Here is a 54,962-nt window from a genome sequence, read left to right on the forward strand (position 1 = left end):
GATGCCGGGCCCGCCCCACTCGATGCCGTCCACAACCTTTCGCTCCAGCGCCGGGAACACTTCCGAACCCGCCATGACGACAGTGGAGGCGCCCAGTTCGGTCGCGATCTCGGCCCAGGCACCGGAGGTGCGGACCTTCATGCCCTTGTAGTCCTCAAGCGTGCGCACCGGCTTGTGCGAATGCATGAAGATTTCGGTTTCCAGAATGCCGCAGGGAACAACAACGCCGTTCGAGACTTCCTGGCGCCACTACTTCCACAGCTCGGCGCCGCCGGCATTGTACAGCCAGAGCATGTATTCTTCCGGCGTCAGGCCGCCCGACCAGCCGCCGAAGATGACGCCTGTACGGTCGATGCCCCAGTCATAGGCAGGCCAGTTGTGACCGACCTCGGCGACGCCACTCTGCACCGTCTCGGTGACTTTGAGCGCGCTGCCCAGGGTGCCGGCGGGGAATACGTTAATCTTCACCCGGCCATCGGTCATCTGGCCGACCAGTTCGGCGAAGCGCTTCGCACCCAGATCAATCCAGTGGCCGCCGGCCCAGGGGGTGGCCATGCTCCACTCGACATTTTGCGCCTTGGCGGCCGGCACCAGGGAAATGCCGACAGCCAGAGCAGCGCCCGCGGCCAGGGTACGCAAACCTGCCTTTTTCCAGAACGTCATCGAATAGCCTCCTGCTGTTTGGGAATTATTTTGATGCCGGTTTCAGGGAACCGTTATGAAAAGACTAACTGACAAGTTTGTCAGGTGTCCATTCGGATACATAAGGAAGGGATAAAATTTCTCGCACTTGCGAGAAGGCCGCCCGGTCAGCTGGTCCAGAGGCCGCCGGTGATGTTGATCGACTGGCCGGTCATGTAGTCGGATTCGTCCGACGCCAGGAAGCAGACCAGCCGCGCGACATCGTTCGGCAGGCCCAACCGGCCCATCGGGATGGTATTCACCCGGTCCTTCGCCATCGGCAGGCCCAGTGCCTGATGCTGCGCTTCCGATTCGTCGCGCATCTTTGTCTCGACGATCAGGCCTGGGCAGACCGCATTCACGGTGATGCCGTGCGGCGCCATCTCCATCGCCAGGCTCTGCGTCACGCCGATGACCGCGAACTTGCTGGCGCAATAGGCGCTGTAATTGGCAATCGCCTTCTTGCCGAGCCAGGAGGCCATGTTGATGACCCGGCCCTGCCTGCGGGCCACCATGCCGGGCAGCACCGCGCGGCAGGTCCAGAAGATGCCGTCCACATTCACGGCGAAGCTGTCGCGCCAGTCCTTCGGGTCCATCTCGGTGAGCGCACCGAGGCGCAGGATGCCGGCGCTGTTCACCAGCACATCGACATGGCCCAGCGCCTTCACGAGCTGACCGGCCGCCGCCGTGACCGAGGCCTCGTCGGTGACGTCGCCGACCGCGATATGGGCGTCGCGGCCCAGCGCGCGTACCGCTGCCGCCGTCTCCTCCGATGGCTCGCGGTCCAGCAGGCCAATGTCGCAGCCTTCCCTGGCGAGGCGCAGGGCCGTGGCGCGGCCGATGCCATTGGCTGCCCCTGTGATAAGCGCCTTCCTGCCGGTGAGTTCGTACATGGCGGTCAGTCTTCCTTTGTTGTGACGATGGATGAAAAAGCGGCATTGCGGCCGGCGATCCGGCCCGAGGCGAACGCCCAGCCCAGATGGTGGCCATGACCTTCGAGCAGCAGCCCGCCCTGCCCGGCGGAGCCGGCGGCAAACAGACCGGGGACCGGCTGTTCACCGGCACCGATAACGGCAAGGTCAGGAGTGACGCGCAGGCCGCCTTCGGTAAAGACGACCCAGGGCCTCGCGGGGCCGAGCGCATAATAGGGACCGGCACCGAAGGCGGGCCGGCCCTTGCGGTCACCCGCATTATACTCGGCGACTGTCGCGGCCAATGCCGCCGCGGACACACTGATCTTTACAGCCAGCGCCTCCAGCGTTTCCGCCTTGTGAGTGATGTCGCGGCGATTGCGGGCATAGTCCGGCAGATAGGCATAGGCGACGCCGGGCGCGGTGGAGACGTAATGCGGCCAGCCGACGAACTTCGCCGCCATCGCGCCATCCAGCAGGATGAAGGCGGTCTGGTCCGTCTGCTTCGCCATCGCATATTCAGGCTTCGCCAGCTCGTCACAGAAACGCTGGCCTTCCCGGTTCACCATAATCCCGCCCTCGCGGAACAGCCCGTGCGAGGGAGCGAGGTAGGTGGTGACGAAGGACATCAGGAAGGGCCGCAGCAGGGATGCAGGCAACGCATCCATCATCAGCTTCACCAGCCGGGCGAAGGCCGGAATCGGCGGAACCTTCATGATCCAGCTGGCGCGCGGCGGGGCAATAAAGCGGATTTCCGGCCCCCAGGCGAGATCGCCATTGGCGACGCTGGCGCCGATCTCCTCGCCCAGCTTCTGGCCGTCGCCGGTGCTGGTGGTGTTGATTGCCGGGATGCCGGCCATCTCCGGCGGCAGGTGCCGGCCCCGAAAGGCATCCTCGGCGGCGCTGATATCGCCGGTCGCCAGCACCACACCGCGCCGGGCACGGATGATCTCCGACCCGCCCGGCCCTTCCACCTGCATGCCGACCGCGCGGCCATCCTCGATAATCAGGCGGCGCGCGGCGCAGGAGGTGCGGATGACCACGCCCTCGCGCCGGCAATGGCGGGAGAGCTGATGGATGAACGCGCCGGAATGCGGCAGCACCTGATGCAGTCGCGGCACCCGGTGCGGCGGTTCCGGCACCGGCTTCATGAAGACAAGGCCGAGGTCCGTGAGGAAGCGCATGGTTTCCGGCATGGCATCGACCAGAATCCGGCGCAGCACCGGATTGTCGCGGTTGGCCCGGTCGCCATGGAATTTCGGCATATCCTCGAAATGCGCGTCGGGTTCGTCCTCGATGCCGGCCTGGCGCTGCTGCAGCGTGGCGCTAGCGCAGATCGACCCGACCGACATGCCGGACGTCCCGCCCAGCTTCGGGTTCTTCTCGATGAGTACGACCGAGCGGCCCAGCCTTGCCGCCGACAGGGCGGCCATCAGCCCGGTACCGCCGCCGCCCGCCACCAGAACATCCGTCTCGCTGACCCGCATCGCCTACACCCTTTCGTCGAGGGCCGCTGGATCGCCCAGCAGGGCGGCGGCAAAGGCGCTTTGTATCGCCGGCATCGCCTTGCCGGCCCGGCGGGCATCGCCGATCACTTCGACCGTCTGGCCGGGCCGGGCCGGGAACCGGCTACCCGTCGCATAGCGGGCGCGGTGATAGAACCAGTCGCGGAGGCCCGGCCGGGTCATCAGTCTGGCGAGGCCCGGCCATTTGCCGGCCCCGGCACGCAGCAGGGCAGGAACAGCGAGGCCAAGACCATGGCGGTAGGCGGCACCCGTCGCCACGACGACTCGGTCGAAGCCGTCCAGCAGCGCCGGATCACTCGTGACATCGGTGCCGGTGCGAATGACGACTCCCTTGTCGCGGCAGTCGCGCTCCAGCGCCGCGATATAGGCCCGGAAGCTGCCTTCGCGGGTCTCCACCTCCTGAAATTTCGGCGCGAGGCCTGCAAGGTTGAAACTGCCGCCCAGCTGGTCGCCGCGCTCGAACAAGGTCACCTGATTGTCTTCCGCGACCAGCGAGGCGTAGCTAAGGCCGGCTGGCCCGCCGCCGACCACCGCGATCTTCTCACCGCCCGGCGGCCGTCCGTTGGCAAACAGCAGCTCCCGCCCGACCGTCGGGTTCACAAGGCAATGCAGCCTGCCGCCGCCGCGCATGCCATCAACGCAACTGTTGCAGGCGAGGCAGCGCCGCACGGCCTTGCCGGCTTTCGCCTTGTTCACCCAGTCGGGATCAGCCAGCAGCGGGCGGCCGAGCGCGATGAAATCGACTTCGCCGGATTCGACCGCCTGCCGGGCGAGGGCCGGGTCGCCCAGATTGCCGACGGCAATGACCGGGACGGCAACCGCCCGCTTGATCTTGCGCGCGAAATCGAGGAACGGCGCCTCGCCCATCCACATTGGAGGGATCATCCGCGCGGCGGAGGGAAGCGAGCGGTAATGCCCAGCCGAGACATGGATGGCGTCGGCCCCGGCCTCGGCGGCCCAGACCGCGATCTGGAACCCGTCCTTGAAGGGCAGCCCCTCCGGGAAATAATCCTCCACCGTCAGCCGGTAGATCACGCCGATATCCGGCACGTCCGCCTTGATCCGCCGGGTGATCTCCAGCCCGAAGCGTGCCCGGTTTTCCAGGCTGCCGCCATATTCGTCGGTGCGGATATTCTCGGCCGGGGTGTGGAACTGCGAGATCAGATAGCCATGCGAGGCATGGATCTCCACGCAGTCGAAGCCGGCACGCCTTGCCCGGTCGGCGGCTTCGACATAGGCGCGGATAGTCTGTTCGATGCGCGCCTTCGTCATCGCCTCCGGCACGATGGTCTCCATCGTGATCTCAAGCACCGGATGCGGCACGGCAGACGGCGCGATAGGCGTTTCGCCGCAGATATCCTTGCGGGTGTGGCCGCCGCCATGGCCAAGCTGGATGCTGGCGGCGGAGCCTTCCTCATGGATCATCGCAACCAGCCGGCTCAGGCCCGGCAGGAACCGGTCGTCATAGAGGCCAAGCTCGTGGAAGCGGTGCCGCCCGACCTTTTCCGGCGCCGCCATCTCCACGGTGATGAGGCCGACGCCGCCGCGCGCGCGGGCCCGGTAATAGGCCATGCCGTCCTCGGTGACGAAGCCCTCCGCATCGGCGGCGCGGGTCGTCATCGAGGCCATCACGACGCGGTTGGGGAGCGTCGCCGGACCGATCCGGCCCGGCGCGAACAGGTCGGCCATGGTCGGGGCGCCTTACTCGGCGGCGAGCGGTATCGCCCCGTCGCGGCCGATGCCGGCCTCGGCCAGTGCCGCGCGCAGGCGCGACAGCTCACCCGCCGACAGCTTCATCAGCGGCGGGCGCATCACCGCCTTCTCCGCCCGGCCCAGCATCACCAGGCATTCCTTCATGCGGTTGTGCATGTCGAGGAAGGGCGGAGAATAGAAGGCCTGCGCCAGCGGATAGATGCGGTCGTTGATCGCCTGCGCCTTCGTCAGATCCTTGGCCTGCACCGCCTCGAACAGCGCCACCTGAAGATCGGGGATCACGCTGCCGGCACCGGACAGCAGCCCGCCGGCGCCCATGGTCAGCGAGGCCATCAGCCAGGAGGAATGGGTGGTCAGCACCGTCACCGGGCGCGGCAGCTTCTGGAAGGTGCGGATGTGCTTCTCATGCAGCATCGCATCGTTCGACCAGTCCTTGATCGCCTTGATCGAGGGCACTTCCTCGAACAGCTTCAGCAGCGTCTCGAACGGATAGCCGAGGCCGGTGCCCATCGGATACTGGAACAGGATGATCGGCAGGTCGGTGGCATCGGCGATCATCTTGAAATGCGCGAGGGCCATCTCCGGCCGCAGCTGGCCGCCCATCGACATGCTTTGCGGCGGGAACACCAGCAGGCAGGAGGCGCCGGCCTCGTCCGCCATCTTCGCCAAGCGCGCGGCTTCATGGCTGCCATCGGCATAGATGCCGTTGATCAGCGGAATATGGTCGCCCATTTCGTCCAGGCAGAATTCCAGGATGCGCTTCTGCTCGTCGAAGGTGCAGGCATGCACTTCCGAGGCGTGGCCGTTCACCGTGACGGCGGCAAGGCCGGGCGTCGCCGCGACATGCGCGTTATGGCGGCGGGATTCCTTCTCGTTGATCGAATAATCGTCGTTCAGCGCCAGCAGGGTCGCCGGAATCACGCCCTTCGGCTGGAAGTCCTTGAAGCGTCGCATCTTTTCCTCCCATTCGATGACGGGGCGCCGGTCGTGGCGGCGCCGTCTCCCATATCAGTATGCCATGATACTGACTTATGTGTAAGTCGGGAGCCGGCACATTCCGTCATGGGCCTTCGCGCTGACGTCATACCGGCCCATCCACCACCCGGCCGATGAAATCGCGGATCACCGACAGCACTGCCTCCGGTGCCTCCAGATGGGGAACATGGCCGCAACCGGGCAACAGCAGGGTTTCCACCGGGCCGGAGACGCCGGCACGGATCGCCTCCAGCTGGGCCGGGCTGCCATGCGCATCCTCCGCCCCCTGCAGGGCCAGCACCGGGCAGCGTATGTCCCGCAGATCGTCCAGCATCGACCAGGCCCGCATGGTGGGCCGGGTCCAGACATCCAGCCAGCCGCGCACCAACCGTTCCGTACGGTCGCCATGATGCCGGGCGAGCCGCGCGAGGAATTCCGGGTCGTCCTGCCAGCGCGCCTTTACGCTGGCTAGCCCAGCCTGGGTCGCAGGCTCCAGCATCACATGCGCGGCCAGCGTCACGCAGGCGACGGGACGGGCGGGAAAGATCGAGGCGAAATAGAGTGCGATGGTGCCGCCATCGCTGTGCCCGACCAGAAGCGGCTTTTTGATACCGCAGGCGGCCAGCAGTTCGGGCAGCGCCCATTCCGCCGCGATCTTCAGGAAATCGTCCGGGCGCGGCAGTTCCAGAGGCTCGGAGCCGCCATGGCCATAGCGGTCATAGACCAGCCCCGGCAGGCCGGTCGCGGCGCACAGATTGGCCGGGAAGCCACGCCATTGCGTGATGCTGCCCAGCCCCTCATGCAGGAACACCAGCACCGGCTGGTCCGGCTGGAAGCTGCCCAGCCGGCGCAGACGCAACCGGCGGCTGCCCGCGATCAGATATTCATAGGCACTGTCATTCATCAGGCCATACCGTCAGCCTTTGGCCAGCAGCGCCGCCCCCTCGGCGGCCATGGCGCGGATATCATCCGCCGAATAGCCCAGCTCCGCCAGGATTTCGGCGCTCTGCGCGCCCAGCTTCTGCGGCGGCAGGCGTACCTCCGCCGTCTCGCCGTCATAGCGCACCGGATGATTGACCAGCGTGACCGGGCTGCCGGTCGCGCCCTCGACGGTGACGAAGCTGCCATTGTGCTTCACCTGCGGGTCGGCGGCGACCTCCGCATAGCCGTTCACGCGCGAGAACCAGATCTTCTTCGGCTCCAGCAGCACCGCCCATTCCGTATAGGGGCGCGTGGGAAAGAGTCGGTCCAGCAGGGCGGCCACCTCCTCCCGCCGGGCGAAGGCTTCCGCGTCCGGGATGGCGGCGAGCTCGGCGCTGCCCATCGCCTCGCCCAGCCCCTTCAGGCTGGCCAGCGAGATGGCGATGTGTCCGTCCTTTACCGGGTAGATGCCGTAGGGCGCGGCATAGTACCAGCCGCCGATGCGGTGCGGCGGCGTGACGTCGTGGGGACGGTCGGCATTCAGGAAATTGATGAAGGATTCCATCTGCAGGTCGATGGCCGCCGACAACAGATTCACATCGACGCGGCAGCCCTTGCCGGTACGCGTGCGGCGCAGCAGCGCGCCAAGGATGCCCATCGCCAGCAGCGCAGCGCCATGATGATCGGCGACCGACACGCCGACTGCACGCGGGCCGGTTGCCGCCTCGCCGGTGATCGCGGCCAGCCCGCTCATCGCCTGGATCAGCAGATCCTGCCCCGGCTTCTCCGCATAGGGGCCGTCTGGCCCGTAGCCGGAAGCGGCGGCGTAGATCAGCCCCGGATTGGCTTTTTTCAGCGCCTCATAGCCCAGCCCCAGCTTCTCCATGACGCCGGGGCGGAAATTCTCGCACACGACATCGGCGCTCTCGGCCAGCTTGCGCGCGGCCTCCCGGCCCTTCTCCGACTTCAGGTCGAGGGCGATGGAGCGCTTGTTGCGGTTACCGGTCAGGAACAAAGAGGCCTGGCCATCGACGAACACCCCGACCCCGCCGCCGAACTGGCGCTGAAAGGCGCCTTCCAGCGGCTCGACAGAGATCACGTCGGCCCCCATGTCGGCCAGTGCCTGCATGGAGACCGGCCCCAGCAGGAAATGGTTGAAGCTGACGATCTTCACGCCGTCCAGCAGATCGAGCATCGCTCTGTCCTCTCCCTATTCCGCCGCCCTGGTGCCACCACCGGGCATATCCGCCGTTGGCGCGAACACCGCCCCTTCGGCCAGCAGCGCCGCCACCTCATCCGCTGCGAAGCCAGCCTCCTCCAACACGGACCGGCTGTGCGCGCCAGGCTGCAGGGCAAAGCCGGTGAAGCCCGGCAGCTTGCCGTCATAGCGCAGCGGGTGGTTGACCAGCGTGACGGTGACGCCGTTCACATCGACATCGCGGAAGGTCTCGTTGTGGAGGAGCTGCGGGTTGCGGCGCAGATCGTCGAAATCCTCGACGCGCGCGAACCACAGCCGGTGCGCCTCCAGCTTCGCCGCGATCTCCGCATAGGTCAGCGGCGCCAGCACCTCCGCCACTGCCGCGATATAGGCGTCACGCCCGTCATAGGCGTTGCGGCCGATAAAGGCGCGCAGGGCCGCGCTGTCCAACGCCTCGGCCAGCTTGTCGGGCGGGTTCAGCGACAGCACCATATGGCCGTCAGCAATCTGATAGACGCCATAGGGCGCCTCATGGAACCAGGTCGCCAGCCGTTCATCGCGATCCAGCGCGGCGCGGCCCCGGTTGCTGGCGTAATAGGTCACCAGCGATTCACTCTGCAGATCGACCCCGGCGGCCAGCAGATTGGCCTCGACATGGGTGCCCTCCCCGGTCTTCAGCAATTTCGCATAGGCGCCAACGATACCCAGCGCCAGCAGCGCCGCCCCATGCTGGTCAGCCGCGGCACAGCCCACCGCCGTCGGACCGCGCCGCCCGCCGGTGCCGGCGATCAGGCCGCTCATCGCCTGGATCAGCAGGTCCTGCCCCGGACGCCCGGCATAAGGGCCGGTGGTTCCGAACCCCGACGCCGAGGCATAGATGATGTCCGGCTTTTCCGCCTTTACCGCCGCATAGCCGAACCCCAGCCGGTCCAGCGTGCCGGGACGGAAATTCTCCACCACTGCGTGGCTCTGCCGGATCAGCCGATAGACCACCTCCTTCGCCTTTGGGTGTTTCAGGTCGATGGCCAGGCTGCGGGCATCGCGGTTGGCCGACAGAAAGAAGGCGCTGACACCGCCGGCCTTGGCGCGGTCAGCACCGGCCCAGTGGCGCTCATAGGCCCCCTGCGGCGGTTCGATCTTCACCACCTCCGCCCCCATGTCGGACAGGTACTGTGTGGCTGCCGGCCCCTGCAGGAAATGGCAGAAGCTGACGATTTTCATGCCGTTCAGAAGCACAGCTCAGACCTTTCTGATTCCGGGAAGAAAACGCTTACATGCAAGTCAGCCATTGCTAGACTGCCTGAAAATCCAATGGGCTGAGAATCCAACGGGGAGGACGCGATGACCGCCACAACATCCCATCTCGACGGCAAGGTCGCCCTGGTCACCGGCGCGGGCGCCGGCATCGGCCGGGCCACCGCCCTGGCACTGGCCGGTCGCGGCGTGAAAGTAATATGCGCCGGCCGCACCGAGGCCAGCCTGCGCAAGGTTGCCGACGCCTGCGGCAGTACGGCTCATGTGCTGACACTGGATGTCGGCGACCCGGCCAGCGTCGCCGGACTGCTGGACCGGCTGCCTGACGAATTTCGCGCCATCGACATCCTTGTGAACAATGCCGGGCATGACAGCGGCGGGCGCCAGCGCTTCGATACCGGCCGCATCGAGGATTGGGCCAGCATCATCGACACCAACGTCACCGGCATGATGCGGGTGTGCCACGCCATCCTGCCGGGCATGGTGCAGCGCGGCAGCGGTCATGTTGTAAATATCGGCTCCACCTCGGCCTTCCGCTCCTATCCCGGCGGCAGCGCCTACACCACCTCCAAGGCTGCCGTGCATATGTTCTGCGAAGGGCTGCGGCAGGATTACCGCGACAGCAACATCCGCATCACCGAGATCCTGCCCGGACTGACCCGCACCGATTTCGCTGCCACACGGGTGGGCGGCGATCCTGTCAAAGGCAAAGCCTATTACGATGCCGCCCCGATGACGCTGGACCCGGGCGATATCGCGCGCGGCATTCTCTACGCGCTGGACCAGCCGCCACACTGCACGGTCTCGCAGCTCGTCATCACCCCGACCCAGGAACCCTGAGGCCCCGTCATGAGCGATCTCGTCCTCTCCACCCTCGATTCGAACGGCGTGTTGCATCTGCGGCTGAACCGGCCCGAGGCACGCAACGCACTGAGCCGCCCGCTGATATCGGCGCTGGCCGGTGCACTCAGGGCCGCCGCCACCGACGAGACGGTGCGCGTCGTGCTGCTGTCCGGCGGCGAGAAGCAGTTCTGCGCCGGTGCCGACATCAAGGAATTCGTCGCCGAGGGCGGTGCGGTGCTGGAGGACCGGCAGCGCATCGAGAACTGGGCTGCCATCGAAGCCTTCCCGAAGCCGATGATCGCGGCGGTCGAGGGTTATGCCTTCGGCGGCGGCTTCGAGCTGGCGCTGCTGGCCGACTTCATCATCGCGGCGGACAATGCCCGCTTCGGCTTTCCGGAGATCAATCTCGGCCTGTTCCCCGGCGATGGTGGCACGCAGCGCGCCGCACGCACCGCCGGCAAGGCGCTGGCCATGAAGCTGATCCTGACCGGGGAGCCGATCGACGCCGCAACGGCGCTGGATGCCGGGCTGGTGGCCGAGCTGGTGCCCGCTGGCGATGCCGAGGCGCGGGCCGGGGCGCTGGCGGCGCTGATCGCGGCCAAGCCGCCGATTGCGCTGCGTCTCGCCAAGGCGTCGGTACTGGCCGCGTTCGAAGTACCGCTGGCCGCCGGCCTGTTGCAGGAACGCCAGCTGATCGCCCGTGCCTTCGCCACCGAGGACCGGCTGGAGGGCGTCACCGCCTTCAAGGAGAAGCGCCCGCCGGTTTTTCGCGGACGGTGAAGAGGGGGCCGTTGAAACTCTGGAAAAAAGAGGCCTCCCCCCGCCCGGCACCAAAGCACCAGACAGGGGGAGCAGGGAGGCAAAGCTGCCGCCAGGGTTGGTGGCCGCGGAATACGCAACAGGGGCGTACAAAGACATGGACCCGGCCATGATACGGCAGCTTCGCAGGGTCACTCCGCCGCCTTGGCGGCGTTAGCGACCCATTTCAGAATATGGTTTCCGACCGCCACCAGCTCCCCGTCCTGGTTGGTGATCGAAATGTCGGAGGTGGAGCGGCGGCGCGCCGCATCGACGGCGGCGATGCGATAGACCACGGTGATGGTATCGCCGATGAACACCGGCGCCAGGAAGCGGATGCGGTCATAGCCAAGCGATACCGCCGTCTCCTCCCCGCCGGTGCTGCCGGCAAGGTCGATCATCATGGTCGAGGCGGTGGACATGAAGCCCACCATCAGCGCGCCATGGGCGATGCGCCGCCCATAGCTCGACTTGCGCATGAATTCCTCGTTCACGTGGTTGCCGGACAGATCGCCGGTGATGCCGGCGAAAAGATAGACATCGCTTTCCCCCACGGTCTTGGAAAAGCGTACCTCGTCGCCCGGCTTCACATAGAAGTCGCCCATCGACTGCCTCCCTCAGGACACATGCCGCAGCGGTGCCGCCTGCCCGCCGGACCCGCCGCTGCCGGCCGACCAGAGCACCGGCCCGTTATCGCCCGCCGCAAACAGATGCACACGGTCGATGGCGATGGAGAACCGCCCGGCATCACCGCCCCTCAGATGCAGGTCGGGGTCGACGCCAGCCGCCATGACGGAATGATCGCCGATCCGCACCTCGACCAGTTGCTGCGCGCCCAGCTGTTCGGTCAGCACGATGCTGCCGTCCAGCCGGATCACCGAGTCACCGCTTTCCTCGCCCAGCACCAGATGTTCGGGGCGCATGCCCATCACCAGCTTCTGACCCTTCTGGCCGGCCAGTGCCGCCGACATGGCGTCGGGCAGGCGGATATCCGGGCCGAAGCCGGAAAGCGCCAGCCCGCCCTTCGCCTCCGTCACCGTGACCTCGACGAAATTCATCGCCGGAGAGCCGAGGAAGCCGGCAACGAAGCGGTTTGCCGGCGTGCGGTAGAGCTGCAGCGGCGTGCCGATCTGCTGCACCAGCCCGTCCTTCATCACGACGATGCGGTCGCCCAGCGTCATCGCCTCCACCTGGTCATGGGTGACATAGATCGAGGTGGTGGCAACGCGGGTGCGCAGCTCCTTCAGCTCGATGCGCATCTGCGCGCGCAGCTTAGCGTCGAGGTTGGACAGCGGTTCGTCGAACAGGAACACCGCCGGGTTGCGCACGATGCAGCGGCCCAGCGCCACGCGCTGCTGCTGGCCGCCCGACAGCTGCTTGGGCTTGCGGCCCATCAGCGGCTGGATGCCCAGAATGGCGGCCGCCCGGTCGATCTCCTTGCGGATATCGGCCTCCGGCACCTTCCGGTTGCGCAGGCCGAAGGCCAGATTGTCGTACACCGTCATGTGCTGGTAGAGCGCGTAGTTCTGGAACACCATGGCGATGTCCCGGTCGCGCGGCGGCAAATCGTTGACCACACGGCCGCCGATCTCGATGATGCCGCCGCTGATTTCCTCCAGCCCGGCGACCATGCGGAGCGTGGTGGACTTGCCGCAGCCCGACGGGCCGACCAGCACGACGAATTCCTCGTCGGCGACGGTGAGGTCCACATCGTGCACGGCATGCACCGGGCCGTAGCGCTTGTTGACCTGGGTAAGCTTTACTTCTGCCATTTCGCGTTATCCGCTTTTCTGGGTTGTTTTGAGAGCGCGTCAGACCTTCAGGCCGCGCACCACGTATTTCTGTCCGAAGACCGCGACGATCAGCGCCGGCACCATCGCCATCGCGGCGGTGGCGCTCATCAGGTTCCACTCGGTGCCCAGCTCGCTGACGAACTGCGCCATCACCACCGTGATCATCGGCGTGTTGTGGCTGGTCAGGATCAGCGCGAACAGGAACTCGTTCCAGGTCCACAGCCAGCATAGGATGCTCAAGGCCGCGATGCCCGGCATGGCCGCCGGCAGTGCCACCCGCACGAAGGCGCCCCAGCGGGTGCAGCCATCGATCAGCGCCGCCGATTCCATCGACGGGTCGATGCCGTCGAAGAAGCCCTTCATCAGCCAGGAGAAGAAGCAGATATGCACGGCGATGTGCGGTAGCAGCAGGCCGAGATAGCTGTCGAAGATGCCCCACCACTGGGTCACGAAATACAGCGGCAGCACCCAGGTGATGTAGGGCACGGTGCGGAAGATGTAGATCGTGCCGAACCAGGCATTGGCCAGCTTGCCGGTGAAGCGCGACAGCATATAGCCGCTGGTCACCGTCACCGCCAGCGACAGCACGGTGGCCAGGGTGGCGATGATGAAGCTGTTGATGAAGGCATGGACCACCACCTCCTGCTCCAGCACCTCGGCATAGTTGGCCAGCGTGAATTCCAGCCCGCGATGCACGTAATAGACGCCCCAGGCCGGCCGCAGCGAGGTGAGGATCAGCCAGAACACGGGAAAGGCGAACAGCAGCAGCACGGCGGCGACGCATAGCAGGAAGAACACCCGCTTGCCGCCGGGCGCCAGCGCGTCCAGGAAGCTGCTGCGCTTTGGCGTGGTGTAGCCGGTATCGGTGGCAACGCTCATCGCGACACCTCCATGAAACGGTTGAGCAGCTTGTAGAGGCCCCAGCCCAGCAGGCCGATGATGACCGCGCCGACCATCGCGGCGGCGGTGCCGCGCCCGAAATTCAGGAACACGAAGGCCTCGGTATAGGCGTAGATGCTGAACACCTCGGTCTGGCGGGCCGGGCCGCCGCCGGTGATGACCCACACCTGGTCGAAGGTTCTGAAACAGTCGATGGAGCGGATGACGATGCACACCGCCATCACCGGCCGCAGCATCGGCAATGTCACATGGGTGAACACCCGCCACTTGCCGGCCGCATCGATGGCGGCGGCCTCGTAGGGCTCCTTCGGCAGGCTGCGCAGCCCGGCCAGCAGGATGATGGTAAACCAGGGCGCCCACAGCCAGACATCGGCAAAGACGATGATGGCGAAGCTGGGCCAGCGGTCGGACAGCCAGGCGATCGGGCCAAAGCCCAGCCCTTCCCAGACCGCCGCGACCACGCCGAACTGGTCGTTGAAAATCCAGCGCATCATCATCGAGGCGATCACCGGCGCCACCATCAGCGGCAACAGGATCACCGTCTGCACCACGGCATGGCCGAAGAAATGACGGTTCAGCAGATGGGCCAGCGCCAGCCCGATCATCAGGCCGATGCTGACGGAGCAGAACATCAGCAGCAGCGTGTTGGGCAGCACCAGATACAGGAAATTCGGATCGGTCAGAATATAGGCGTAATGCTCGAAGCCGACCCAGGTCCGCTGCGGGTCATAGAGCGCCCAGTCGCGGAAGCTGGCATTGGCGCCGATCAGGATCGGCAGCACCTGGAACAGCAGGAGCATGATGCCCGAAGGGGCGAGCAGCAGCAGGCTAAAGCGGGTCTTTTCGTCGAACAGCGCCCGCTTGCGGCCACGCCCTCCGGTGCCGGGTGTCCCCGGGGCATTGCGCCCCGGGGTCCCGTCTAGGGTGTGATTGTCTATCGCCATTGTTTCCGGGCCGTGGTTACTGGCCGGCGTTGGCGGCCTGATGGACCTTGTCCATGCCAGCCTCCAGACCCTTGGCGATATCCTCACGCTTGCCCTTCAGAATGCCGATCATGACATCCGAATAGGCCTTGTGGACGGCTGGCCAGGCCGGGAAGTAATAGGCCGAGTGGGTGCCGACATTCTGGTCGAACACCGCGTTCTTCAACTGGGCGAAGACCGGGTCCTTCTTTTCCAGCGCCGCCCAGGCGTCCAGGCTCGGGGGCGGACCACCGGTCTCTTCCCACATCTGCATCTGCCCCTCGACGTCGGTCAGCATGGCGCCCAGGATTTCCTTGGCCGCCTTCTGCCGCTCCGCCGGCACGCCCTTGGGAATGCCCCAGCCCCAGATCTCGTTCCAGGCGAAGGGCTTGTCGGAACGCGGGCCCATCGGCTGCGGCGCCATGCCGACCTTGCCGGCGATGCGCGACTTCTTCGGATTGTTGAAATCGCCGAAATGCGTGGAATCGACCAGCGTGAAGGCAGCGTCGCCGGCCATGAAGATGGCGTTCGCCTCGTCACGCGTATAGGTGGTCATCGCCTCCGGGCTGATCTTGTGGGTGTGCAGCGCATCCCACCAGAACTCCACATATTCCTTGGTGCAGGGTTCGGTCAGCGCTGGCGTCCAGCCGGCCGCGGCCAGCTTCTTGTTGTCGCGCTCCCACAGCGGCTTGAAGATGTCGCACTTGTTGCCCCACATGGTCCACCACAGGGAGAACCAAGTGTTGTTCATGGCCATGCCGCCGACATAGCCCCACTTCACCTTGCCTTCCTTCTGCAGCCGCTGGCCGACCTTTACCAGCTCGTCCCAGGTGGTGGGGACTTCTTCCGGCTTCACCAGGTCGGTGCGGTAGAAGAAGGTGCCGACCGTATGGGCCGCCGGTACCGCGCTGACCTTGCCATCCTCGTCATAGAAGGCATCGAGCGGATGCTTGGCGACGCGGTCCATGCCCGGCACATCGTCCATGCGGGCAACCCATTTGATCCAGAGCTGGCCCCAGTCGTCATTGTGCCAGATGATGTCGAACTGGTCGTTTCCAGAGGTGAGCGTGGCGGTGACCTTCTCCTGGAAGATGGAGTAAGCCATCGGGATCTTGACCAGCTTGATCCCCTTCTTCGTCGCCCATTTGTCCATGATGGACACGCTGGCCTCTAGGATCGGGTTCTTCATGTAACCGATCTTCAGCTCCTTCACCTCAGCCCTCGCCGGGGCCGCGGAGAAGGCTGTCAGGGCAAGTGCGCCGACCGCCAAGGCGGATAGCGTGCCCTTCAGCATCTTTCCTACCGACATGTGGTTCCTCCCTTAGGATCCGTTGAATGCGGCTTGTTCCGCGCTTTTGCGGCTCCGCACCTGCAACGCCCGGCTGTTCTGAGTCTGTGGGCGCCGTCGTTCCGGGGGCGCTTGTCCGGTCCCGTCCCTTGCGGGTATCTGCCGGAGATTTTTTGTAAGCGCTTACAGAAACGCTAGAAGATGATTGCGCGTGCTGTCAAGCGCACGCATGACATTTTCCTAAATAAGAAATTTTCGACCTTCCGAGACAAGCCTCCAGGACTCCCTGTCTGCGCCATTCCTGGACAGAAAGCCTTGTCGCAGCGCACAAAAAAGTCGCCTCAAACCGTCCCTTGCGCTAGATTGGCAAGAGCAATTAGGACATGGAAAGCGCTTACGGATTGCATGGCCCAGCTTAGCGATGTCGCGAAACGCGCCGGCGTTTCAACCGCCTCCGTCTCCCGCGTGCTGAACCACCCGGACAAGGTGAGTGCCCGCATCCGCGAGAAGGTCACCCAGGCGATGGAGGAACTGGGTTATGTCCGCGACGGCGCTGCCCGGGCGCTGGCCTCGCGGCGTTCCTACTCCATCGGCTCGGTGGTGCCGACCATCGGTATCGGCATCTTCGCCAGCGGCGTGGAACGGCTGCAGCAGCGGCTGAAGGAATATGGCTACCAGCTGCTGATCGCCACTACCCAATATGACGCCACGAAGGAGCTGGAAGCCGTGCGCGCCCTGCTGGAACGCGGCGTGGACGGGGTTCAGCTGGTCGGCCAGCAGCACGATCCGCGTGTCTATGCCCTGCTGAAGGGGCGCGGCATCCCCTATGTGAACACCTACCAGTACGATGCCGAGAACGAGCATCCCTCGATCGGCTTCGACAATTACCGCAGCGCCTGGGACCTGATGCGCCATCTGATGGAGCTGGGGCACCGCAATGTCGGCATCATCACCAGCCCGACGCGGCTGAACGACCGCATCTCCGCGCGCCTCGACGGCATGCTGGCCTGCCTGCAATCCTATGGCATCGACCAGCCCTCCAGCCGGGTCATCGAAGTGGCGCACAAGCTGGCTGACGGGCGCAGTGCAACCCGCGCGCTGATGCGCAGTCACCCCGAGCTGACGGCGATCTGCGGCACCGCCGACGCGCTGGCCATCGGCGCGCTGTTCGAGCTGCGCACCATGGGCATATCGGTGCCGGGCGAGGTCTCGGTCGCCGGCTATGACGATCTGGAGATCGTGCGCCATCTCGACCCAACACTCACCACCGTGCATGTGCCGGTGGAGGAGATCGGCATGCGCGTTGCCGACTATCTGCTGGGCTGCATTGAAGGCCGCGCCATGCCGACGAAGACGGAGCTGGAAGCCACGCTGGTCCTGCGCGACTCGACCGCGCGGGTGCGCACTGCCATGACGGTGGCCAGAAGCGCCGCGGGACAGTCCTAGGGCGCCTAGCCGATCTTCGCCAAGTCGCCGTCGAACTCCATGGCGCAATATTCGCCGCCATGGAACAGGCGCTCGGTCAGCGGCTCGTCCTCCGGCTGCATCGCCGCCAGGATTTCCACCGCATACTCCTCCGCATTATCCTGCGGCCGGTAGCCGATGCGCGCGGCAAGGCTGTCGTGCCATTTGTTGCGGCTGTTGGCCGAGACGCCATAGATGATCTCGAAATGGATGCCCGCCGCGCGCAGGCAGACATCGACCAGATGCACGCAATCACGGTGGCTGAGCCAGGTGTTCAGCATGCGCACATTCTTCGGCTTCGGCTGGAAGGAGCCGATGCGCAGATTGATGATCTCCATGCCATGCTTGTCGGCATAGAGCCGGCCCATCGCCTCGCCGAACACCTTGGAGACGCCATAGCGGCCATCGGGCCGCGGCGGCACGGTCTCATCGATGTGCCGGCCGCGCGGATGAAAGCCGATCGTGTGGTTGGAGCTGGCGAAGACGATGCGCTTCACCCCCTGCCGTCGGGCCGCCTCATAGGTGTTGTGGAGGCCGATGATGTTGTTGGCGAGGATAGGCTCCCAGGGCTGCTCGACCGGGGTGCCGGCCAGATGCACCACCGCATCGACATCCTTCATCGCCGCTTCCAGCCCGGCGAGGTCGGCGAGGTCGAGGCCTTCCACCACCTCCTCGCCCTTCTGCGCCGCCCCCAGCGCCGCGCGATCCGTCACCCGCACGACCGGATAGCGGCCGCGCAGCCCCTCGCGCAGCACATTTCCGATGGCGCCGGCGGCGCCGGTGATCAGGATGCGGTGCATGTCGTCCTCCTTCGGTAACGTGTTCCTTACGCGGCCCGGGCGCTGTTATGGCCGACGCTGACCCAGCCGCTGCCGTACTTTGCCACCGCCTGCTCGTCGAAATCGAAGCCGATGCCAGGGGCGTCCGGCAGCTTCAGATTGCCCTTGTCGAATTCCAGTTGACGGCCGACCAGACGGCGGAAATTCAGCACCTGATCGTCGAGGAAAAATTCCACGAACTGCCCGTTCGAGGAAGAGGCCACCAGATGCACATGCAAATCATGGAACCAGTGCGGGCACATCTTCACGCCATAGCCGGCGGCCAGCGCGGCGATGCGGCGGAACTCGCTGATGCCGCCGCAGACCAGCGCATCAGTCTGCAGGATGCCGGCGCCGCCCTTCTCCAGCAGCTCCTTGTGCCGCCAGCGGCCATATTCGATCTCGCCGGTCGCCACGGTGACCGGGGTACGCGCCGCCAGCCTTGCGTGATTGTCGATGTCGTCCGGGCTGAACGGCTCCTCGATCCAGTAGGGATCGTAGGGCTCGTACCGGCGCATGTATTCCAGTGCCGTCGGCAGGTCTTCCCAGGCATTGTTGGCGTCCAGCATCAGCAGGATATCCTCGCCGATGGCCTCGCGCGCGGCGGCGATGCGCTTTTCCTCGCCCGCCGGATCGAGCCGACCAACCTTGATCTTCACCGCCTTGAAGCCCTTGGCGACATAGCCCGCCACCTCCTCGCCCAGCATGGCCGGAGTCTTGCCGTCCAGGTAATAGCCGCCGCTGGCATAGGCCGGCACGCTCTTGTCCGCCGACCCGCCGAGATACTGCCAGAGCGGCATGCCGGCGGCGCGCGCATTGCGGTCCCAGATCGCCACGTCGATGGCCGACAGCGCGCGCATGACCGTGCCCATGCGGCCCTGCAGCAGCGATTCTTGGTACATGTCCTTCCAGATCTTCTCGACCGTCAGCGGGTCCTTGCCGACCACGATGGGGCCCAGCAGCTCCTCCACCGCGATCTGCCCCAGCCGCCCGGCGGCGCTGCCGACATAGCAGAAGCCCAGCCCCTCCACCCCGTCGTCAGTGCGCACCTTCACCAGCAGGTAATGCCGGTCATGCACCATGCGGGTGGAAAAGGCCGTCGCCTTGTCCAGCGGGACGCGCGCAACGGTGCAGGAAACCTGCTCGATCTTGCTCATGGGACCTCCCTCATCTGCGATCCCGGCCTTCTGGGGGACCGAATTTGTAAACGCTTACATCGCTACGCCATAGGGCGTTGGCTTGTCAACCGGGGGGCTGGATGCCATCGCGTTTCACGCCAGCCTGCCACTTTTGTTTGCGAGCGATTCGCATATGCACTACGTTGCCGGGATCGTCACACGACCATGAACATCCCCTCGGCTCATGACAGATTCCGGGCTGCTGCAGGCCTATCGCGACCATGAATGGGAATTGCTGCGCTTCCTTGCCCGGCGGCTGGGCTCGCCGGCAACGGCGGCGGACATCGCGCATGACCTCTATGTGAAGCTGCTGGGCGAACCGGAGCTGCCGCAGATTCGCGACAGCAAGGCCTATCTGTTCGGCATGGCGGCCAATCTGGCGACCGATCATCTGCGGGTGGAGCGCCGGCGTGGCGAAATCCTGGCGGAGATCGACGGGCTGGTCTGGCGCCGCCGCGACGAGATGACGCCCGAACGGCATGCGTTGGCCCGCGCCGAACTGGCTTTCCTCGCCACGGAAATCGCCGAACTGCCGCCGCGCTGCCGCGAAATCTTCCGCCTGCACCGCTATGAGGGTCTGACGCAACCGCAGATCGCCGATCGGCTGGGGGTCGGCATCACCACGGTTTACAAGGACCTGAAGCTGGCGCTGGAAACCATGCTGCGCGCCCGGCAACGCTTCCGCGCAACCGCGCCACAAGATAAAGGCCACCGGAAATGACGGCCCCGCTCGTCTATTCTGTGAACACCAGCCCGACACGCCCTTCATCGCCCCTTCGATGCCAGCCAGAGTGACTGCCTTGTCCCAGCCGATATCGCCCGATCCCGTCGAGCAGGCCGCACAGGACTGGTTCCTGCGGCTGACCGCCGGCGATATGGACACGGCAGATCTGCAAAGCTTCCGTGACTGGCGGCAGGCCGATCCCCGGCATGAGGCGGCCTTCCGGGAGGTGCGCGCGCTGTGGAACGATCTCGACCCGCTGGAGCCGGCTTTTGCACCGGCAGCCAACGAGACGGCGACCCATCGCATCCGCCCGCGCCTGTTCCGACCCGGCGCCGTGGCCGCGGTTACTGCGCTCGCCGCCTGCCTGCTGCTGTTCGTGGCCACGACACCCGACCTGTTGCTGATGATCGAGGCGGATTACCGGACAGATCGCGGCGAACAGACGAGCGTGACATTGCCGGACGGCACGGTTGCGCATCTGAACACCGGCAGCGCGCTGGATGTCCGCTACAGCGATGGTCGGCGCGAGGTTGCCCTGCTGACCGGCGAGGCGTGGTTCGACGTCGCCCGGGACACGGAGCGTCCGTTCAGCGTGCTGGCGCTGGGCGGCAACAGCATGGCGGTCGGCACCGCCTATGCCGTGCGCGACAGGGACGGCATCGCCACCGTAACGGTGACGGAGGGCACGGTCCGGGTCACCCCCGGCAAGGGCGGAGACGGCCTGTTGCTCCACGCCGGCCAGCGCATCGCCTATCGCGAGGATGGCGGTATCGGCCCGATGGAGCGCGTGGACATGGACGCCGCCACCGCCTGGCGCCACGGCATGATCCTGCTGCGGGATCGCCCCTTCACCGAGGCGCTGGAAGAGATCGGCCGCTATCATCCGGGCCGTATCCTGCTGCTGAGGGATGAGTCAAAGCTGGGCAGGGTAACCGCCCGCCTGTCGCTCGGCGCGCTCGACAGCGGTATCGACGCGCTGGCCGCCACCCACGGCCTCTCTGTCATCCGGCTGACCGACTATCTGGTCATCCTGCGCTGAGCGCAAAAAAATCTAAAAATCCGCACCGGTTTTCCCGCGCCCGCTCGCTCTATGCATAGACGACACGCGAATGCGTTGCATTCCTATTATCTGAATTGTCGAAGGGGAACGATCGATGCGGGGCGAGATTTCTAATCCGAAGGCCGGCAAGGCTATGCCGGGACGACACCGGAAGCTGGCGCAGGCACTATTGGCTGGCACGATGCTGAGCACGCTGGCCATCGCCGGTGCTGCCAGCGCCACCCAGCCGGCCATTGCCCAGCAGACCGCCCAGGCGGAAGCCGTGCATGACTTCGCCATCGCGCCGCAGCCGCTGGCCGAGGCGCTGGACCGCTTCGCCGAACGCACCGGCCTGTCCTTCGCCTATCGCTCCGATGCCGTCGCCGGCCTCTCCTCCCCCGGCGTGAGCGGCAGCTTCACCGCGACCGAAGGGCTGCGCCGCCTGCTGGCCGGCACCGGCACTGCCTTCCAGTTCACCGGCGCCACCACGGTGACAATCACCCGGCCGCAGGCGCAAGGCGCGGTGACGCTGGATACCGTCGCTGTCGAAGGCCGCCGTGCACCGGAGACCGCCACAGGCCCGGTCGAGGGCTATGTCGCGACGCGTAGCGCCACCGGCACCAAGACCGACACGCCGCTGATCGAGACGCCGCAGGCGATCAATGTCGTCACCCGCGACCAGATGGAGGCGCAGGGCTCGACCACCCTGACCGAAAGCCTGCGCTACACGCCGGGCGTCGTCGCGCAGTACGGCAACAACGATGTCCGGCACGACTGGCTGACGGTGCGCGGCTTCACGCCGGGGCGCTATCTGGACGGGCTGCGCCTGTCGTTCGGCGCGCGCGGCTATTCCCAGCCCCGGATCGAGCCCTTCGGGCTGGAGCGTGTCGAGGTGCTGAAGGGCCCGGCCTCGCTGCTCTACGGGCAGGGCAATCCCGGCGGCATCGTGAACATGGTGAAGAAGCGCCCGACCGAGGAGGAGGTCCGCGAAATCGAGCTGCAGACCGGCAGCTTCGACCGCATGCAGGCTGGCATCGATCTCGGCGGCAAGGCCAATGAGGAGGGCACGCTGCTCTACCGCATGGTGGCACTGGGCCGGAAATCGGACACCCAGTTCAACTATGTCGAGGAGGAGAAGGCTTATGTCGCCCCCTCGCTGACCTGGCTGGCCGGCGAGAACACGAAGATCACCTTCTTCGGCGAATATCAGGAGATCGACGCCCCGGGCGGCGGCGGCGCGCCGGCCCTGCCGGCGGTCGGCACGCTGTATCCCGGCAGCCAGGGCACGCTGCCGCGCGAGACCTTCGTGGGCAAGCCGGGCTATGACCATTTCAACAACAAGCAGTGGTTCGTCGGCTACGAGTTGGATCACCGCATCGACGACACCTGGTCGCTGCGCCAGAATCTGCGCTATGGCGATGTCGATACCGACAGCCAGCGCGTGCAGGCCTATTGCGCAACCACGCCCTGCGATCCCTCCATGCTCGGCCGCTATGCCTGGGCCTTTCCGGAAAGTGCGCGGATGCTGACCGTGGACAATCAGGCGGTGGCCGATTTCCGCACCGGCAGCGTGGCCCACAAGGCGCTGGTCGGCTTCGATTATTCCTATGAGGACAGCACCTTCGAGGAATCGCAGCTGACCTTCCTGACCACCCCGTTCGATGCCTATAACCCGACCTACGGGGTACCGGTCAGCCGGCCTGGCACCGGCATGCGGATCGACCAGGAACGCCGGCAGATCGGCCTTTACCTACAGGACCAGATGAAGATCGACCGGCTGACCCTGGTGCTCGGCGGGCGCTATGACATGGCCGATACGGATACCCGCACCCAGACCGCGACATCCGATGCCAGCGTGGCACAGGATGACCGGGCCTTCACCGGCCGCGTCGGCGCGGTATACAATTTCGACAATGGGCTGGCCCCCTATGCCAGCTATTCGACCTCCTTCCAGCCGGCCAGCGGCACCGACAGCAGCGGCAGCGCCTTCGACCCGACCGAGGGCGAGCAGTTCGAGGTCGGCGTGAAGTACCAGCCCACGGGCGGGCGCAGCTTCGTCACCCTGTCGGTCTATCAGCTGACGCAGCAAAATGTGCTGACCCCCGATCCCGCCAACACGCGCTTCAACACCCAGACCGGCGAAGTGCGGATGCGCGGGCTGGAGCTGGAGGGCAAGGCGCAGCTGACCAGCGGCCTGTCGCTGATCGCCTCCTACGCCTATACCGACAGCGAGATCACCAAGGCCAACGCCAACGCGTCAGGCGTCAGCACCGAGGGCAATCGCCTTGCCTTCGTGCCGGAGCATCAGGCCGCCGCCTGGCTGGACTATGAAGTATCGTCCGGCCCGCTGGATGGTCTAGGCTTCGGGGCCGGCGCACGCTATATCGGCCAGACCTACGGGGACAATGCGAATAATTACGACGTTCCGGGCTACACGTTGGTCGATGCCGGCATCCGCTACGACCTCGGCAAGCTGGGTACGTCGCTTGAGGGGGTGACGGTGGCGCTGGATGCCAGCAACCTGTTCGACAAGGACTATGTCGCAACCTGCCTGTCCGCCACCGGCTGCTATATGGGCGTGGGCCGGACGGTCTATGCGACGCTGAAATACAGCTGGTAAGCAGCACCCGGACATCAACAGGGCCGGTGCGGATGGCAGGAAGCCACCGCATCGGCCCTTACTTTTGTACGCTGCTGTTCCGGCTTAATGCTCCGCGATTATCCTGCCGGCTCCAGATAGCTCTCGAAGACGCCGACATGCACGGTCGCGGGATCGGCGGCCTGCGGCCACAGCTCCTGTGAGTCGAACGCGACATCGTAGGTCGGCTCATCCTGGGACTGGAGATTGTGCGCGGCGGCATCCGGAAACGGATAGGCCGGCGTGATGGCGACGACGACACCGCATTTGCCGCGAATATAGCCCGGCATGCGGACATGGCCCGACACGAACTCGTTCTTCACCCGGACCCTGTCACCGACAGCGAAGGTCTGGCGCGGCTCTGCGTTCGGCCGCCCCTCGGCGCTGGGCAGGGCCAGCGGGAACACCCCGCCCGCCAGCTTCTCCAGCTCTTCCCGCGTGACAACACCCTTCTCGACGCAGAGCGTGGCAAAGCCGGTCAGCGACCGTTCGTAGTAACAGGCCGACAGGTAATGGCGCGGGTCCATCCGTTCGATGGCATGGCGGTATTCGTCCATGTTCATGATACCGAGGCGCACCCCCAGCCCGTAGAGGGCGTTCGCCCGCAGCTCCCACGGCGCCTTGAACACCGCCCGGCCTTCCGCATAGCGCACCGGGCCGAAGCCCTGCTTCCCGCCCAGATCATGCACGCCGTCCATCCGTCTCTCCTCCGGCTCAGCGGTAAGGGGCCTCAAGACGCGACACGCCGATCATGGAATCCTTGGTCACGATCTCGCGCAGCTTGTCTTCCGGCCAGCCGATGGTCTCCTCCGGCTGTACCGGCAGGACCATGTAGCGGGTATCCGTGGTCGTATCCCAGACCTTGATGTCGATCTCATCGGGGAGGTCCAGCCCCATCTCACGCAGAACGGTGCGCGACTGGCGCACCAGGCGGGAGCGGTACTCGAAATCCTTGTACCAGCCCGGCGGCAGCCCGATGATGGTGAAGGCGGTACAGGAACACAGCGTGCAGCAGATCACATTCTGCAGCGTCTGGGTGTTCTCCAGCACGACCAGATGCTTGTGGTGGGGCGGCATGGCGAGGCCAAGTTCCGTAACAGCGGCCTTGCCGTTCTCAAGCAGCCGGCGCTTGAAATCGGCATCGGTCCAGGCCCGGGCGACCACCTTTGCGCCGTTCTCCGGCACCCAGTTCTCCTCGGCATTGTGGACGACGGCGTCCACATCCTCGGTACGGACGAGATTGCGTTCGACGAAAGCCTGCTCCAGTGCCGCGACGCGCCGTTCGACCGGCGCTGCTCTCTGATCGGTGGAAGCCATGGGTCCTGACCTCTGACGGGAATGACGGAGGATTCAGCCGGGATTCCCAGCCAAATCCTGCACTCGGCCCCGATGGTAGCCGAAGGGACTTCAACTGGAAACCATGGTCCGCGCGTTCAGGCTGCCGGTGAACCGTCCCTGAACAGGTAGGGACCGTCGAAGTCACCGATATAGCTCTGATGGGTGACGAGGCCGGCGGGGGTCCAGCTGTGCAGGTGGATGGCCGGCGGCTCCATGACGAAGGCGGACGGGCCGCCGGGGCGGAGGTCCATCGCCACCTGATGCGCCGGGCTGGGCGCCACGCTGACCGGCGTGCCGTGCCACACCGCCTGGATCGGCCGGTGCAGATGGCCGCACAGCACGCGCTGAATCTGCCCATGCTGGCTGAGGATGCTCCCGAGTTCCGGCGCGCCCTGCAGCAGGCCGATCCTGTCCATATGCGCGATGCCGGTCGGGAAAGGCGGGTGATGCAGCATGACCAGCGTCGGGCGCTCGGGCTGCTCGGCCAGCCGGTCGGCAAGCCAGCCCAGCCGGCCCGCGCACAGCTCGCCATGGCTGCGGCCCGGCGTCACCGTGTCCAGCGCCAGCAGGCGCAGCGGATGTTCCTCGATGGCGTACTGAATCCAATCCCCGCCCTGCGCAAGATAGGCATGATCCGGGAAGCCGGCGCGCAGCGCGCCGCGCTCGTCATGATTGCCCGGCATCAGATAGACTGGCATCGACAAGGGCGCCAGGATGTCGCGCAGGATGGCATATTCCCCGGCACTGCCTTCATCCACCAGATCGCCGGTCATGACGACGATGTCCGGGCGCGGCTCCATCGCGTTCACATGCGCCACCGCGCGTTCCAGAAAGGCGGCGGTATCGACCCGGTTATAGGCCGGCTTGCGCTCACGGGTGATATGGGTGTCGGTGATCTGGGCGATCAGCATGTCTCGGTCCTGGTTGGAAATTAATCGGAAAGCGGGATCAGGGCGTCGGCATCGAAGGTCAGGCGTACAGCATCGCCGGACGCGATCTCGATGCGGTTGGGTACATCGGCAATCAGCGGTTCCGGCGCTGCGCCCCCGACAATAAGCCGCTGGCGGTCGCCAAGGAAGAAGGCGGAGATCACCGTACCGGTCAGGGCAGCCATGCCCTCTTCCGCAAGCCGCAACGATTCCGGACGCAGCGCCGCTTCGACCGGCCCGTCCGGGCCGGCCCAGGGCAGGTTGCCGCCGGGCAGTTCCAGCAGGCCGTTGCGCGCCCTGCCGGACAGCCGGTTCATGGAGCCGATGAAATCGGCGACGAAGCGGTCGGCGGGTTTCAGATAGATATCGCGCGGACGGCCGATCTGCGCCACCCGTCCCTTGCTCATGACGACGATGCGGTCGCCCAGCGCCATCGCCTCCGCCTGATCGTGCGTCACATAGATCGCGGTGATGCCGAGGCGCCGCAACAGCCGGTCGATCTCCAGCCGCAGATCCTCGCGCAGCTTGGCGTCCAGCGCCGTCAGCGGCTCGTCCAGCAGCAGCACGCGCGGCTCCACGGCCAGCGCCCGGGCCAGCGCGACGCGCTGCCGCTGGCCACCGGACAGCTGGTCGATGGGCCGGTCGGCCAGCTCCGTGATGCGCATCATCTCCAGCATCTCGGCAACACGGCGGCGGCGGTCGGAGTCCGGCACGCGCCTGATCTTCAGCCCATAGGCGATATTGCCTGCGACGCTCATATTCGGGAACAGCGCATAGGACTGGAACACCATGCCGACATTGCGCTTCTCGATGGGCAGCGCCGTCACATCCTCATCGCCGAACAGGATACGCCCGCCGGCATCCGGCATTTCCAGTCCGGCGATCAGCCGCAGGGTCGTGGTCTTGCCGCAGCCCGAGGGGCCGAGGAATACCAGCGTCTCGCCGGCATTGACCTCCAGGTCCAGCGGCTCCAGCGCGCGGGTGGCATCGGGAAAGGTCTTGGCGCAGCCGGCCAGGCGGATACGGGTTCCGGTCATTGTCATCTTTAGGTTTCCTTGCGCCGGCGCGGGCGCGACAGGGCCTGCATCGCCAGCAGCAGCGGCAGGATCATCACGAAGAAGATCAGCGTATAGGCGCTGCCGATCTCCAGCCGCATTGAGGCATAGCTGTCGGCCAGCCCGACCGGCAGGGTCTTGGTCAGCGGCGTGTGCAGCATCCAGGTCAGGTTGAATTCCCCGATGGATAACGTCACCACCATAAGCGAGCCGGCGAGGATGCCCGACCGGCAGTTCGGCAGGATCACGCCGAAGAAACGCTGCGGGAAACTGGCGCCCAGGCTGCGCGCACCCTCCTCCAGCGTCTTCAGATCGATGGAGGACAGCACCGCCAGCACGGCGCGGATCATGAACGGCAGGGTGAACAGCACATGCCCGACCAGAATGAAGGCAGCGCTGGTGCGGAATTCCCGGAAGCCGCCATAGGCTATCAGCAGCGCCAGCGCGGTGGCGAGGCCCGGCACGGCGACTGGCACCACCAGCAGCTCCTCGATCAGCCGGGTCAGCCGCGACGGGCGGCGGGCCAGCGCATAGGCCGCCGGCACGCCGAGGATAAGGGTGCAGGCAAGGCAGGCCAGCGCCAGCCCCAGCGACAGGGCCAGCGTGTCGGCATAGAGGTCGAGCACCTGCCACACCCAGCGCAGCGTCAGGCCGCTGCTGATGCCCTGAAAGAAATTCACCGTGACGCCGGCCAGCATCGACATCAGCACCGGCACCACCAGGAAGGCCGCGACCAGCAGGGTCAGCGCCAGTTGCACCGCGAACAGGAAGGGGCGGTTCATCGCGCTCACCCCGCCGCCGCAACGGAACTGCCGGCCGCCGTCCGGGCCAGCGCCAGCACCGCCCAGGTGATGAGGCCGAGAATCAGGCTCAGCGCCGCCGCCATGGCGATGTTCGCGTGTAGCGTGAACTCCGTATAGATCACCATCGGCAGCACATCAATGTTGGTCGCCAGGGTGAAGGCGGTGCCGAACGCGCCCATCGAGGTCGCGAAGCAGATCGCGCCCGACGACAGAAGCGCCGGCAGCAGGCCGGGCAGGATGACGTCGCGGGTAACGGCGAAGGTGGAGGCGCCCAGCGAGCGCGCCGCCTCCTCCAGCCTTCGGTCCAGCTTCCCGGCGGAGGCCATGACGGTCAGGATGACGCGCGGGATGGAGAAATAGAGATAACCCAGGAACAGCCCCGCCATCGAATAGGCGAAGACCAGCTTAGAGCCGCTCAGCGCCTGGGTCAGGTCGCCGATCAGCCCCTGCCGTCCGGCCAGCATGATGACCAGGAAACCGACCACCACGCCGGGAAAGGACAGCGGCAGCGTCATGATGCCGATCAGCACGGCACGGCCGGGGAAGCGGTTGCGTTCCAGGAACAGGCCGCACACCGCGCACAGAACCAGCGTCGCCAGCGTCACCCCGGCAGACAGCAGCACGGTGGCGATCAGGCTTTCGCGATAGCGCGGGTTGGTCAGGATCGCGGCATAGGCCGACAGGCCGTCCGGCCCGGTTCCCGCCGCCAGCGCCAGCCGGCCGATGGGCAGCAGGAAGAAGGCGCAGAACACCAGCAGCGCCGGGGCCAGCAGCATCGCCAGCAGGAAATTGTCGCGTTTGTCTGACATGGAGACCGGTTCCGGACGGAAAAGGCGATGGCGGCGGGGCTGGAGCGACCCCGCCGCCACGGACGCGCAGTCTTTAGCGGACTTCCGCCAGATAGCGCGCGCCGAAATCCTTCTGCACCTCGGCCATCTTGGCGTAGTCCACCGGCTTGGCGCGGGCATAGTCTGCCGCCGGCAAGAACTTCGACGCCGCTTCCGCCGACATGGCGCTGGCACGCACCGGGCGCAGGAAGGCGTTGGCCCACAGTGCCTGGCCCTTGTCGGACATCACGAAGTCCAGCACCTTCTTGCCGTTCGCCGCATGCGGCGCGCCCTTCACCAGGCTCATGACATAGGGCACGACCACCGAGCCTTCCGCCGGGATGACGAAGGCGACATTGGCCTTGTCCTTGTACTTGGCGCGGTAGGCGTTGAAGTCGTAATCGATCAGGATCGGAATCTCGCCAGACAGCACGCGGGCGTAGGAGGTCTGCTTCGGCACGATCGGATCGTTCTTCATCAGTTCCTTGAAGAAGGCGATGCCGGGGGTGAAATCCTCCAGGCTGCCGCCCATCGCGCCATTGATGGCGACGGCACCGGCATAGCCGACAAAGGCGCTCGACGGATCGAGATAGCCGACCATCCCCTTATATTCCGGCTTCAGCAGATCCTTCCAGGAGGTCGGGACCGGCTTGCCGCCCAGCGCATCGACATTCACCATCAGGCCCAGCGTTCCGGAATGGATGGTGAACCAGTTGCCCGCCGGGTCCTTCAGACCTTCGGGAATCTCGTCGAAGCCGGCCGGCTTATAGGGCTGCACGACGCCTTCCTTGGCCGCCTGGATGCCGAAGGACACGCCGTAATAGGCGACGTCGGCGACCGGGTTGGCCTTCTCGGCCAGCAACTGCGAGAGGGTCTGGCCGGAATTCTTGTTGTCGTGCGGCACGGCGATGCCAGTGTTCTCCTTGATCGCCTTCAGCTGCGAGGCCCAGTCCGCCCATTCCGGCGGGCAGTTGTAGCAGATCGCATTGCCTTCAGCGGCGGCGGGCTGCCAGGCGGCAGCCCCGGTAATGGCGGTGACGGCCAGCGCGGCGGCGGCCAGGATATGGCGGGCACTCATGAACTCTCTCCTTTTATGGCGGTTGGGCGGAGCGGGATGACATCCGCCCGGCGGGCAGACGACGGCGGTGCCGCCGACTCGCCGGGCCGGATCTGGTGCGGCAGGATCATCTGGCGCGGACTGGCGCCGGCGCCGAGACGGCCGAGCAGTTGTGCCACCGCCTGCTGGCCCATGGCATGGCTGGGCTGGACCAGCGAGGTGAGGCTGGGGCTGGTCAGCGCGCTGAGCGTGATGCCGTCGAAGCCGGTGACGGTGAGGTCGCGCGGCACCTGCAGCCCCAGTGCGCGGCAGGAGCGGATCGCCGCCAGCGCCAGCAGGTCGGTGGTGCAGACCAGCGCCGTCGGCGCCGGGCGCCCGCTGAACAGGCCGGCCAGCAGCGGCGCCATCTCGGTATCGTCGAACCGCACCTCCAGCAGCAGGCCGGGCGGCAGGCCGGCTTCGCGCAGCGCATCGGCAAAGCCCTCGAAGCGCAGGCGCGACCGGTCGGACGCGGTGAAGGAGCCGGCGATCATGGCGAAGCGCCGGTGGCCGAGGCCGATCAGGTAGCGCACCAGATCGGCCATGGCGCGGCGGTTGTCGATGGTCACCGCCGGGCGGCCACCGGCAGCCGGCTGGTTATAGACCAGCACATAGGGCACGCCCTCGGCATCCAGCATGTCCAGCGTCTCATTCTCCGCCGCATCGGCGACGGTGAGCACCAGCCCCTCGACGCGGTTGGCCAACAGCGCCTCGACGGCGCTGCGCTCGCGGCCCGGATCGTAATCGGTGGCAGCCAGCAGAGTGGCATAGCCGGCAGCACCCGCCGCCTCCTGGCAACCCTGCACGGAATCGGCGAAGACCGGATTGAACAGCGAGGGCACCAGAATGCCGATGGTGCGGCTGCTGCTGGTCTTCAGCTGCCGGCCGATGGCGTTCGGGCGGAAGCCGATCTCCACCATTGCCGCGCGCACCGCCTCGGCCCGGTCGGCGGCCACCGGCCCGGTGCCGTTGATGACCCGCGACACGGTGGCGATGGACACGCCGGCCACACGGGCAACATCGCGGATGGTGGGTGTCTTGCGCATGCGGCGGCGGTCCGGTCTCCGGTGAATGACCGACACACCATGACAGCGCCGTGTGACGCCACGGTTACAGCGGTGTAAACGTTTTCATACAAATGCCAGGGTGCTGTTCGTCATGCCACATTCCTGCTTTCCAGCGTGCCGCGCTTGTCACATGGAATCGGCACGCCAACATGCGACTATTCAGGGCCTGAAACACGGTAAGCAAACGATGATTGAAATTCAGCGACTGGCAGCAGGAGACGAAGCGCTTTTTCGAAAGCTGAACATCGTTTTTGCTACGGCCTTCGACGACCAGGAAAGCTATGCGGCCAAGCCGCCTTCCGACGCCTATCTGACGCGCCTTCTGTCCAAGGATCATGTGTTCGTGCTGGTCGCCGTAGATGCGGGCGAGGTAGTCGGCGGTCTCGTTGCCTACGAGCTGGAAAAGTTCGAACAGGCACGCAGCGAGATCTACATCTACGATCTGGCGGTCACCGAGGCGTATCGCCGACAGGGGATCGCCACCGCGCTGATCGGGAAATTACAGGAAATTGCGGCTGGGCGCGGGACATGGGTGATCTATGTCCAGGCCGATTATGGGGATGACCCCGCTGTCGCGCTCTACACGAAGCTGGGCACACGCGAGGATGTGATGCATTTCGACATCCCGGTACAGAAAGCTGCCACAGCCTAGGGTGCCGCCGGGCCACTGACTCAGCGGCGTTAATTCTGAGTGGGAGATCGCGACACCACCAAGACTTGCAATCGCTCGCGCCTCGATACTGGTTTTCTATTCACGGAATGCCGTGTCGTCATTGGCATCAGCACCGCCGCCCCTGGAAAACTGGCGAGCCGGGCCCACCGCCTCAAGCGTCAGCAAGATACCCCGCCGGGCTGCCATGCGCCCGCCCAGCGCCGTCAGGTCAGTAGGCGACAGCCGCTGCCGGGCGAGCGGCATGACGACGGCATTTTCCAGCGCCAGATGCCGGCGCTGGGATGCCGCGAAACGGCTCAGCCCGGCTCGCAGCGGCGCGTCCAGCGCGTCCTGCCGGCTGTCCAGCGCGGCCTGCAACCCGGCGACGATAAGGCCGGCATGCGCGCTATCCTCGGCATGTTCGGTGGAGAGCTGCCCCAGCACCGGCTCCAGCTGGTCGCCCGGCACGGCGCGGCGGCGCAGCAGCGGGAACAGATCCTGTTCCTCGTCGATCACATGGATCGCCATGTCGGTTTCGATATGCGCCAGCACCTCGCGGGCAAGGTCGGGCTCGAAGCGCGGGCGTGTGGCCAGCCGGTCAAGCAGGCTGCACAGCACCCGCTGGCGCAGATGATCGGCCAGGATGAAATCCAGCGGCGAGGCCAGAAGGTGCGCCGGCAGGGCCGCAAGATAGGCCTCCGGCACCGCCGCCAGCGTGCTCATAGCCGGCGTCCGCCGGTTGGCTGAGCATGATGCGTGGCCTCATGCTCCACGGCCTGGCGCAGGATCGCCTCCAGCGCGGCAAGGCCGGGATCGGGCGACTTCCCCATTACCCCGACGATCTGCAGCCAGCGATCATCATCGGCATGGTCCATGAATCCCCGCACCAGGGCGGCGACATAATCCGGCGTATCCAGCCCGGCGTCCTCCGCCGCCGCCTCGACGCGCCGGGCAAGGTCCGGATCCGGCAGCGACGCAAGAGCCGCCGCCGCGACATCGGGCCGGTGAAGATGCTGGATCAGATCGCCGAACATGAGGCGCCCCTATTGCACAAGCGGCGTCGCGCTGGCGCCGAGATCGACGCCGGTGATCTCCGCCTGCCCCGCCAGGATCGACACATACTGCGCCGCCGCCCGGCGCCAGACCGCTTCCGCCAGATAATCCGCGATCTTCTCGCGCACCGCCTCGAACGGGAACGTGCGGCCCTCGATACAGCGATCCAGCCGGATGACATGCGCGCCGTAGGGGGTCTCCACCGGCTCGGCCGACATCCCGCCCGGCTCCAGCCGGGTGAGCGCCGCCTCGAAGGCGGGCGTGGTGTCGCCGGGGCCGATCTGGCCCAGCGACCCGCCGACCTGGCCGGACGGGCAATCGGACAGCGCCTTCGCCATGTCGGCGAAGCGGGCCGGGTCAGAGCGCAATTCGGCAATGGCGCCGCGCGCCCTCTCCAGCGCCCCGGCAAACGCCGCCTTGTCGCGGCGGTCGGCGGTGAACAGGATATGCGCCGCCTCATACAAAGCCGGGCTGCGGAACCGCGCCTGATTCTGCCGGTAATAACGCAGGCAGCTTTCCTCGTCGGGCACCGGCAGGCTGAGCGCGCCTTCCAGCAACATGCGCTGCGCCGCCTCCTCCACCGTCTCGCGGCGGCCTTCATCGTCGGTCAGCGGTTCCGCCACGATGCCCTGACGCGCGGCTTCCTGGCTCAACAATTCGCGGATCGTCAGCGCCCGCACCGCCTGGTTCCAGGCCATGTCGGGATCGTCGGACGGGTGGTTCTGCGCCTCCCGCGCGATGGCGGCAGCGGTGATTTCCACCCCGTTCACCGATACCGTGACCGGGGCGAAGCGCCGGCGCGGCGCAGTACCGGGCTTCGGGGTGGTTTTCTGTTCAGACATGCTCATGCTCGCCTCCTCCTCAGACCGGCCGCGCGCCGCCGCGGGTGCGCACGATCTGATAGCCCTGCCGCCCCAGATACCAGACCGGGGCGCTCCAGACATGCACCAGCCGGGTGAAGGGGAAGATCAGGAAGACCGTCATCCCCAGCAGCAGATGCGCCTTGAAGATCAGGTGGACATCGGCAACGTAGGTGGCGGCGTCCGGCCGCAGCGTCAGGATGCCCTGCGCCCAGCTCATGAACTTCACCATCTCCTCGCCATCGAGATGGCCCAGCGAGATGAAGATCGTCGCCAGCCCCAGGATCAGCTGGGCATAGAGCAGCAGCAACACGGCGATGTCGCCGAAGCTGGAGGTGCGGCGGATGCGCGGGTCGAACAGCCGGCGGTGGATCAGCAGGCTGAGCCCGATGAAGCAGGCCACCCCGGCGATGCCGCCGACCACGATGGCCAGAATCTGCTTGGCGCCATGGCTGATGCCGATGGCATCAAAAATCCAGATCGGCGTCAACAACCCGCCGGCATGGCCCAGGAAGATCACCAGAATGCCGACATGGAACAGGTTGGAGCCCCACATCATCTGGCGCCGGCGCAAGAGCTGGCTGGAGCCGGTCTTCCAGGAATATTGCTCGCGGTCGAAGCGGATCAGGCTGCCCAGCAGGAACACGCCGAGGCAGAGATAGGGGTACCAGCCGAACAGGATGTGATTGAGCGTCGATTCCATCGAAATCTCTCCCTCTTTCTCAGGCCACCGGGCTCAGACCGCCGGGGCGGCCGGGCTGCGCCGGGCGGCGCGCACCTGGGTCTTTATGCGGGTAAGCGAGCAATCGTCGGTCATCTCGCCGGGACCGAAGGTGACGGCTGCCTCCTCCCACTCCTTATCGAGGGCAGCCAGATCGTCCGGCATCACGTCGCTGGCCGCTGCCTCGGCCGCTGCCCGTGGGTCTGCCCGCACTGAAGACAGCGATTCCAGCGCCGCGAAGACCGGGGCATAGAGGCTCTCGCGCTTTTCCAGCCGCTGCCGCAGCACCGCCAGGATGTGCACCGTCTCGCCCAGCAGCGCCACCGCCTCGCCCGGCGGCAGGGTGGACAGGAATTCCAGGAACAGCGGCAGGAAGTCCGGCAGTTCGTTGGCGACGATGAAGAAGCCGTGCCGGTCATAGAGCTGGGCCAGATCGACCAGCGCCTGCCCGCGGTCCCGGCTCTCGCCATGCACATGCTCGAACAGGTGCAGTGACAGGCTGCGCGAGCGGTCGAACAGCAGGACATAGCGCTCCTGCAGATCGTACAGCTCCGCCGTCTCGAAGCCGCTGAGCAGGGGCTCCAACGCGTTCAGCGCGCGCCGGGACACCTGTCCCTCCGCCGCCAGCACCGCGCGGATATCCGGGATGGCGGCGACCAGTTCCTCCGACGGGTAGGTCAGCAGGGCGGACAGTGCCTTGAAGCTTTTCATCACCGCACCTCCATCGGAGTCTTCGCCTTCGGCTTCTGCGGCGCGCCGAACAGGCTGGTGGCGGTCTGGCCGTCGGAACAGCCATTGCCGAAGGAGAAGCCGCAGCCGCCGCGCAACTGATAGGCATCCTCGCTGGTCTCGCGATGCGCGGTCGGGATGACGAACCGGTCCTCGTAATTGGCGATCGCCATGATCCGGTACATCTCCTCGATCTCGGCGCCGGTCAGCCCGACCTTCTCGGCCAGCCGCTCGTCGAGCATGCCGTCCACCGTCTTGGCCCGCATGTAGGCGCGCATCGCCAGCATGCGCTCCAGGCCGAGTGCCACCGGCGCCTCGTCCCCGGCGGTCAGCATGTTGGCGAGGTATTTCAGCGGAATGCGCAGCGAGCGGACATCCGGCATGCCGCCGTCCACTCCCATCTGGCCTGCAGCAGCGGCCGACTGGATCGGCGACAGCGGCGGCACGTACCAGACCATCGGCAAGGTGCGGTATTCGGGATGCAGCGGGAAGGCGATCTTCCAGTCCATCGCCATCTTCCAGATCGGCGAGCGGCGGGCGGCCTCCAGCCAGTTTTCCGGGATGCCGTCGGCGCGCGCCTGCTCGATCACCTTCGGATCATTCGGGTCGAGGAACAGGTCGAGCTGGGCCTGATAGAGGTCCTTCTCGTCGGCCTTGCTGGCCGCCGCCTCGATGCCATCAGCGTCATACAGCAGCACGCCGAGATAGCGGATGCGCCCGACGCAGGTTTCCGAACAGACGGTGGGCTGGCCGGCCTCGATACGCGGGAAGCAGAAGATGCACTTCTCCGATTTGCCCGAGGACCAGTTGTAATAGATCTTCTTGTAGGGGCAGCCGGAGACGCACATCCGCCAGCCGCGGCACTTGTCCTGGTCGATCAGGACGATGCCATCCTCCTCGCGCTTGTAGATCGCCCCCGACGGGCAGGCGGCGGCGCAGGTCGGGTTCAGGCAATGCTCGCACAGGCGCGGCAGGTACATCATGAAGGTATTTTCGAACTGGCCGTAAATCTCCTTCTGGATGCCCTCGAAATTCACATCCTTGGATCGCTTGGAGAATTCGCCGCCCAGGATTTCCTCCCAGTTCGGCCCCCATTCGATCTTCTCCATCCGCTCGCCGGAGATCAGCGAGCGCGGCCTTGCGGTCGGCATCGCCTTCGATTCGGCTGCCGTCTGCAGATGCCCGTAATCGAAGGTGAAGGGCTCGTAGTAATCGTCGATTTCCGGCAGGTCGGGATTGGCGAAGATCTTCGCCAGGATGCGCCATTTCGGCCCGATCTTCGGCTCGATCTTGCCGTTGGCCTTGCGCCGCCAGCCGCCGTTCCAGACCTTCTGGTTCTCCCACTGCTTGGGGTAGCCGATACCGGGCTTGGTTTCGACATTGTTGAACCAGGCGTATTCCATGCCCTCGCGGCTGGTCCAGACGTTCTTGCAGGTGACCGAGCAGGTGTGACACCCGATGCATTTGTCGAGGTTCAGCACCATGGCTATCTGAGCGCGGATTTTCATTCTGCCGCCTCCTTGGCGTTGGTGTGAGCAGGGAACGGAGCGGCAGTGTCGAGCGGCTGTTCCAGCCAATCGACGCTGCTCATCTTGCGGAGCACGACGAACTCGTCGCGGTTGCAGCCGACCGTCCCGTAATAGTTGAAGCCGTAGGATTGCTGGGCGTAGCCGCCGATCATGTGCGTCGGCTTCAGCACCGTGCGGGTGACCGAATTATGGATGCCGCCACGCTGGCCGGTGATCTCCGAGCCCGGCGTGTTCACGATCTTCTCCTGCGCGTGGTACATCAGCACCATGCCGGGATTGATCCGCTGCGACACCACAGCGCGGGCGGTCAGCGCGCCGTTCGCATTGAACAGCTCGACCCAGTCATTATCCTCGATACCGGCCTGCCGGGCGTCGGCCTCGCTGACCCAGATCACCGGGCCGCCGCGATTCAGCGTCAGCATCAGCAGATTGTCGGTATAGGTCGAGTGGATGCCCCATTTCTGGTGCGGCGTGATGAAGTTCAGCACGATCTCGGGGTTGCCGTTTTCGCGCTTGCCCTTCACCGGCGCGATGGTCTTCAGGTCCACCGGCGGCTTCCAGGTCACCAGCTCCTCGCCGAAGGCCCGCATCCAGGGGTGATCCTGGTAGAGCTGCTGGCGGCCGGTCAGCGTGCGCCAGGGGATCAGCTCATGCACGTTGGTGTACCCGGCGTTGTAGCAGACCTTCTCGCTCTCCAGCCCCGACCAGGTCGGCGAGGAGATGATCTTGCGCGGCTGCGCCTGCACGTCGCGGAAGCGGATCTTCTCGTCCTCCTTCGGCAGGGCCAGGTGCGTGTGGTCGCGCCCTGTCGCCTTGGACAAAGCGCCCCAGGCCTTCACCGCGACTTCGCCATTGGTCTCCGGCGCCAGCATAAGGATCACCTCGGCGGCGTCGATGTCGGTCGTGATCCGGGGCAGGCCCTTGGTCGGCCCCTCCTCGGTGACGGCGCCGTTCAGCGCCGCCAGATGCGCGACCTCATGCTCAGTGTTCCAGGAGATACCCTTGCCGCCATTGCCGATCTTGGTCATCAGCGGGCCGAGCGCGGTGAAGCGCTTGTAGAGGTTGGGATAGTCGCGCTCGACCACCGTCACCTGCGGCATGGTCCGACCGGGGATCGGCTCAATCTCGCCGCGCTTCCAGTCCTTCGCATCATAGGGCTGGGCCATCTCGCCCGGCGTGTCGTGCAGGATCGGCGTCAGCACCACATCCTGCTCGACGCCCAGCACCTCCGGCGCCACCTCGGAGAAGCTCCTGGCGATACCACGATAGATGTCCCAGTCCGAGCGCGATTCCCACACCGGATCGACCGCCGCCGACAGCGGGTGGATGAAGGGGTGCATGTCGGAGGTGTTGAGGTCGTTCTTCTCGTACCAGGTGGCGGTCGGCAGCACGATGTCGGAATAGACGCAGGTGGTGGACATGCGGAAATCCAGCGTCACCAGCAGGTCCAGCTTGCCCTCCGGCCCGTCCTCGTGCCAGACGACCTCCTGCGGCTTGGCGCGCCCTTCCTGGCCCAGATCCTTGCCCTGCACGCCATGCTGCGTGCCCAGCAGATGCTTCAGGAAATATTCGTGTCCCTTGCCGGAGGAGCCCAGCAGGTTGGAGCGCCAGACGAACAGGTTGCGCGGCCAGTTCTGCGGATCGTCGGGGTCGTGGCAGGACAGTTCCAGCGCGCCATCCTTCAGCCCCCTGGCGATATAGTCCTTCGGCTCCATCCCCGCCGCCGTGGCCTTGGCCGCGATGGTCAGCGGGTTGACCTTCAGCTGCGGCGCGGAAGGCAGCCAGCCCATCCGTTCGGCCCGGACATTGTAGTCGATCAGGCTGCCCGACCAGTCGCCCTCCGGCGCTGTCGGCGACAGGATTTCGCCCACCGACAGCGTTTCGTAGCGCCACTGGTCGCTGTGCGCGTACCAGAAGGAGGTGGAATTCTGCTGGCGCGGCGGGCGGCCCCAGTCCAGCGCGAAGGCCAGCGGCTGCCAGCCGGTTTGCGGGCGCAGCTTCTCCTGCCCGACATAGTGCGACCAGCCGCCGCCCGACTGGCCGACGCAGCCGCAGAACACCAGCATGTTGATGACACCCCGGTAGTTCATGTCCATGTGGTACCAGTGGTTCATCGCCGCACCGATGATGATCATGGAGCGGCCATCGGTCTTCTCGGCGTTGGTGGCGAATTCGCGCGCGACGGCGATGATGGCGTCGCGCTTCACGCCGGTGATGTTCTCCGCCCAGGCCGGCGTGCCGGGCACATCCTCGTCATAATCGCTGGCGACATGGCCGCCGCCGAAGCCGCGGTCGATGCCGTAATTGGCGCACAGCAGGTCGAACACGGTGGCGACCTTCGCCTCGCCGTCCTTCAGCGTCAGGCTGCGCACCGGCAGGTTGCGCTCCAGCACCTCGCCATGGTCGGTCTTCACGAAATATTCGGTCGCCCGGCCGCCGAAATAGGGGAAGGCAACCGAGGCGATCTCGCTGCCCTCGCCGGCCAGGCTGAGGCGCAGCTGCGTGTCCCGGCCTTGGCCGTCCTTCTCCTCCAGGTTCCACTTGCCCTGCTCGCCCCAGCGATAGCCGACGGAACCCAGCGGGGAGACGATCTCGCCCGTGGCCTCGTCGATGGCGACGGTCTTCCAGTCCGGATTGTTGGCCTCGCCCAGCGCACCCTCGAAATCGGCGGCGCGCAGCATGCGGTCAGGCACCAGCCGGCCGTCCTTCTCGACCAGTTTCACCAGCATCGGCATGTCGGTGTATTTCCGCACATAGTCGCGGAAGTAGGGCACCTGCCGGGCGAGGTGGTATTCGCGCAGGATGACATGGCCCATCGCCATGGCCAGCGCTGCGTCGGTGCCCTGCTTCACGTTCAGCCAGATATCGGCAAACTTGGTCGCCTCGGCATAGTCGGGGGAGACGACGGCGCTCTTCGTACCCTTGTAGAGGACCTCCGTATAGAAATGCGCGTCGGGGGTGCGGGTCTGCGGCACGTTGGAGCCCCAGACGATGATGAAGCCCGCATTGTACCAGTCGGCCGATTCCGGCACGTCGGTCTGCTCGCCCCAGGTCTGCGGGCTGGCCGGCGGCAGGTCGCAGTACCAGTCGTAGAATGACATGCACACCCCGCCCAGCAGCGACAGGTAGCGCGAGCCCGCCGCGTAGGAGATCATCGACATGGCCGGGATCGGCGAGAAGCCGATCACCCGGTCGGGGCCATAGGTCTTCGCGGTATAGGCATTCGCGGCGGCGACGATCTCGTTCACCTCCTCCCATTTCGCGCGCACGAAGCCGCCATGGCCGCGGATGGAGGTGTAGGATTTGCGCTTCTCCGGGTCCTCGACGATGGAGGCCCAGGCGGCGACCGGCGTGCGGATCATCCGTGCCTCGCGCCACAGCTTCAGCAGCCGGCCGCGCACCAGCGGGTACTTCACCCGGTTGCCAGAATACAGGTACCAGGAATAGCTGGCGCCGCGCGAACAGCCCCGCGGCTCATGGTTCGGCAGGTCGGGCCGGGTGCGCGGATAATCGGTCTGCTGGGTTTCCCAGGTGACGATCCCGCCCTTCACATAGATTTTCCAGGAGCACGACCCGGTGCAGTTCACGCCATGCGTGGAACGCACGATCTTGTCGTGCTGCCAGCGCTTGCGGTAGCCCTCCTCCCAGCTGCGGTCCTCCGCCGTGCGGATGCCGTGCCCGTTGGAGAAACTATCGACGTTCTTCTTGAAGAAGGTCAGGCGATCGAGGAAATGGCTCATAGCTATACGCTCCGATCTCGCGTTCGGCGGTTGGGCCTATTCGGCGGGTGTGGCGGCTGGCGCGCGGCGGCCGCGTTCGATGTCATGCAGCAGCCCGCCCTTGCGGGTGTAGACCGCCCAGGTCAGGGCCACGCAGGTGGCGTAGAAGATGGCGAAGGCCCACAGCGCGGCTTCCGGTCCGCCGGTCAACGCGATGGAGGAGCCATAGCTCTTCGGGATGAAGAAGGCGCCATAGGCGGCAACAGCGGAGGTGAAGCCGATGATCGCCGCCGATTCCTTGTCCGCCTGGCGCTGCCTGGCCAGCGCATCCGCGCCGGGCATCAGCCGGTCAATCTCGCGGCGCATGATCGCCGGGATCATCTGGAAGGTGGAGGCATTGCCCACGCCGGTGGCGAAGAACAGCACCATGAACATGGCGAAGAAGCCCCAGAACGCCATCGGATGCTGCTTGATCGACAGGAAGTACAGCACGCCCAGGACCGCCACGATCATCGCCACGAACACCCATAGCGTGACGCGCCCGCCGCCGAACCTGTCGGATACCCAGCCGGTCGCCGAGCGCGACAGCGCGCCGACCAGCGGGCCAAGGAAGGCGAACTGCAGCGCGTCGATGTGCGGGAACTGCAGCTTCATCAGCAGCGGGAAGCCCGCCGAATAGCCGATGAAGGAACCGAAGGTGCCGGTATAGAGCCAGCACATGTACCAGTTGTGCCGGCGCTGGAAGATCACGGCCTGCTCCGCGAAGGAGGCCTTCATGCTGGCGATGTCGTTCATGCCGAACCAGGCGGCGAAAGCCGAGGCGACGATGAACGGCACCCAGATGAAGCCGGCATTCTGCAGCCAGAGCTGGGTGTTCGCGTTCGCCACCTGCTGCGGCGCGCCGCCGATGAAGCCGAACACGCCGGCGGTGATAATCAGCGGCACCACGAACTGCACGACCGACACGCCGAGATTGCCGAGACCGGCATTCAGCGCCAGCGCGTTGCCCTTCTCCGCCTTCGGGAAGAAGAAGGAGATGTTGGCCATGGAAGAGGCGAAATTGCCGCCGCCAAAGCCGCACAGCAGCGCCAGCAGGACGAACAGCGGATAGGGTGTCCCCGGGTTCTGCACGGCAAAGCCGATGCCCAGCGCCGGCACGATCAGCGACCAGGTGGCCAGCGTCGTCCACAGCCGCCCGCCAAACATCGGCGGCATGAAGGAATAGAAGATGCGCAAGGTGGCGCCCGACAGGCCGGGCAGCGCTGCCAGCCAGAACAGCTGGTCCGTGGTGAAGGCGAAGCCGATCAGCGGCAGCTTGGCGACCACCACCGACCACACCATCCAGACCGCGAAGGACAGCAGCAGCGACGGGATCGACAGCCAGAGATTACGCTGCGCGATCTTTCGGCCCTTTTCTTCCCAGAATTGCTTGTCCTCGGGCCGCCAATCCTCGATCAGGCTCGGACCCAGGGCGCCGACTTCCTTCGCGGTGTGGATTTCGCGCATCTCTGGCAGTTCCGGCAGCTTGCGCAGCTCGGCATCGGCGACCTCGCGCTCCATCCGCCGGATCGACAGGTGCATCCAGGCCAGCGCAGTGGCGACCAGCGCGAACAGCAGCATGAAGCAGCTGGTCCAGATGCCGGTCAGGTCGTTCATTGCACCGAAGGCAATCGGCAGGATGAAGCCGCCAAGGCCGCCCATCATGCCGACCAGCCCGCCAACCGCGCCGATATGGTTCGGGTAATAGACCGGGATGTGCTTGTAAACGGCGGCCTTGCCGAGGCTCATGAAGAAGCCCAGCACGAAGATCAGCGCGACGAAGGGAACGATCCCCATCGCCAGGGTGAAGGAGATGTCGCCGGTGATGCCGTGCACCACATAGTCGGTCGCCGGATAGGACAGCAGGAACAGGCAGACGACCGAGACCCCGAAGGTCCAGTACATCACCCGCCGCGCGCCGTACTTATCCGACAGCACGCCGCCATAGATTCGGAACAGCGAGGCCGGCACGGAATAGAAGGCGGCCAGCATGCCGGCGGACTTGATGTCCATGCCATAGACGCCGACCAGATAGCGCGGCAGCCACAGCGCCAGCGCAACGAAGGCGCCGAACACGAAGAAATAGTAGAGCGAGAAGCGCCAGACCTGCAGGTTCTTCAGCGGTGCCAGCTCCAGCAGCGCACCGCGCGCCTTGACCCCGCGCCGCCGCCGCTCCACCAGGGCCGGATCGTCGCTGGTGGTGAACCAGAAGATCGCGGCGGAGGCCAGCAGGGCGATGGCCCAGACCTGCGCCACCATCTCCCAGCCATAGGCGACCATCACGAAGGGGGCGACAAACTTGGTAACCGCCGCGCCGACATTGCCAGCGCCGAAGATGCCAAGCGCGGTGCCCTGCTTCTCCTTGGGATACCAGCGCGAGACATAGGCGACGCCCACCGCGAAGGAACCGCCGGCCAGCCCCACGCCAAGTGCTGCCAGCAGCAGCATCTCGTAGGTGTCGGCGTAGGACAGCAGGAAGGTCGCCGCCGCCGCCAGCACCATCACCAGAACATAGACAATGCGGCCGCCATACTGGTCGGTCCAGATGCCGAGGAAGATGCGGGTCAGTGACCCGGTCAGAATCGGCGTGCCGACCAGCAGCCCGAACTGCGTATCGCTCAGCCCCAGCTGCTCCCGGATGCCCACACCGATGATGGAGAATATCGTCCACACCGCGAAGCAGACGGTGAAGGCCAGGGTACTTATACCTAGCGCGCGGGTCTGATCGCCGCGGCTGACAGTGGCGAGGTCGTTCATGGCTGCCCCCAAATCCAGGGTCGTTGGATAGCGGATATCTGCTCCGCGCCATGACTAATCGTTGATCAGGGTAAAACCATCTTTGACCTGGATCAACTATCGGCGCCATTTTTAATGGTGAAATGAAAATAAGAAGACAATACATACTCAGATATATTTAATCATACTGTGAATTGACAAATAAATAACTGTGACTTAACATTTATCAACTATTGAGACAGACCTCTCGGTCTGACGGGAATGGGTCATGCAACCAGACGATGTCGATGCCATACGTAATCTGCCGCTATTCCGGGACTGCATGCCGGAGACCTTCGAGGCGCTGATAAAGATCAGTTTCCTGCAGCGCTTTCCCCAGGGCGTGCTGCTGATCAGCGAGAATGACCCCGCCGATTTCCTGCATGTCGTGCTGGAAGGGCTGGTGGAGATGTTCGGAACCTCCGGCGGGCGGGAGACGACGATCAGCTTCGTGCGCCCGGTCAGCACCTTCATCCTGGCCGCCGTGCTGAAGGACCAGGTCTATCTGCAGTCGGCCCGCACGATCTCCCGCTCCCGCATTCTGATGATCCCGGCCCAGGCGGTCCGCCAGGCGATGCAGCAGGACAAGGCCTTCATGCTGTCGATTGTCGGCGAGCTGGCGACCGGCTATCGCCGGGTGGTGAAGGAGCTGAAGAACCAGAAGCTGCGCACCAGCAGCGAACGCCTCGCCAACTGGCTGCTGGCGCAGGGCCGGCTCTCGGACGATGGAACGGTCCGGCTGGCGATGGAAAAGCGCGTGTTGGCATCACGGCTTGGCATGACGCCGGAAAACCTGTCGCGTGCCTTCTCCACCCTGCGCGATCTGGGCGTGCGGGTGGAAGGCAACATTATCCGGCTGGAGGATATGGAGGCGCTTACCGATTTCTCGCAGCCCAACCCGCTGATCGACGACCCGCTTATATAGCAATCCGCAACAATGCGGCGAGCTGCGGCCGGTTCTCCAGCAGGTCCGCCAGCGTAGAACGGTCCAGCACCGCGAAATAGGCGTCCAGCGCCTCCGCGAACACATGCCGCAGCGTGCAGGCCGGGGTGATGGCGCACGCCCTGTGCAGCGGCGGAAAACATTCGACCAGCGCGAAATCCTCCTCGGTCGCCCGCACGACATCGCCGATCCGGATCTCGGCAGCCGGCCGGGCGAGCCTCAACCCGCCGCCCCGCCCCCGGATCGTCTCGACGAATCCTTCCCGGCCCAGCCGGTGCGCCACCTTCATCAGGTGATTGCGGGAGATGCCATAGGCTTCCGCCACCGCGTCGATGGTCCCGGTGCGGCCTTCCAGCAGCCCCAGATGGATCAGCATGCGCAGCGCGTAGTCGGTGTGAACGGTCAGCCGCATTGGCCCTCCAAAGATGCATCAAAGGCGCTTGTTTTGTGATTCGCCATAAGATACATATACTATACATCTTTTGTCGCAACCAGCGGAGAGCGCCATGTCAGCCGCCTTCCCTGCCCAGGCGGAACGGCCGATCCGGCGTTTCGCCTTGTTCGAATATGGCTTCCGTCCCTTCTTCCTGCTGGCCGGGCTGTTCGCCCTGTTCGGCGTACTGGCCTGGTTGCTGGCCTTCGCCCATGGGCTCTGGCCATCGGAGGGGCCGGGCGCCCTGTCCTGGCATGCGCATGAGATGCTGTTCGCCTTCGTCACGGCGGCCATTGCCGGCTTCCTGCTGACTGCCGTGCCGAACTGGACCGGGCGCGGCGGCTTCAGCCGGTCGCTGTTGATCGCCCTCACCCTGCTCTGGCTGGCCGGGCGCTGGGCGATGTCGCCGCTCTTTCCGTTCGACCCGCTGGCAGCAGCAGCCCTTGACCTCGCCTTCCTGCCGGCGCTCGCCGCGATCATCGGACGCCATCTGCTGCGCGGCAGGAACTACCGCAACCTGCCGATCCTCGCGGTGCTGATTGTGTTTGCCGCGGCCAATCTGCTCGTCCATCTGGAACGGGCAGGCATCACCATGGATACCGCCCATGCCGGTCAGATGCTGGCGATGAATCTGACGCTGCTGCTGGTCGTGCTGATCGGCGGGCGCATCGTGCCCTCCTTCACGCTCAGCACCTTGCGGCGCCTCGGCCGGCCGGTGGAGATCGCGCAGCCGCGCGCGCTGGAAATCGCCTGCCTGCTGTCAGTGCTGGGGGTGCTGGCCGCCGACCTCGCCCTGCCCGGCAGCACAGCCGCCGGCATCGCGGCAGCGCTGGCCGCCTTGTTCAATGGCGTGCGGCTCGGCCTGTGGAAGGGGTATCGCACCCTGCGCGATCCGCTGCTCTGGGTACTGCATGTCGGCTATCTATGGATACCGGTCGGTCTGACGCTGAAGGCGCTGTGGCTGCTGGGCGGGATGGAGATCGGCATGAACTGGCTGCATGCACTGACCTTCGGCGGGTTCAGCACGATGATCCTGGCGGTGATGACCCGCGCCACGCTGGGCCATACCGGCCGGGCCCTGCGGGCAGCACCGGCCACCGCCATCAGCTATGTGCTGCTGACGGCGGGAGCCACCATCCGGGTCTTCGGGCCGGCGCTGTTTCCGGCACAGACGCTGCCCTCCGTCGCCGCCGCCGGGCTGCTGTGGATGACGGCGTTCGCGCTGTTCCTCTTTGTCTATGGGCCGATCCTGACCGGACCCCGCGCTGATGGCCGACCGGGCTGACGATGTCTGGTAACCGTCCCGAAGGGCTGTAGGGGCGTGCCCGCCTATGCCCGCCCCCGGTCCGGCTCGACGAAGAATTCCAGCCCCACCAGCCGCTCCAGCAGCATCACCATCAGCAGGGTGAACAGCACCAGCGTGGTGGAGATGGCGGCCACCACCGGCGTACCGCTTTCCTGGATGAAGGAATAGATCTGCACCGGCAGGGTGGTGACGTGCGGGCCGACCAGGAACATGGTCACCGTCACCTCGTCGAAGGACAGGATGAAGCTGAACAGCAGCGCAGTGATGAGGCCGGGGCGGACCAGCGGAAAGGTCACCCGCCAGAAGGTCTCCCACGGCCGCGCGCCAAGGCTCATCGACGCCTCCTCCATCGCGCTGTCCAGCTTGCGCAGGCTGACCGAGATCGGCCGGTAGGCATAGGGCAGCGTCATGATGCAGTGCGCCAGCAACAGACCGGCGAAGCTTCCATAGACATGGAACATCGACACCAGCGCCAGCATCGCCACGCCCAGCGCGGCATGCGGAAACAGGATCGGCGTCAGCACCGCCGTCTCGAAAAAGCTGGAAAACCGGCTCCGCCGCCGCGTGACGACCAGCGCCGCCAGAAACGCCGCCAGGCTGCTGATTACGGCACCGGCTGCGGCCAGCAGCAGGCTGGTGGCGAAGCCCTGCATCCAGCGCGCATCAGTCAGGAACTCCACATACCAGCGCAGCGACAAGGCGCCGGGCGGAAAGCGGATATAGCCGGCCTCGCTGAAAGACGCGGCGACGACGATGACGATGGGGGCCGGCAGAAACAGCAGCAGGCTCCACAGCCCGACCTGATTCCAGCGGATGGCGGTCATGATTGCCTCCCCTCAGTTCCCATCGCCGCCGACAGGCGCCGCTCCAGCGCCTGCACCGGCAGGATCACGGCCAGCCCGGCCAGCAGCAGCAGGAAGGCCAGCATTGAGCCTTTCGGGAAATTGAAGGTCTGGATCACCTCCTGGTACATCTGCGTGCCCATCATCCGGTCCTGCACGCCGCCCAGCAGGATCGGCGTGACGATGGCGCCCGTGGACATCAGATAGACCAACATCGCACCGGAGATGATGCCCGGCAGCGACAGCGGCAGGGTGACCCGCCAGAAGGTGTAGAGCGGCCGGCCGCCTAGGCTCATGCTGGCTTCCTCCAGCTTGCGGTCGAGATGCAGCAGTACCGACAGGATCGAGATGATCATGAACGGCACCAGCACATGCACGAGGCCAATGACCACGCCGGTGGTGTTGAACATCAGCCGCATCGGCGAGTCGATCACCCCGACCCAGCCAAGAAATTCGTTGATCAGCCCGCGCGGCCCCAGGATCACGATCCAGCCATAGGTGCGCACCACGATGCTGACCAGCCAGGGCAGGATCACCAGGATCATCAGGTGGTTGCGGTTGCCCTTGTAGCGCCAGATACCGAAGGCGATGGGATAGCCGATCAGGATCGAGAAGAACGTCACCAGAAAGGACACGCCGATGGTGCGCAGGTAAATCTCGATATAGTCCGGCCGGGAAAAGAATTCCTGATACAGCGCCAGCGTGAAGCCATCCCTGCCAGTGAAGGAGGTGGCCACCATCTGCACCACGCTGATGGCGAACAGGGCTAGCAGCAGCAGGGCTGGGGCCAGCAGCAGCGCCTGCGCCAGCGGCAGGCGACGGCGCACAGTTCCGCCAGCTTTGGCGTTTACAGATATCGTGGTGGATCGGGACATCGCAGCCATCCTCACAGCCGCAGGAAACGCTTGGCATTGCCGTACAGCCACTTCCAGCGGACATCCTCCTCCAGCGGCAGCGCCTCGATCTCGCGCACGGTGCGCTCAAGCGGCATCAGCGGATAGGCGGAGCCGAAGATGATGCGGTCCTGCAGGATGGTGCGACCATATTGCAGCAGCGGTTCATAGCCTGACCCGGCGACCGACAGATATTTCGGCCGTACCGCCACCAGCCCGATATGCACATTGGCGTGCCGCCAGGCGACGCCGATCAGCTCATGCACCCAGGGGAAGCCCGGCGGTGCGGCGCACACACGCAGTTCCGGGAAATGCACCATCACCTCGTCCAGCAGCGCCGGGCGCCCGAACTCCATCAGCGTCGAGGTGGCGAAATTGATGCTGCAATGCAGGTTCACCGGGATATCCAGCTCGATGCATTTGGCGTAGAGCGGGTACATCTTCTTGTCGTTGATCGCCAGCTTGTGCTCGAAACATTGCAGATTGAGGCCGCGCAGCCCCAGCTCGCGCACCGCATGATCCAGTTCGCGAACGGCCACCATCCCCTTGTTCGGATCGACACCGGCGAAGCCGACGAATCGCGGCCCCTGTTCGCGGCAGAAGGCGGCGACATCCTCGTTGGCGATGCGCCAGCCGAAGGTGGTCTCCAGATCGCGCGCCTTCACCACGATGTGCTCGGCCCCCAGCGCATCATAGGCGGCGAGATACTCCTCGAAACTGTCCTGCCGGGCGGCCGCCTTCTCGCTGGACTGATAGACCGTGCGATAGCGTTGCAGATGCGTGGTCGCGGTCTGGGTGAAGGCCGGCACCGGCGGCCGGCTGCCATAGTCGATGATCATGCCGAAGCCTCCCCCCCGGCCAGTGCCGGCCAGCGGTGCTGCCAGGGCATCAGCGCCTGCAGGGCGGCGGCCACCGCGACCAGCCGCTGTTCGGCATGCCACGGGCCGACAATCTGGAGGCCGATGGGCAACCCATCCTTCGTGAAACCGCAGGGCACGGACATGGCCGGATTGCCGCTGGGATTGAACGGGATGGTGTAGCAGTACCAGGTGCGCCGCAGCGGCCCCAGCGGCTTGCCGTCGATCACCAGCGGTTCGTCGGCGCGCTGCGTCACCGGCGGCGGCGGGGCGGCGATGGTCGGCGTGACCAGGATATCGGCATGGTCGAAGATCGCCTGAACCCGGCGATACAGCGCGGTGCGCTCGGGAAGCGCTTTCTGGAGCGTCCCGACATCCTGCGCCAGCCCCTCCTCCAGCGCCGACACCATGGTCGGGTCCATCCGGTCGCGCCATTTCTCCAGCACATGGCCGGAACGCGCGGCCTGATAGGCCCGCATCAGGACCAGGGCGGTATCCAGGCTCCAGTCCAGGCTCACCGGCTTGTCCACCAGTGTTGCACCGGCATCGACCATCGCCTCGACGGTCTTCGTGGTGTGCGCCTCGAAATCGGGGTCGAGATAGTCGTTCACCGTGCGCGGCATCCAGCGGATTTTCAGCCCCTTCAGGACGGACAGCGGATCGTCCGCCAGAGTGAGCGGCGCGGCCGATCCGCCCAGGGACCAGGGGTCCCGCGGGTCCGGGCCGGCCATGACATTGTGCAGCAGCACCGTGTCATCCACCGTGCGGGCCATCGAGCCGAGGCAGGTTAGGTTGCCGAACAGGTCCGGTGTGGTTTCGTGCGGCACCCCGCCCACGGTTGGCTTCAGCCCGACGATGCCGCAGCAGGCGGCGGGAATACGGCCGGAGCCGGCACCGTCCGTGCTGACCGCCAGCGGCCCGAAGCCCATCGCCACGCCGACCGCCGCACCGCCGCTGGACCCGCCACAAGTGCGGTCCAGCGCCCAGGGGTTGCGGGTGATGCCGTGCATCGGGCTGTCGGTCAGCACCTTATGCCCCAGTTCCGGCGTGGTGGTCTTGCCAAGGATGATGCCGCCGGCCCGACGGATACGGGCGATTGCCTCGGCATCCTGCGCCGGCACATTGTCGGCGAAGATGTGGGAGGCTAGCGCCGTGCGCATGCCGGCGGTCGGTACCAGATCCTTCACTGTCACTGGCAGGCCATGCAGCGCGCCCAGCGAGTCACCGCGCATGACAGCTGCATCGGCCGCGGCGGCTGCCTTCAGTGCCCCTTCTGCATCAACCAGCGCGAAGGCGTTGGTGTCGCCGTTCAGCCGGTCGATCCGGTCCAGCGTCGCCGCCACCAGTTCCCGCGAGGACAGCGTCTTGCCGCGGATCGCCGCCGCCAGTTCGGTCGCGGACTTCTGCCAGAATTCCGTCATCACATCCTCCCCCTTTTCCGGTTCAGCGCCAGCAATCGGCGACGCGATCATAGGCGCCGAGACGCAGGTCGCTCTTGGCCTTTATCAGCTCACCCTTGGCGATCTTTTCCGATGGCGTGCGCGGCAGCGTATCGATGAACTCGATGTAGCGGGGAACCTTGAAGGCGGCGAGGTTGCGGTCGCAATGCTCGAATATCCGTGCCAGCGGCAGGGCGTCCTCCGGCAGGTCCGGCTGACGCACGATATAGGCCTTCACCTCCTGCCCGCGCGTGTCGTCTGGCACCGCCACGACGGCGGCGTCCATCACCTCCGGCAGATTCTTCAGCACGGCCTCGACCTCGCGCGCGGCGATGTTTTCGCCGGCCCTACGCACCATGTCCTTTAGCCGGCCGACGATGTAGTGGTAGCCCTGCTCGTCCTTTCGGAACAGGTCGCCGGTGCGGAACCACTCGCCGAAATAGGAGTCGCGGTTGGCCTCCGGTTTCTTGTAATAGCCCTGCATCAGCCCCTTGCCGCGCACCACCAGCTCACCGATTTCGCCCTGCGGCACGTCCTTGCCATCTTCATCGACGACACGGCATTCGCGGAAGGCGGTCGGCTTGCCGCAGGAGCCTGAGCCGACCATCTCCGTCGCCTCCAGCGGCACGAACAGCGTCGGCCCCACCTCGGTCATGCCGAAGGCTTCCATGGCCGGCGCATTGAAGCGCTGGCGCAGGTCGGCGTGAATTTCCTTGCGCACGCCATAGATGTTGGCGCGGCGCAGGCATATCTCCGCGTCGTGCGGGCTGGGCGGCTGCTTGTAGACCACTTCCGGAAACAGGCAGAAATGGATGCGGTGTTCGGCCAGCCACCCGGCGAACCGGCTGGCACTCTGCCGGTTTGCGACATACAGCGTACCGCGCTGGTGGAAGGCCAGCAGCAGCAGCCATTGCGGATCGAGATAGAAGAACGGCGTGGAGGCCAGGATGCGCTCGAACCGCTTCCCGTCGCGCAGCCCGTTCACCTTGCCGGCACTCAGCCAGTAGCGGTGCGAGAGCATGCAGCCCTTGGGGAAACCGGTCGTGCCGGAGGTGTACTGGATGTTCAGAAGGTCGTCATGGCCGGGCGCATAATCCAGCACCAGCGTGGCGGACTGGCCGGCGGCAATCTCCTCCCAGCGCCGGTAAGGGCCGGCATCCGGCGCGCCGGCCAGGGCAATATGGTCCGGCGGGATAGCCAGCGCCTGCTCCTCGCTGTCCCATTCCGGCGACAGCAGATCGCGGTAGTCGGCATGGGCAATCAGGAAATCGGCATCCGAATCATTGGCGATGTAACGGACCTCGCGGGCGGTATAGCGCACATTCACCGGTGCCATCACCGCACCCAGCTTCGCGATGGCCAGCCAGATGGTCGGCATGAGCGGAATGTTCGGTAGCATGACCGCGATATGGGTGCCCCTGGTCACCCCCCAGGCACGCAGCGCGTTGGCGGTGCGGTTCACCTCTGCGGCAAGCGCGCTGTAGGTGGTGACGACGCCGGCCTCGAAGAAATTCCAGGCGGGCTTGTCGCCAACTTCCGCCGCCGCCTCGTCCAGCAGGGCGCCGACATTGGCAGGCAACGGGTCAGTTTCGATGGCGAGGCGGCGCTCCTCCGGCGTCATGCGGGACAGGCGGTCAATGAAGTGCTCGATAGGCAGGCGGCTGGTGCTCATGGTGGCGGTTCTGTCCATGAAAAAGGCGGTCGATAGGAAGGGGAAGGCGCCCCGGCGCCGGGAGACGACAGCGCCGGGGCCAGGCTCACTGCGCGTCAGCGATGAGCTTTTCCAGAAGGTTGATACGGTCGGTCTGATTGTCGGCAATGAAGGCCCAATCCGGCTGGTAGAGCCTGGTCATCAGCTCGGCCAGGGTCATGCCCATCTGCTCCTCAGCCTCGGCCGGCAGCTTCGCCTTCGCGTTCAGCGGCAGGTAGCCGCCCAGCACCGAGCCGCGAAGCTGCGGCTCCGCCTTGGAGACGTAGTTCATGAACTTTTTGGTCGCCGCCATGTCCTTCGCATTCTTCGGCATGACCAGCAGGTAGGGGATCATCAGCGCGCCTTCTTCCGGCACGACCATGGTGACGTTCTGGGCACCCTGCTGGCGCAGATGCCAGACGCGGCCGGAGTAATACGGCCCGGCGGCGATTTCGCCCCGCGTCAGCAGCCCGTTCATATGGGCGATGGAGCTGTAGGTGGTCAGGGCGTTCGGCACGATCTTGCGCAGCAGATCCAACCCCGGCTCGATGTTCTTCTCATCACCGCCCATCGCCTTGGCGATGATCGGCAGATCGTAGGAAGACAGGTATATCGGCCGGGTGATCGCCAGCTTGCCCTTCCATTTGGCATCGCCGAGATTGGCCCAGGACTTGAAATCGCCTGGCTTGGCTTCATCCGTGTTGATGGCAATGCCGTAATACATGAAATACGGGCTGACCCCGGCCAGCTTGCCATCGGCATTGCGCATCAGATAGCGCGGATTGGTATCGGCGGTGTCCGGCAGTTCCGCCGGGTCCAGCAGCTCCACCATGCCGTCACGCATCAGGTTGGCGCCCTGCGGATAGGTCACCATCACGGCGTTATATTGCGGGTTGCCAGCCTGCGCGCGAAGCTGCGCCTCCGGCGTCGGTACCGGCACGATCTTCACATTGATGCCGGTCTCCTTGGCGAAAGGTTCGGCAAAGGCCGTCTCCCACACCTTCTCGACGCCGCCACCCCAGGTGGCGATCAGCAGGTCGGTTGCCTGTGCAGGCCGGGGAGCCATCGCCGCGACCGCCGCAAGGGCGGCGAGGACCGGCAGGGCGCGAAAAGAAAATTTCGACATGATGCTTCTCCCTTTGTTGTTCTGATCAATAGCCGCGCAGCGCAGCCATTCCCGGATCGGCCGGGCCCTCCGGCATCGTTCCAGCCGGCATCGCTTCCATTTGCTCCTGAACCGAAAGGCCCGCGGCATCGAGCGGCACCACGACCGCGCTTTCCGGCGCCCAGCCGAAGGACACGGGCTGGCCGGGCTGAAGGGCGGGAACGCCAGTGCCGGAATCCGCCGTGACCGCGACATAGCTCTCGCCGGCGGCTTCCAGCGCATAGCGTGTGCTGGCGCCGATATAGCTGCGCTCCACCACCCGTCCTTCGATGGTCAGGGCCAGCCTTTCCTGCGCCCCGGCCATCACCAGATGTTCCGGCCGGACCGATAGGCCGATACGGGTGCCTTCCGGCAGCTGGTGCCCGGCGGGGGAAGGCACGGCAATCACCCGCTCAAGCCTGTCGAGCCGCACCTGCATCTCATTGGGGCCAGTGCCGGCCACGCTGCCGGTCAGGAAGTTCGTATCGCCGACAAACTGCGCCACGAAGGGCGTGCGCGGCCGGGCATAAACCTCTTCCGGCGTGCCCAGCTGCTCGACCTGACCGCCCTGCATCACCGCGATGCGGTCGGACATGGTCAGCGCTTCCTCCTGATCGTGGGTGACGAACACGAACGTCGTGCCGACGCGCTGCTGGATGCGCTTCAGTTCCTGCTGCAACTGCCGGCGGAGCTTCAGGTCCAGCGCGCCCAGCGGTTCATCGAGCAGCAGCACCTTGGGACGGATCACCAGCGCGCGGGCCAGCGCCACGCGCTGGCGCTGGCCGCCGGAAAGCTCATGCACGCGGCGTTCTTCCAGCCCGGCCAGATCGACCAGTCCAAGCGCCTCGGCAACCTGGCGGCGGATGTCCTCACGCGCCATGCGCCGTACGCGCAGCCCATAGGCAAGGTTCTCGCCAACGGAAAGATGCGGAAACAGCGCCAGATTCTGGAACACGATGCCGATGGGGCGTTCATAGGGCGGCGCCTCGTTCATCCGGCGCCCGGCAATGCGGATCTCGCCCTCGCTGGGTGTCTCGAAACCGGCGATCATGCGCAATAGCGTGGTCTTGCCGCAGCCGCTGGGCCCCAGCAGCGTCAGGAATTCGCCAGCGCGGACACGGACCGAGACGTCGCGCACGGCATGATGGGCACCGAATCGTTTATGCACCCGCTCCACATCAAGGATCGACGATTTGGTTATATTGTTTTCTGACAAGGGGCGCTCCGGCGTTCCTGCTCGGGAATCTCTCGTTTCAGAGATTTTCTTGTGACTATTGAATGACACCCCCAAGGGAAGCAGTCCTGAAACGGCATTTCAAATTGCTAATGATCGTGTTTTCATAACTTATAGTTATGTATTTCAGGGAGTACCGCGTGCCGCTTTCCCACCGTCAGCTGGACGCCTTCCGCATGTTCATGGAAACCGGATCGGTCACCGCCGCCGCTGAAAGGCTGCGCGTGTCGCAGCCGGCGGTGAGCAAGAGCCTGGTCGGGCTGGAGTATGATCTCGGCCTCACCCTGTTCGTACGCAGCAAGAAGCGCCTTGTACCGACACATGACGCGCAGCTCCTGCACCGGGAGGTGCAGCGGCTGTTCTCCTCGCTGAACGACATAGAGAGTTTCGCGCGCGACCTGCGCTTCCTGAAATCCGGCGAACTGCACATCGCCTCCGCCGCGTCGCTGGGGCACACGCTGGTTGCGGATTCACTGGCCAGCTTCGCTGCCGAGCATCACAAGGCACGGATCGTCTTCAATGTCAGCACGACGGTCAGCCAGATCGTCATAAACCAGCAGGTCGATCTGGGATTCTCGCTGATCCAGGTTCAGCATCCGGCCCTGGTGAACGATCCGCTGTTCCATGCGCAGGGCGTCTGCGTTGTGCCGAAATCGCATCGTCTGGCCGGCCGGGAAACGATCACCGCGGAGGATCTGCAGGATGAGCAGTTCATCTCCTTCATGCGCGACAGCCGCATGCGCCATATCATCGATGCCGCCTTCGAACAGCGGCGCATCGCCCGCTATCAGCAGTACGATGTGTTCACCTCCGTCGAGGCCTGCGCCCTGGTCTCGCGGGGACTGGGCGTCAGTATTGTCGAGCCGCTGGGCGTGGCCTATGCGCAGTGGCCGGATCTGTGGGTCGCCCGCTTCGAGCCGGCCATCCGCTTTACCTTCAATGTGATGCGCGCGCGCGACAGGATGCCCTCACGGCTGGCGGAGGCCTATCTCGGGCATCTGACCAGGGCCATTGAGCGGATACGAAAGCACGCCGAGGCAGAGAGCAGGCTGATCGAGCTGAGCCTGCCGGCATAGGCCATCCACCTCAGGTCAGCTTAGCGGCGGTGCTGATGGCGAGAGCAGACGATCCGCCTTTAAACATCAGCCTCTTTCAAGAGGGCGACCGCCTGCTCACCGCTGACCTCATGGCCTGCCACCTTGCACCAGCCTTCCGGTGTTCTGACGAACTGACGCACCGTCCGGGCCAATAACTCAGCTCAGCCAATCCTCCGAACGCAGGCGCTCAACTGATCGGCCCCCACGGACGGGTCCAATTTGATTGTTAGTGCAATGATGGTCGTGGCGCCAGCGCGGGCGGCATCGC

The 54,962-nt window shown here is 65.6% G+C and carries 49 protein-coding genes and 1 pseudogene; 10 read left to right on the forward strand and 40 right to left on the reverse strand.

Going from position 1 to position 54,962, the window contains the following annotated elements; genetic code table 11:
• From MK313_RS08265 to MK313_RS08305, 9 genes and pseudogenes are all read right to left on the reverse strand, one after another.
• Window positions 1-186 (reverse strand): annotated as a pseudogene (locus tag MK313_RS08265) (C4-dicarboxylate ABC transporter substrate-binding protein); the annotation flags it as partial.
• 63 nt (window positions 187-249) lie between these two features.
• Window positions 250-663: a hypothetical protein gene (locus tag MK313_RS08270; RefSeq protein WP_287780809.1), complete on the reverse strand. Its 414-nt coding sequence runs from the start codon at window positions 661-663 to the stop codon at window positions 250-252.
• A 146-nt stretch (window positions 664-809) separates the two neighbouring features.
• Window positions 810-1,574: an SDR family NAD(P)-dependent oxidoreductase gene (locus MK313_RS08275; RefSeq protein ID WP_287780810.1), complete on the reverse strand. Its 765-nt coding sequence runs from the start codon at window positions 1,572-1,574 to the stop codon at window positions 810-812.
• 5 nt (window positions 1,575-1,579) lie between these two features.
• Window positions 1,580-3,079 carry an FAD-dependent oxidoreductase gene (locus MK313_RS08280; RefSeq protein WP_287780811.1) on the reverse strand — a complete coding sequence of 500 codons (1,500 nt, stop codon included), beginning with the start codon at window positions 3,077-3,079 and terminating at the stop codon, window positions 1,580-1,582.
• Between the two features lie 3 nt (window positions 3,080-3,082).
• The gene (locus tag MK313_RS08285; RefSeq protein WP_287780813.1) at window positions 3,083-4,807 is read right to left on the reverse strand and encodes an NAD(P)-binding protein; all 1,725 of its coding nucleotides are present in this window, start codon (window positions 4,805-4,807) and stop codon (window positions 3,083-3,085) included.
• A gap of 12 nt (window positions 4,808-4,819) precedes the next feature.
• Window positions 4,820-5,785, reverse strand: coding sequence for a dihydrodipicolinate synthase family protein (locus tag MK313_RS08290; RefSeq protein WP_287780814.1), 966 nt, complete (start codon window positions 5,783-5,785; stop codon window positions 4,820-4,822).
• A gap of 127 nt (window positions 5,786-5,912) precedes the next feature.
• Window positions 5,913-6,710 carry an alpha/beta fold hydrolase gene (locus tag MK313_RS08295; protein WP_287780815.1) on the reverse strand — a complete coding sequence of 266 codons (798 nt, stop codon included), beginning with the start codon at window positions 6,708-6,710 and terminating at the stop codon, window positions 5,913-5,915.
• A gap of 12 nt (window positions 6,711-6,722) precedes the next feature.
• Window positions 6,723-7,922 carry a CaiB/BaiF CoA transferase family protein gene (locus MK313_RS08300; protein ID WP_287780817.1) on the reverse strand — a complete coding sequence of 400 codons (1,200 nt, stop codon included), beginning with the start codon at window positions 7,920-7,922 and terminating at the stop codon, window positions 6,723-6,725.
• Window positions 7,923-7,937: 15 nt separating this feature from the next.
• Window positions 7,938-9,146, reverse strand: coding sequence for a CaiB/BaiF CoA transferase family protein (locus MK313_RS08305; RefSeq protein ID WP_287780818.1), 1,209 nt, complete (start codon window positions 9,144-9,146; stop codon window positions 7,938-7,940).
• A 120-nt stretch (window positions 9,147-9,266) separates the two neighbouring features.
• On the opposite strand from MK313_RS08305, the gene MK313_RS08310 reads away from it, so the two are divergent.
• Window positions 9,267-10,019 (forward strand): SDR family oxidoreductase, encoded by a 753-nt coding sequence (locus MK313_RS08310; RefSeq protein ID WP_287780819.1) that lies wholly within the window; start codon window positions 9,267-9,269, stop codon window positions 10,017-10,019.
• A gap of 9 nt (window positions 10,020-10,028) precedes the next feature.
• A complete protein-coding gene (locus MK313_RS08315; RefSeq protein WP_121216731.1) occupies window positions 10,029-10,802 on the forward strand; it encodes an enoyl-CoA hydratase-related protein in 774 nt (257 codons plus the stop codon).
• Between the two features lie 170 nt (window positions 10,803-10,972).
• On the opposite strand, the gene MK313_RS08320 is transcribed toward MK313_RS08315, so the two are convergent.
• From MK313_RS08320 to MK313_RS08340, 5 genes are read right to left on the reverse strand one after another with little or no spacing between them, the layout of a single operon-like run.
• Window positions 10,973-11,425, reverse strand: a complete 453-nt coding sequence (locus MK313_RS08320; RefSeq protein WP_008942885.1) for a MaoC/PaaZ C-terminal domain-containing protein — start codon at window positions 11,423-11,425, stop codon at window positions 10,973-10,975.
• Between the two features lie 12 nt (window positions 11,426-11,437).
• Window positions 11,438-12,592 carry an ABC transporter ATP-binding protein gene (locus MK313_RS08325; protein WP_287780820.1) on the reverse strand — a complete coding sequence of 385 codons (1,155 nt, stop codon included), beginning with the start codon at window positions 12,590-12,592 and terminating at the stop codon, window positions 11,438-11,440.
• A gap of 39 nt (window positions 12,593-12,631) precedes the next feature.
• On the reverse strand, window positions 12,632-13,492 hold the full coding sequence (locus tag MK313_RS08330) for a carbohydrate ABC transporter permease (RefSeq protein WP_121216726.1): 861 nt from the start codon (window positions 13,490-13,492) through the stop codon (window positions 12,632-12,634).
• The gene (locus MK313_RS08335; protein WP_008942888.1) at window positions 13,489-14,457 is read right to left on the reverse strand and encodes a carbohydrate ABC transporter permease; all 969 of its coding nucleotides are present in this window, start codon (window positions 14,455-14,457) and stop codon (window positions 13,489-13,491) included. The genes MK313_RS08330 and MK313_RS08335 overlap by 4 nt, the downstream gene beginning before the upstream one ends.
• A gap of 16 nt (window positions 14,458-14,473) precedes the next feature.
• Window positions 14,474-15,784, reverse strand: a complete 1,311-nt coding sequence (locus tag MK313_RS08340) for an ABC transporter substrate-binding protein (RefSeq protein ID WP_287780821.1) — start codon at window positions 15,782-15,784, stop codon at window positions 14,474-14,476.
• Between the two features lie 384 nt (window positions 15,785-16,168).
• Here MK313_RS08340 and MK313_RS08345 point away from each other — a divergent pair, with 384 nt between their 5' ends.
• Entirely contained in the window at window positions 16,169-17,209 is a 1,041-nt protein-coding gene (locus MK313_RS08345) for a LacI family DNA-binding transcriptional regulator (protein WP_287780823.1), read from the forward strand.
• 5 nt (window positions 17,210-17,214) lie between these two features.
• Here the strand turns inward: MK313_RS08345 and MK313_RS08350 are convergent, their stop codons facing one another.
• Window positions 17,215-18,027 (reverse strand): NAD-dependent epimerase/dehydratase family protein, encoded by an 813-nt coding sequence (locus MK313_RS08350; RefSeq protein WP_287780824.1) that lies wholly within the window; start codon window positions 18,025-18,027, stop codon window positions 17,215-17,217.
• A 26-nt stretch (window positions 18,028-18,053) separates the two neighbouring features.
• Window positions 18,054-19,202: a mandelate racemase/muconate lactonizing enzyme family protein gene (locus MK313_RS08355; RefSeq protein ID WP_287780825.1), complete on the reverse strand. Its 1,149-nt coding sequence runs from the start codon at window positions 19,200-19,202 to the stop codon at window positions 18,054-18,056.
• A gap of 205 nt (window positions 19,203-19,407) precedes the next feature.
• Between MK313_RS08355 and MK313_RS08360 the strand changes: the two genes are divergently transcribed.
• The 3 genes from MK313_RS08360 to MK313_RS08370 all read left to right on the forward strand — a co-directional run bounded on the left by MK313_RS08360 (window position 19,408) and on the right by MK313_RS08370 (window position 23,606).
• On the forward strand, window positions 19,408-19,944 hold the full coding sequence (locus MK313_RS08360; protein ID WP_287780826.1) for an RNA polymerase sigma factor: 537 nt from the start codon (window positions 19,408-19,410) through the stop codon (window positions 19,942-19,944).
• 79 nt (window positions 19,945-20,023) lie between these two features.
• Window positions 20,024-20,986, forward strand: a complete 963-nt coding sequence (locus MK313_RS08365; protein ID WP_287780827.1) for a FecR family protein — start codon at window positions 20,024-20,026, stop codon at window positions 20,984-20,986.
• A gap of 115 nt (window positions 20,987-21,101) precedes the next feature.
• The gene (locus MK313_RS08370) at window positions 21,102-23,606 is read left to right on the forward strand and encodes a TonB-dependent siderophore receptor (RefSeq protein ID WP_287780829.1); all 2,505 of its coding nucleotides are present in this window, start codon (window positions 21,102-21,104) and stop codon (window positions 23,604-23,606) included.
• A 98-nt stretch (window positions 23,607-23,704) separates the two neighbouring features.
• Here the strand turns inward: MK313_RS08370 and nthB are convergent, their stop codons facing one another.
• From nthB to MK313_RS08410, 8 genes are all read right to left on the reverse strand, one after another.
• Entirely contained in the window at window positions 23,705-24,322 is a 618-nt protein-coding gene (nthB, locus tag MK313_RS08375) for a nitrile hydratase subunit beta (protein WP_287780831.1), read from the reverse strand.
• A 16-nt stretch (window positions 24,323-24,338) separates the two neighbouring features.
• On the reverse strand, window positions 24,339-24,941 hold the full coding sequence (locus MK313_RS08380; protein ID WP_287780833.1) for a nitrile hydratase subunit alpha: 603 nt from the start codon (window positions 24,939-24,941) through the stop codon (window positions 24,339-24,341).
• A 116-nt stretch (window positions 24,942-25,057) separates the two neighbouring features.
• Window positions 25,058-25,873 (reverse strand): phosphodiesterase, encoded by an 816-nt coding sequence (locus tag MK313_RS08385; protein ID WP_287780834.1) that lies wholly within the window; start codon window positions 25,871-25,873, stop codon window positions 25,058-25,060.
• 20 nt (window positions 25,874-25,893) lie between these two features.
• On the reverse strand, window positions 25,894-26,934 hold the full coding sequence (locus MK313_RS08390; protein ID WP_287780836.1) for an ABC transporter ATP-binding protein: 1,041 nt from the start codon (window positions 26,932-26,934) through the stop codon (window positions 25,894-25,896).
• 2 nt (window positions 26,935-26,936) lie between these two features.
• The gene (locus tag MK313_RS08395; RefSeq protein WP_287780837.1) at window positions 26,937-27,728 is read right to left on the reverse strand and encodes an ABC transporter permease; all 792 of its coding nucleotides are present in this window, start codon (window positions 27,726-27,728) and stop codon (window positions 26,937-26,939) included.
• 5 nt (window positions 27,729-27,733) lie between these two features.
• Entirely contained in the window at window positions 27,734-28,558 is an 825-nt protein-coding gene (locus MK313_RS08400; protein WP_008942901.1) for an ABC transporter permease, read from the reverse strand.
• 73 nt (window positions 28,559-28,631) lie between these two features.
• Window positions 28,632-29,654, reverse strand: a complete 1,023-nt coding sequence (locus MK313_RS08405; RefSeq protein ID WP_287780838.1) for an ABC transporter substrate-binding protein — start codon at window positions 29,652-29,654, stop codon at window positions 28,632-28,634.
• Entirely contained in the window at window positions 29,651-30,718 is a 1,068-nt protein-coding gene (locus MK313_RS08410) for a LacI family DNA-binding transcriptional regulator (protein ID WP_287780839.1), read from the reverse strand. The genes MK313_RS08405 and MK313_RS08410 overlap by 4 nt, the downstream gene beginning before the upstream one ends.
• A gap of 208 nt (window positions 30,719-30,926) precedes the next feature.
• On the opposite strand from MK313_RS08410, the gene MK313_RS08415 reads away from it, so the two are divergent.
• Window positions 30,927-31,391, forward strand: a complete 465-nt coding sequence (locus tag MK313_RS08415) for an AAC(3)-I family aminoglycoside N-acetyltransferase (protein WP_416054117.1) — start codon at window positions 30,927-30,929, stop codon at window positions 31,389-31,391.
• 96 nt (window positions 31,392-31,487) lie between these two features.
• Here the strand turns inward: MK313_RS08415 and MK313_RS08420 are convergent, their stop codons facing one another.
• Genes MK313_RS08420 through MK313_RS08455 form a run of 8 tightly spaced genes read right to left on the reverse strand, consistent with a single transcriptional unit; the run spans window position 31,488 to window position 42,798 of the window.
• Window positions 31,488-32,114: a hemerythrin domain-containing protein gene (locus tag MK313_RS08420; RefSeq protein ID WP_287780842.1), complete on the reverse strand. Its 627-nt coding sequence runs from the start codon at window positions 32,112-32,114 to the stop codon at window positions 31,488-31,490.
• Complete coding sequence (locus tag MK313_RS08425) at window positions 32,111-32,425, reverse strand: hypothetical protein (RefSeq protein WP_287780843.1); 315 nt, start codon at window positions 32,423-32,425, stop codon at window positions 32,111-32,113. Before MK313_RS08425 ends, MK313_RS08420 begins: the two co-directional genes overlap by 4 nt.
• A gap of 9 nt (window positions 32,426-32,434) precedes the next feature.
• Entirely contained in the window at window positions 32,435-33,292 is an 858-nt protein-coding gene (locus MK313_RS08430) for a peptidylprolyl isomerase (RefSeq protein ID WP_287780844.1), read from the reverse strand.
• A gap of 13 nt (window positions 33,293-33,305) precedes the next feature.
• On the reverse strand, window positions 33,306-34,007 hold the full coding sequence (narI, locus tag MK313_RS08435; protein WP_287780845.1) for a respiratory nitrate reductase subunit gamma: 702 nt from the start codon (window positions 34,005-34,007) through the stop codon (window positions 33,306-33,308).
• Between the two features lie 33 nt (window positions 34,008-34,040).
• The gene (gene narJ, locus MK313_RS08440; RefSeq protein WP_287780846.1) at window positions 34,041-34,736 is read right to left on the reverse strand and encodes a nitrate reductase molybdenum cofactor assembly chaperone; all 696 of its coding nucleotides are present in this window, start codon (window positions 34,734-34,736) and stop codon (window positions 34,041-34,043) included.
• Window positions 34,736-36,262, reverse strand: a complete 1,527-nt coding sequence (narH, locus tag MK313_RS08445; RefSeq protein ID WP_287780847.1) for a nitrate reductase subunit beta — start codon at window positions 36,260-36,262, stop codon at window positions 34,736-34,738. The genes narJ and narH overlap by 1 nt, the downstream gene beginning before the upstream one ends.
• Window positions 36,259-40,023: a nitrate reductase subunit alpha gene (locus tag MK313_RS08450; protein WP_287780848.1), complete on the reverse strand. Its 3,765-nt coding sequence runs from the start codon at window positions 40,021-40,023 to the stop codon at window positions 36,259-36,261. The genes narH and MK313_RS08450 overlap by 4 nt, the downstream gene beginning before the upstream one ends.
• Before the next feature lie 36 nt (window positions 40,024-40,059).
• A complete protein-coding gene (locus tag MK313_RS08455) occupies window positions 40,060-42,798 on the reverse strand; it encodes a nitrate/nitrite transporter (protein WP_287780849.1) in 2,739 nt (912 codons plus the stop codon).
• Between the two features lie 247 nt (window positions 42,799-43,045).
• Between MK313_RS08455 and MK313_RS08460 the strand changes: the two genes are divergently transcribed.
• Window positions 43,046-43,741: a cyclic nucleotide-binding domain-containing protein gene (locus MK313_RS08460; protein WP_287780850.1), complete on the forward strand. Its 696-nt coding sequence runs from the start codon at window positions 43,046-43,048 to the stop codon at window positions 43,739-43,741.
• Here the strand turns inward: MK313_RS08460 and MK313_RS08465 are convergent.
• Entirely contained in the window at window positions 43,734-44,171 is a 438-nt protein-coding gene (locus tag MK313_RS08465) for an Rrf2 family transcriptional regulator (RefSeq protein WP_287780851.1), read from the reverse strand. The genes MK313_RS08460 and MK313_RS08465 overlap by 8 nt on opposite strands.
• A 94-nt stretch (window positions 44,172-44,265) precedes the next feature.
• Here MK313_RS08465 and MK313_RS08470 point away from each other — a divergent pair, with 94 nt between their 5' ends.
• Window positions 44,266-45,477: an NnrS family protein gene (locus tag MK313_RS08470; protein ID WP_287780853.1), complete on the forward strand. Its 1,212-nt coding sequence runs from the start codon at window positions 44,266-44,268 to the stop codon at window positions 45,475-45,477.
• A 44-nt stretch (window positions 45,478-45,521) separates the two neighbouring features.
• Here MK313_RS08470 and MK313_RS08475 read toward each other — a convergent pair whose 3' ends face one another.
• The 7 genes from MK313_RS08475 to MK313_RS08505 all read right to left on the reverse strand — a co-directional run bounded on the left by MK313_RS08475 (window position 45,522) and on the right by MK313_RS08505 (window position 53,531).
• Window positions 45,522-46,322, reverse strand: a complete 801-nt coding sequence (locus MK313_RS08475; RefSeq protein ID WP_287780854.1) for an ABC transporter permease — start codon at window positions 46,320-46,322, stop codon at window positions 45,522-45,524.
• Complete coding sequence (locus tag MK313_RS08480; RefSeq protein WP_287780855.1) at window positions 46,319-47,215, reverse strand: ABC transporter permease; 897 nt, start codon at window positions 47,213-47,215, stop codon at window positions 46,319-46,321. The genes MK313_RS08475 and MK313_RS08480 overlap by 4 nt, the downstream gene beginning before the upstream one ends.
• An 11-nt stretch (window positions 47,216-47,226) precedes the next feature.
• Window positions 47,227-48,072, reverse strand: a complete 846-nt coding sequence (locus tag MK313_RS08485) for an amidohydrolase family protein (RefSeq protein WP_287780856.1) — start codon at window positions 48,070-48,072, stop codon at window positions 47,227-47,229.
• Complete coding sequence (locus MK313_RS08490; protein ID WP_287780857.1) at window positions 48,069-49,511, reverse strand: amidase; 1,443 nt, start codon at window positions 49,509-49,511, stop codon at window positions 48,069-48,071. Before MK313_RS08490 ends, MK313_RS08485 begins: the two co-directional genes overlap by 4 nt.
• A 22-nt stretch (window positions 49,512-49,533) precedes the next feature.
• Window positions 49,534-51,201, reverse strand: coding sequence for a class I adenylate-forming enzyme family protein (locus tag MK313_RS08495; RefSeq protein ID WP_287780859.1), 1,668 nt, complete (start codon window positions 51,199-51,201; stop codon window positions 49,534-49,536).
• Window positions 51,202-51,286: 85 nt separating this feature from the next.
• The gene (locus MK313_RS08500; protein ID WP_287780860.1) at window positions 51,287-52,345 is read right to left on the reverse strand and encodes an extracellular solute-binding protein; all 1,059 of its coding nucleotides are present in this window, start codon (window positions 52,343-52,345) and stop codon (window positions 51,287-51,289) included.
• 25 nt (window positions 52,346-52,370) lie between these two features.
• Window positions 52,371-53,531, reverse strand: a complete 1,161-nt coding sequence (locus tag MK313_RS08505; RefSeq protein ID WP_287780861.1) for an ABC transporter ATP-binding protein — start codon at window positions 53,529-53,531, stop codon at window positions 52,371-52,373.
• A 206-nt stretch (window positions 53,532-53,737) separates the two neighbouring features.
• Between MK313_RS08505 and MK313_RS08510 the strand changes: the two genes are divergently transcribed.
• The gene (locus MK313_RS08510) at window positions 53,738-54,673 is read left to right on the forward strand and encodes a LysR substrate-binding domain-containing protein (protein WP_121216686.1); all 936 of its coding nucleotides are present in this window, start codon (window positions 53,738-53,740) and stop codon (window positions 54,671-54,673) included.
• Window positions 54,674-54,962: the final 289 nt, after the last annotated feature.

The organism is Oceanibaculum sp., assembly GCF_022449305.1.
Classification (GTDB): Bacteria; Pseudomonadota; Alphaproteobacteria; order Oceanibaculales; family Oceanibaculaceae; genus Oceanibaculum; species Oceanibaculum indicum.

Coding starts and splice junctions, on each gene's coding strand:
- MK313_RS08345 (WP_287780823.1), top strand. CDS start 16,169: ATGGCCCAGCTTAGCGATGTCGCGAAACGCGCCGGCGTTTCAACCGCC.
- MK313_RS08325 (WP_287780820.1), bottom strand. CDS start 12,592: ATGGCAGAAGTAAAGCTTACCCAGGTCAACAAGCGCTACGGCCCGGTG.
- MK313_RS08430 (WP_287780844.1), bottom strand. CDS start 33,292: ATGAGCATGTCTGAACAGAAAACCACCCCGAAGCCCGGTACTGCGCCG.
- MK313_RS08280 (WP_287780811.1), bottom strand. CDS start 3,079: ATGCGGGTCAGCGAGACGGATGTTCTGGTGGCGGGCGGCGGCGGTACC.
- MK313_RS08465 (WP_287780851.1), bottom strand. CDS start 44,171: ATGCGGCTGACCGTTCACACCGACTACGCGCTGCGCATGCTGATCCAT.
- MK313_RS08485 (WP_287780856.1), bottom strand. CDS start 48,072: ATGATCATCGACTATGGCAGCCGGCCGCCGGTGCCGGCCTTCACCCAG.
- nthB (WP_287780831.1), bottom strand. CDS start 24,322: ATGGACGGCGTGCATGATCTGGGCGGGAAGCAGGGCTTCGGCCCGGTG.
- narJ (WP_287780846.1), bottom strand. CDS start 34,736: ATGAAAAGCTTCAAGGCACTGTCCGCCCTGCTGACCTACCCGTCGGAG.
- MK313_RS08470 (WP_287780853.1), top strand. CDS start 44,266: ATGTCAGCCGCCTTCCCTGCCCAGGCGGAACGGCCGATCCGGCGTTTC.
- MK313_RS08370 (WP_287780829.1), top strand. CDS start 21,102: ATGCGGGGCGAGATTTCTAATCCGAAGGCCGGCAAGGCTATGCCGGGA.
- MK313_RS08500 (WP_287780860.1), bottom strand. CDS start 52,345: ATGTCGAAATTTTCTTTTCGCGCCCTGCCGGTCCTCGCCGCCCTTGCG.
- MK313_RS08495 (WP_287780859.1), bottom strand. CDS start 51,201: ATGAGCACCAGCCGCCTGCCTATCGAGCACTTCATTGACCGCCTGTCC.
- MK313_RS08340 (WP_287780821.1), bottom strand. CDS start 15,784: ATGTCGGTAGGAAAGATGCTGAAGGGCACGCTATCCGCCTTGGCGGTC.
- MK313_RS08360 (WP_287780826.1), top strand. CDS start 19,408: ATGACAGATTCCGGGCTGCTGCAGGCCTATCGCGACCATGAATGGGAA.
- MK313_RS08330 (WP_121216726.1), bottom strand. CDS start 13,492: ATGAGCGTTGCCACCGATACCGGCTACACCACGCCAAAGCGCAGCAGC.
- MK313_RS08425 (WP_287780843.1), bottom strand. CDS start 32,425: ATGTTCGGCGATCTGATCCAGCATCTTCACCGGCCCGATGTCGCGGCG.
- MK313_RS08400 (WP_008942901.1), bottom strand. CDS start 28,558: ATGTCAGACAAACGCGACAATTTCCTGCTGGCGATGCTGCTGGCCCCG.
- MK313_RS08410 (WP_287780839.1), bottom strand. CDS start 30,718: ATGCGCAAGACACCCACCATCCGCGATGTTGCCCGTGTGGCCGGCGTG.
- MK313_RS08395 (WP_287780837.1), bottom strand. CDS start 27,728: ATGAACCGCCCCTTCCTGTTCGCGGTGCAACTGGCGCTGACCCTGCTG.
- MK313_RS08290 (WP_287780814.1), bottom strand. CDS start 5,785: ATGCGACGCTTCAAGGACTTCCAGCCGAAGGGCGTGATTCCGGCGACC.
- narH (WP_287780847.1), bottom strand. CDS start 36,262: ATGAAAATCCGCGCTCAGATAGCCATGGTGCTGAACCTCGACAAATGC.
- MK313_RS08305 (WP_287780818.1), bottom strand. CDS start 9,146: ATGAAAATCGTCAGCTTCTGCCATTTCCTGCAGGGGCCGGCAGCCACA.
- MK313_RS08415 (WP_416054117.1), top strand. CDS start 30,927: ATGATTGAAATTCAGCGACTGGCAGCAGGAGACGAAGCGCTTTTTCGA.
- MK313_RS08480 (WP_287780855.1), bottom strand. CDS start 47,215: ATGTCCCGATCCACCACGATATCTGTAAACGCCAAAGCTGGCGGAACT.
- MK313_RS08310 (WP_287780819.1), top strand. CDS start 9,267: ATGACCGCCACAACATCCCATCTCGACGGCAAGGTCGCCCTGGTCACC.
- MK313_RS08315 (WP_121216731.1), top strand. CDS start 10,029: ATGAGCGATCTCGTCCTCTCCACCCTCGATTCGAACGGCGTGTTGCAT.
- MK313_RS08380 (WP_287780833.1), bottom strand. CDS start 24,941: ATGGCTTCCACCGATCAGAGAGCAGCGCCGGTCGAACGGCGCGTCGCG.
- MK313_RS08295 (WP_287780815.1), bottom strand. CDS start 6,710: ATGAATGACAGTGCCTATGAATATCTGATCGCGGGCAGCCGCCGGTTG.
- MK313_RS08460 (WP_287780850.1), top strand. CDS start 43,046: ATGCAACCAGACGATGTCGATGCCATACGTAATCTGCCGCTATTCCGG.
- MK313_RS08420 (WP_287780842.1), bottom strand. CDS start 32,114: ATGAGCACGCTGGCGGCGGTGCCGGAGGCCTATCTTGCGGCCCTGCCG.
- MK313_RS08285 (WP_287780813.1), bottom strand. CDS start 4,807: ATGGCCGACCTGTTCGCGCCGGGCCGGATCGGTCCGGCGACGCTCCCC.
- MK313_RS08350 (WP_287780824.1), bottom strand. CDS start 18,027: ATGCACCGCATCCTGATCACCGGCGCCGCCGGCGCCATCGGAAATGTG.
- MK313_RS08490 (WP_287780857.1), bottom strand. CDS start 49,511: ATGACGGAATTCTGGCAGAAGTCCGCGACCGAACTGGCGGCGGCGATC.
- MK313_RS08320 (WP_008942885.1), bottom strand. CDS start 11,425: ATGGGCGACTTCTATGTGAAGCCGGGCGACGAGGTACGCTTTTCCAAG.
- MK313_RS08335 (WP_008942888.1), bottom strand. CDS start 14,457: ATGGCGATAGACAATCACACCCTAGACGGGACCCCGGGGCGCAATGCC.
- MK313_RS08355 (WP_287780825.1), bottom strand. CDS start 19,202: ATGAGCAAGATCGAGCAGGTTTCCTGCACCGTTGCGCGCGTCCCGCTG.
- MK313_RS08385 (WP_287780834.1), bottom strand. CDS start 25,873: ATGCTGATCGCCCAGATCACCGACACCCATATCACCCGTGAGCGCAAG.
- MK313_RS08275 (WP_287780810.1), bottom strand. CDS start 1,574: ATGTACGAACTCACCGGCAGGAAGGCGCTTATCACAGGGGCAGCCAAT.
- narI (WP_287780845.1), bottom strand. CDS start 34,007: ATGGAATCGACGCTCAATCACATCCTGTTCGGCTGGTACCCCTATCTC.
- MK313_RS08300 (WP_287780817.1), bottom strand. CDS start 7,922: ATGCTCGATCTGCTGGACGGCGTGAAGATCGTCAGCTTCAACCATTTC.
- MK313_RS08475 (WP_287780854.1), bottom strand. CDS start 46,322: ATGACCGCCATCCGCTGGAATCAGGTCGGGCTGTGGAGCCTGCTGCTG.
- MK313_RS08390 (WP_287780836.1), bottom strand. CDS start 26,934: ATGACAATGACCGGAACCCGTATCCGCCTGGCCGGCTGCGCCAAGACC.
- MK313_RS08455 (WP_287780849.1), bottom strand. CDS start 42,798: ATGAACGACCTCGCCACTGTCAGCCGCGGCGATCAGACCCGCGCGCTA.
- MK313_RS08270 (WP_287780809.1), bottom strand. CDS start 663: ATGACGTTCTGGAAAAAGGCAGGTTTGCGTACCCTGGCCGCGGGCGCT.
- MK313_RS08450 (WP_287780848.1), bottom strand. CDS start 40,023: ATGAGCCATTTCCTCGATCGCCTGACCTTCTTCAAGAAGAACGTCGAT.
- MK313_RS08405 (WP_287780838.1), bottom strand. CDS start 29,654: ATGAGTGCCCGCCATATCCTGGCCGCCGCCGCGCTGGCCGTCACCGCC.